General features: G+C 65.2%; 47 protein-coding genes and 1 riboswitch (2 of these 48 cut by a window edge). Of the genes, 23 read left to right on the top strand and 24 right to left on the bottom strand.

Annotated elements, in window-relative coordinates; translation table 11 throughout:
* The 4 genes in view from AOP73_RS01345 to nagA are tightly spaced (at most 9 nt apart) and all read left to right on the top strand, a layout consistent with a single transcriptional unit that may run on beyond the window.
* A protein-coding gene (locus AOP73_RS01345) for a glycoside hydrolase family 3 protein (RefSeq protein ID WP_061962857.1) crosses the window boundary here: on the top strand, positions 1-1313 show its 3' portion. It extends 130 nt beyond the left edge of the window; the window shows 1313 of its 1443 coding nt (coding positions 131-1443); the start codon falls outside the window, past its left edge; the stop codon is at positions 1311-1313.
* An 8-nt stretch (positions 1314-1321) separates the two neighbouring features.
* Positions 1322-2209, top strand: a complete 888-nt coding sequence (locus tag AOP73_RS01340) for an ROK family protein (protein WP_236683478.1) — start codon at positions 1322-1324, stop codon at positions 2207-2209.
* Positions 2202-2984 carry a glucosamine-6-phosphate deaminase gene (locus AOP73_RS01335; protein ID WP_061962855.1) on the top strand — a complete coding sequence of 261 codons (783 nt, stop codon included), beginning with the start codon at positions 2202-2204 and terminating at the stop codon, positions 2982-2984. The genes AOP73_RS01340 and AOP73_RS01335 overlap by 8 nt, the downstream gene beginning before the upstream one ends.
* Positions 2985-2993: 9 nt before the next feature.
* Positions 2994-3869, top strand: a complete 876-nt coding sequence (gene nagA, locus AOP73_RS01330) for an N-acetylglucosamine-6-phosphate deacetylase (protein WP_236683477.1) — start codon at positions 2994-2996, stop codon at positions 3867-3869.
* A 36-nt stretch (positions 3870-3905) separates the two neighbouring features.
* On the opposite strand, the gene purU is transcribed toward nagA, so the two are convergent.
* The 6 genes from purU to AOP73_RS01300 all read right to left on the bottom strand — a co-directional run bounded on the left by purU (position 3906) and on the right by AOP73_RS01300 (position 10352).
* Complete coding sequence (gene purU, locus AOP73_RS01325; RefSeq protein WP_061962853.1) at positions 3906-4757, bottom strand: formyltetrahydrofolate deformylase; 852 nt, start codon at positions 4755-4757, stop codon at positions 3906-3908.
* Between the two features lie 84 nt (positions 4758-4841).
* Positions 4842-6959 (bottom strand): acyltransferase family protein, encoded by a 2118-nt coding sequence (locus AOP73_RS11675; RefSeq protein WP_084626467.1) that lies wholly within the window; start codon positions 6957-6959, stop codon positions 4842-4844.
* A 61-nt stretch (positions 6960-7020) separates the two neighbouring features.
* The gene (locus AOP73_RS01315) at positions 7021-7425 is read right to left on the bottom strand and encodes an FAD synthase family protein (protein WP_061962851.1); all 405 of its coding nucleotides are present in this window, start codon (positions 7423-7425) and stop codon (positions 7021-7023) included.
* 53 nt (positions 7426-7478) lie between these two features.
* Positions 7479-8342 carry a glycosyltransferase family 2 protein gene (locus AOP73_RS01310; RefSeq protein ID WP_061962850.1) on the bottom strand — a complete coding sequence of 288 codons (864 nt, stop codon included), beginning with the start codon at positions 8340-8342 and terminating at the stop codon, positions 7479-7481.
* Positions 8339-9145, bottom strand: coding sequence for a CDP-alcohol phosphatidyltransferase family protein (locus AOP73_RS01305; RefSeq protein WP_061962849.1), 807 nt, complete (start codon positions 9143-9145; stop codon positions 8339-8341). The genes AOP73_RS01310 and AOP73_RS01305 overlap by 4 nt, the downstream gene beginning before the upstream one ends.
* Positions 9138-10352: a CDP-glycerol glycerophosphotransferase family protein gene (locus tag AOP73_RS01300; protein WP_061962848.1), complete on the bottom strand. Its 1215-nt coding sequence runs from the start codon at positions 10350-10352 to the stop codon at positions 9138-9140. Before AOP73_RS01300 ends, AOP73_RS01305 begins: the two co-directional genes overlap by 8 nt.
* Before the next feature lie 176 nt (positions 10353-10528).
* Between AOP73_RS01300 and AOP73_RS01295 the strand changes: the two genes are divergently transcribed.
* Positions 10529-11059, top strand: a complete 531-nt coding sequence (locus AOP73_RS01295) for a GNAT family N-acetyltransferase (RefSeq protein ID WP_061962847.1) — start codon at positions 10529-10531, stop codon at positions 11057-11059.
* 27 nt (positions 11060-11086) lie between these two features.
* Positions 11087-11935 (top strand): hypothetical protein, encoded by an 849-nt coding sequence (locus AOP73_RS01290; RefSeq protein WP_061962846.1) that lies wholly within the window; start codon positions 11087-11089, stop codon positions 11933-11935.
* 125 nt (positions 11936-12060) lie between these two features.
* Here AOP73_RS01290 and AOP73_RS12130 read toward each other — a convergent pair whose 3' ends face one another.
* Together AOP73_RS12130 and AOP73_RS01280 are read right to left on the bottom strand one after the other, a co-directional pair.
* On the bottom strand, positions 12061-12936 hold the full coding sequence (locus AOP73_RS12130; RefSeq protein WP_061962845.1) for an S-layer homology domain-containing protein: 876 nt from the start codon (positions 12934-12936) through the stop codon (positions 12061-12063).
* 133 nt (positions 12937-13069) lie between these two features.
* Entirely contained in the window at positions 13070-14110 is a 1041-nt protein-coding gene (locus AOP73_RS01280) for a CAP and S-layer homology domain-containing protein (protein ID WP_061962844.1), read from the bottom strand.
* Positions 14111-14367: 257 nt separating this feature from the next.
* Here AOP73_RS01280 and AOP73_RS01275 point away from each other — a divergent pair, with 257 nt between their 5' ends.
* Positions 14368-16287 (top strand): SpoIID/LytB domain-containing protein, encoded by a 1920-nt coding sequence (locus tag AOP73_RS01275; RefSeq protein ID WP_061962843.1) that lies wholly within the window; start codon positions 14368-14370, stop codon positions 16285-16287.
* On the opposite strand, the gene AOP73_RS01270 is transcribed toward AOP73_RS01275, so the two are convergent.
* Entirely contained in the window at positions 16284-17405 is a 1122-nt protein-coding gene (locus AOP73_RS01270; protein ID WP_061962842.1) for an acyltransferase family protein, read from the bottom strand. The two genes, AOP73_RS01275 and AOP73_RS01270, sit on opposite strands and share 4 nt — an antisense overlap.
* Positions 17406-17470: 65 nt before the next feature.
* A riboswitch (ZMP/ZTP riboswitch) is annotated at positions 17471-17554 on the top strand.
* A 53-nt stretch (positions 17555-17607) separates the two neighbouring features.
* On the opposite strand from AOP73_RS01270, the gene glyA reads away from it, so the two are divergent.
* The 5 genes from glyA (at position 17608) to AOP73_RS01245 (ending at position 22563) form a co-directional block, all read left to right on the top strand.
* Entirely contained in the window at positions 17608-18900 is a 1293-nt protein-coding gene (gene glyA, locus AOP73_RS01265) for a serine hydroxymethyltransferase (RefSeq protein ID WP_061962841.1), read from the top strand.
* 23 nt (positions 18901-18923) lie between these two features.
* Entirely contained in the window at positions 18924-19832 is a 909-nt protein-coding gene (locus AOP73_RS01260) for a bifunctional methylenetetrahydrofolate dehydrogenase/methenyltetrahydrofolate cyclohydrolase (protein ID WP_061962840.1), read from the top strand.
* Between the two features lie 129 nt (positions 19833-19961).
* Positions 19962-21086: an acyltransferase gene (locus AOP73_RS01255; RefSeq protein WP_061962839.1), complete on the top strand. Its 1125-nt coding sequence runs from the start codon at positions 19962-19964 to the stop codon at positions 21084-21086.
* A 9-nt stretch (positions 21087-21095) separates the two neighbouring features.
* The gene (locus tag AOP73_RS01250) at positions 21096-21899 is read left to right on the top strand and encodes an exodeoxyribonuclease III (RefSeq protein ID WP_061962838.1); all 804 of its coding nucleotides are present in this window, start codon (positions 21096-21098) and stop codon (positions 21897-21899) included.
* 103 nt (positions 21900-22002) lie between these two features.
* Complete coding sequence (locus tag AOP73_RS01245) at positions 22003-22563, top strand: hypothetical protein (RefSeq protein ID WP_061962837.1); 561 nt, start codon at positions 22003-22005, stop codon at positions 22561-22563.
* Positions 22564-22597: 34 nt separating this feature from the next.
* Here AOP73_RS01245 and AOP73_RS01240 read toward each other — a convergent pair whose 3' ends face one another.
* The 5 genes from AOP73_RS01240 to AOP73_RS01220 all read right to left on the bottom strand — a co-directional run bounded on the left by AOP73_RS01240 (position 22598) and on the right by AOP73_RS01220 (position 28079).
* Positions 22598-23719, bottom strand: a complete 1122-nt coding sequence (locus tag AOP73_RS01240) for an Mrp/NBP35 family ATP-binding protein (RefSeq protein WP_061962836.1) — start codon at positions 23717-23719, stop codon at positions 22598-22600.
* 39 nt (positions 23720-23758) lie between these two features.
* Positions 23759-24301, bottom strand: a complete 543-nt coding sequence (locus AOP73_RS01235; RefSeq protein WP_061962835.1) for a DUF1003 domain-containing protein — start codon at positions 24299-24301, stop codon at positions 23759-23761.
* Positions 24294-25592 carry a magnesium transporter MgtE N-terminal domain-containing protein gene (locus AOP73_RS01230; RefSeq protein WP_061962834.1) on the bottom strand — a complete coding sequence of 433 codons (1299 nt, stop codon included), beginning with the start codon at positions 25590-25592 and terminating at the stop codon, positions 24294-24296. Before AOP73_RS01230 ends, AOP73_RS01235 begins: the two co-directional genes overlap by 8 nt.
* A 62-nt stretch (positions 25593-25654) precedes the next feature.
* Positions 25655-26599 carry a phosphotransferase gene (locus tag AOP73_RS01225; RefSeq protein WP_061962833.1) on the bottom strand — a complete coding sequence of 315 codons (945 nt, stop codon included), beginning with the start codon at positions 26597-26599 and terminating at the stop codon, positions 25655-25657.
* Between the two features lie 4 nt (positions 26600-26603).
* Positions 26604-28079, bottom strand: coding sequence for a pyridoxal phosphate-dependent decarboxylase family protein (locus AOP73_RS01220; RefSeq protein ID WP_160295412.1), 1476 nt, complete (start codon positions 28077-28079; stop codon positions 26604-26606).
* 97 nt (positions 28080-28176) lie between these two features.
* Between AOP73_RS01220 and AOP73_RS01215 the strand changes: the two genes are divergently transcribed.
* Positions 28177-29577 (top strand): aminotransferase-like domain-containing protein, encoded by a 1401-nt coding sequence (locus tag AOP73_RS01215; RefSeq protein WP_061962832.1) that lies wholly within the window; start codon positions 28177-28179, stop codon positions 29575-29577.
* A gap of 121 nt (positions 29578-29698) precedes the next feature.
* On the opposite strand, the gene AOP73_RS01210 is transcribed toward AOP73_RS01215, so the two are convergent.
* Both AOP73_RS01210 and AOP73_RS01205 read right to left on the bottom strand, forming a co-directional pair.
* Positions 29699-30697 (bottom strand): LLM class flavin-dependent oxidoreductase, encoded by a 999-nt coding sequence (locus AOP73_RS01210; RefSeq protein ID WP_061964724.1) that lies wholly within the window; start codon positions 30695-30697, stop codon positions 29699-29701.
* 179 nt (positions 30698-30876) lie between these two features.
* Positions 30877-32262, bottom strand: a complete 1386-nt coding sequence (locus AOP73_RS01205; protein WP_061962831.1) for an aminopeptidase P family protein — start codon at positions 32260-32262, stop codon at positions 30877-30879.
* A 256-nt stretch (positions 32263-32518) separates the two neighbouring features.
* Here AOP73_RS01205 and AOP73_RS01200 point away from each other — a divergent pair, with 256 nt between their 5' ends.
* Together AOP73_RS01200 and AOP73_RS01195 are read left to right on the top strand one after the other, a co-directional pair.
* Entirely contained in the window at positions 32519-34516 is a 1998-nt protein-coding gene (locus AOP73_RS01200; RefSeq protein ID WP_061962830.1) for a hypothetical protein, read from the top strand.
* Between the two features lie 74 nt (positions 34517-34590).
* Positions 34591-35433 carry a PHP domain-containing protein gene (locus AOP73_RS01195; protein ID WP_061962829.1) on the top strand — a complete coding sequence of 281 codons (843 nt, stop codon included), beginning with the start codon at positions 34591-34593 and terminating at the stop codon, positions 35431-35433.
* A 361-nt stretch (positions 35434-35794) separates the two neighbouring features.
* On the opposite strand, the gene trhO is transcribed toward AOP73_RS01195, so the two are convergent.
* From trhO to AOP73_RS01180, 3 genes are all read right to left on the bottom strand, one after another.
* Entirely contained in the window at positions 35795-36676 is an 882-nt protein-coding gene (trhO, locus tag AOP73_RS01190; RefSeq protein ID WP_061962828.1) for an oxygen-dependent tRNA uridine(34) hydroxylase TrhO, read from the bottom strand.
* A 6-nt stretch (positions 36677-36682) separates the two neighbouring features.
* Complete coding sequence (locus AOP73_RS01185) at positions 36683-38305, bottom strand: DEAD/DEAH box helicase (RefSeq protein ID WP_061962827.1); 1623 nt, start codon at positions 38303-38305, stop codon at positions 36683-36685.
* A gap of 121 nt (positions 38306-38426) precedes the next feature.
* Positions 38427-39749 carry a hypothetical protein gene (locus tag AOP73_RS01180; protein ID WP_061962826.1) on the bottom strand — a complete coding sequence of 441 codons (1323 nt, stop codon included), beginning with the start codon at positions 39747-39749 and terminating at the stop codon, positions 38427-38429.
* Between the two features lie 73 nt (positions 39750-39822).
* Here AOP73_RS01180 and AOP73_RS01175 point away from each other — a divergent pair, with 73 nt between their 5' ends.
* Entirely contained in the window at positions 39823-40335 is a 513-nt protein-coding gene (locus AOP73_RS01175; RefSeq protein WP_061962825.1) for a gluconokinase, read from the top strand.
* A gap of 72 nt (positions 40336-40407) precedes the next feature.
* Here the strand turns inward: AOP73_RS01175 and AOP73_RS01170 are convergent, their stop codons facing one another.
* Positions 40408-40626, bottom strand: coding sequence for a DUF3107 domain-containing protein (locus AOP73_RS01170; protein WP_061962824.1), 219 nt, complete (start codon positions 40624-40626; stop codon positions 40408-40410).
* A 52-nt stretch (positions 40627-40678) separates the two neighbouring features.
* Here AOP73_RS01170 and AOP73_RS01165 point away from each other — a divergent pair, with 52 nt between their 5' ends.
* The 3 genes from AOP73_RS01165 to AOP73_RS01155 are packed head-to-tail and all read left to right on the top strand — an operon-like array spanning position 40679 to position 48144.
* Positions 40679-41593, top strand: a complete 915-nt coding sequence (locus tag AOP73_RS01165) for a DUF3152 domain-containing protein (RefSeq protein ID WP_061962823.1) — start codon at positions 40679-40681, stop codon at positions 41591-41593.
* 54 nt (positions 41594-41647) lie between these two features.
* Positions 41648-44887, top strand: coding sequence for a UrvD/REP family ATP-dependent DNA helicase (locus AOP73_RS01160; RefSeq protein ID WP_061962822.1), 3240 nt, complete (start codon positions 41648-41650; stop codon positions 44885-44887).
* Positions 44884-48144, top strand: coding sequence for an ATP-dependent helicase (locus AOP73_RS01155; RefSeq protein ID WP_061962821.1), 3261 nt, complete (start codon positions 44884-44886; stop codon positions 48142-48144). The genes AOP73_RS01160 and AOP73_RS01155 overlap by 4 nt, the downstream gene beginning before the upstream one ends.
* A 3-nt stretch (positions 48145-48147) precedes the next feature.
* On the opposite strand, the gene AOP73_RS01150 is transcribed toward AOP73_RS01155, so the two are convergent.
* Entirely contained in the window at positions 48148-49074 is a 927-nt protein-coding gene (locus tag AOP73_RS01150; RefSeq protein WP_061964722.1) for a phosphotransferase, read from the bottom strand.
* Between the two features lie 116 nt (positions 49075-49190).
* Here AOP73_RS01150 and nudC point away from each other — a divergent pair, with 116 nt between their 5' ends.
* Both nudC and AOP73_RS01140 read left to right on the top strand, forming a co-directional pair.
* Positions 49191-50147 carry an NAD(+) diphosphatase gene (nudC, locus tag AOP73_RS01145; protein ID WP_152650498.1) on the top strand — a complete coding sequence of 319 codons (957 nt, stop codon included), beginning with the start codon at positions 49191-49193 and terminating at the stop codon, positions 50145-50147.
* Positions 50148-50250: 103 nt separating this feature from the next.
* Positions 50251-52248, top strand: coding sequence for an ATP-dependent helicase (locus AOP73_RS01140; RefSeq protein WP_061962819.1), 1998 nt, complete (start codon positions 50251-50253; stop codon positions 52246-52248).
* On the opposite strand, the gene AOP73_RS01135 is transcribed toward AOP73_RS01140, so the two are convergent.
* From AOP73_RS01135 to AOP73_RS01130, 3 genes are all read right to left on the bottom strand, one after another.
* A complete protein-coding gene (locus AOP73_RS01135) occupies positions 52201-53232 on the bottom strand; it encodes a hypothetical protein (RefSeq protein WP_152650497.1) in 1032 nt (343 codons plus the stop codon). The two genes, AOP73_RS01140 and AOP73_RS01135, sit on opposite strands and share 48 nt — an antisense overlap.
* Before the next feature lie 154 nt (positions 53233-53386).
* Complete coding sequence (locus AOP73_RS12065; RefSeq protein WP_169746285.1) at positions 53387-53545, bottom strand: DUF5679 domain-containing protein; 159 nt, start codon at positions 53543-53545, stop codon at positions 53387-53389.
* Between the two features lie 134 nt (positions 53546-53679).
* Positions 53680-55146 (bottom strand): zinc-dependent metalloprotease, encoded by a 1467-nt coding sequence (locus tag AOP73_RS01130; protein WP_061962817.1) that lies wholly within the window; start codon positions 55144-55146, stop codon positions 53680-53682.
* 108 nt (positions 55147-55254) lie between these two features.
* Between AOP73_RS01130 and AOP73_RS01125 the strand changes: the two genes are divergently transcribed.
* Together AOP73_RS01125 and AOP73_RS01120 are read left to right on the top strand one after the other, a co-directional pair.
* Complete coding sequence (locus tag AOP73_RS01125; protein ID WP_061962816.1) at positions 55255-56391, top strand: YlbL family protein; 1137 nt, start codon at positions 55255-55257, stop codon at positions 56389-56391.
* Between the two features lie 67 nt (positions 56392-56458).
* Positions 56459-57671, top strand: the beginning of a protein-coding gene (locus AOP73_RS01120; RefSeq protein ID WP_369345508.1) for a UPF0182 family membrane protein. Its footprint extends 1832 nt past the window's final position; the window shows 1213 of its 3045 coding nt (coding positions 1-1213); the start codon lies at positions 56459-56461; its stop codon lies beyond the right edge, outside the window.

The following is a 57671-nucleotide window of genomic DNA, read 5'->3' as shown; positions in this document are numbered from 1 at the left end:
TCCGCGCCCTGACTGACGCGATCTACGAGGCCAATCCTCACGCTGTCGTGTCCATCGACGAGGAGGGGGGCGACGTCTCACGCCTGTATCAGCACTCCGGGTCGCCGTTCCCCGGCAACGCAGTGCTTGGCAGGCTCGACGATGCCGACACCTCCTTCCGTGTGGGCGAGCAGGTGGGGTGGGAGCTGCGTCGCGTAGGCGTATCACTCACCTTGGCGCCCGATGTGGACGTCAATTCGAACCCCAACAACCCCGTGATCGGCGTGCGCAGCTTCGGCACCGACCCCGAGCAGGTGGGCGTCCACGGCGCGGCCTGGACCCGCGGAGTGCAGTCCACGGGCGTCGCCGCCAACGCCAAGCACTTTCCCGGCCACGGCGATACTGCCCAGGACTCGCACGTCGACCTGCCGAGCATTGATGCCGACCCTGCCACGCTGCGGGCCCGTGAGTTGCCTCCGTTCGCGGCCGCCATCGCGGCTGGGATCGACACCATCATGTCCTCGCACATTATGGTTCCCTCGTTGGACCCTGCCGTGCCGGCCACCTTCTCGAAGCCCATCCTCCAGGATCTGCTTCGTGATGAGATGGGCTTTGATGGTGTCATCGTGTCCGACGCGCTCGACATGAAAGGCGCAAGCGGCGAGGTGGGCATCGCCCGCGCGGCCGTGCTCGCCATCGACGGCGGGTGCGACCTGCTGTGCATCGGCACCAAGAACACCGATGCGCAGATGGGCGAGATCGTCGCCGCGATTGACGCCGCGGTATCCTCCGGCGAACTTGCGAGCGACCGCCTCGCGGATGCCGCCCGTCGCGTGGAGTCGCTTGGTTCCACGCTCGCGAACCGGCGCTCCGCACTTCAGCCACCAGTAGACCTGGAACTTGGCAAAGTGCCTGGCCTGACGACCGAGGTCGTGGCGAGCGCCTTCGCTGTCACCGACGCTGCACGGGAACTCATCGAGGACCCCCGCCCCGTCGCGTGGCTCCAGCTGCAGCCCGCCTTCAACATTGCCGTGGGCCCCGCACCCTGGGGACCCTTCGCTACTGGCCGTGTTGAAGCATCGGCCGTTGGTAGTTCCATGAATGCAGCGACGTTGGTGGACCGCGTGCCCGAGGGCGCGTTACCCATCGTGGTGGGCAAGGACAACCACCGTCACGAGTGGATCCGCGACGCGATTGACGCGCTACGAGCGCGCGGAGACGTGATTGTGGTGGACATGGGCTGGCCGGATGAGTCGCTCGCCTACGCAGACATTGCAACCTTCGGAGCGTCACGCCTAGTCGGCGACGCGCTCCTTGACTTGATCGGACAATAGCCGTGCACGTGGGAGTAGATATAGGTGGCACCAAGACCGATGTGGTCGTGACCGATGCCTCCGGGACGGTGTCTCAGCGACACCGGGTGCCCTCGGGCCAGGGCAATGACGCGGTCGTCGCGGCGACCTTGGAGGCAGTGGCATACGTGTGTGCCGAAGCGGACATCGGCATTGCCGATGTCGAGTCCGTGGGCATCGGCGTTCCGGGAGCCGTCATCGACGGCGTCGTGACGCATGCCTACAACCTGGGCGTTGAGCGACTGGACGTGGCGACCACGCTGGGCGAGGCCTGGGGTATCACGCCCGTCGTCGACAACGACGTCAACGCCGCCGCCGTCGGCGCCTGGATCCTCACCGGCAACGGCAATCGCTCCATGGCGTTCCTGAATCTTGGCACCGGACTGGCCGCGGGCATCGTGCTCGACGGCAAGGTATGGCGCGGTCGCCGCGGCGCCGCAGGGGAGATCGGCCACATCGCGATCGATCCCTCCGGACCTTTGGACGCAGAAGGCACACCTGGCGCGATCGAAACCTACGCCTCGGGCAGCGGCATCGTCCGTCAGTGGGGCGGCAACACGACGGCCGAGGAGGTCCTGCGTGCAGCCACTCTTGGTGACCCGGCCGCTGAGATCATTCGTGATCGGCTCTTCTACGGCATCGCCTCTGCGGTGCGCGTACTGGTGCTGACGCTCGACGTCGACGAGGTCATTCTTGGCGGTGGTCTCACCAAGTGGGGCGAGCCGCTCATGACGGGCACACTCGCAGTGCTCAACGAATGGCAGGAGCGCAGCGCTTTCCTTAATTCACTGTGCCTCAGCGAGCGTGTACAGGCGCTCGACTCCACAGAGCCCGTCGCGGCCGTGGGCGCGGCGATGATGGGAGCCGGCCGTGGCTGAGGTTCGCATTGTCAGTTCGCCCGCCGAGGGTGGGGCGTTGATCGCCGACCACATCGCTGCGCGAGTCACCGCCAACCCGGACTTCACGCTAGGAGTGGCGACCGGTTCCACTCCGCTGCCCGTGTACGCTGCGCTGCGCGAGCGAGCCGCCGCCGGCACCGACTTCGCGCGCATGTCGGCGTTCGCACTAGACGAGTACGTGGGGATCCCGGTTGAGCACCCCGAGAGCTACCACTCGGTGATCGACCGCGAGGTGACCCGGCCATTGGGCCTGGTACCCGCGCGCGTGCACGTACCCGACGGCTCGCTCGACGGCATCCAGACGGCGGGGGAGCGCTATGAGCGTTCCCTGATCGACCACGGCGGCGTGGACCTGCAGTTGTTGGGGATTGGCACGACTGGCCACCTAGGGTTCAACGAGCCCGGCTCTAGTTTCGCCTCGCTCACTCGGGTCAAGACGCTCACCGAGCAGACGCGCACCGACAACACACGCTTCTTCGACAGTCTCGACGAGGTTCCCATCCACTGCGTCACCCAGGGCTTGGGCACCATCCTGCGCGCCCGTCACCTGGTGCTCCTCGCCTTTGGCGAGGGCAAGGCCGATGCTCTAGCCGCCGCAGTCGAAGGTCCGCTCACGGCCTCGATGCCCGGCTCCGCGATCCAGCTTCACGCGCACGTCACCGTAGTGGTGGACGAGGCGGCCGCGAGCAAGCTCCAGCACGACGACTACTACCGGTGGGCGCAGAGCAACTCGCCCGACTGGCAGCAGCTTTAGGCTATGGGCATGGGCAACTACGTCGACATTCACTGTCATGGCGGTGGCGGGCACTCGTTTGGAGCCGATGTCGATGGCACCCTTGCCGCATTGGCCGCTCACCGTGCCCACGGCACCGGCCGCCTAGTGGCGTCACTGGTGTCAGAGTCGCCCGAGCGCACCATCGCTGCGATGAACGTCGTCCGTGAGGCGATGGCCCGCGATGAGTCGATCCTTGGTGTGCATCTTGAGGGGCCCTTCATTGCTCCGGCACGCAAGGGGGCACACGATCCTGCTGCCCTGCGACTGCCAACAGTTGAGGCGATTGCCGAACTGCTGGAGGCCGGCAACGGAATCATTCGACAGATCACCATGGCGCCCGAGCTCGAGGGGGCCATGGACGCGATCTCGCAGTGCGTCGAGGCCGGTGTGGTGGTCGCCGTCGGTCACACAGAGGCCGATGCGGCGACGGCCCGTGAGGCCTTCGACCGGGGCGCGACCCTGGTCACCCACGGTTTCAACGCGATGCGCGGAATCGTGGGGCGCGAGGTGGGGCCCGTGGGTGCGGCTCTCGCCGATGAACGCATCGCGATCGAGTTCATTGCCGACGGTATCCACGTGGACCCGAGCCTGATCGCTTCGATCTTCCGAGCGGCCCCTGGCCGGGTGGTGCTGGTGACAGACGCGATGGCAGCAGCAGCATCGGCTCCCGGTCGCTACCCGTTAGGCACGTTGCACGTTGACGTGACCGAGGATGGGCGTGCGTTTGTCGCGGGCACGGAGACGCTCGCTGGGTCCACGCTCACCATGGACCGAGCAGTGGAGGTTTGTGTCGCGGCCGGGGTGTCGCGCGCCGATGCGGAGGCGGCGGCGACCACCACGCCGGCTCGCGTGCTAGGCATCTAGCGACCCCCTTGAGGGCGACGCTACCCAAAGCAACGTCTATTTGAAGACGATGGTCCGGTGGCCGTCGAGAAGTACCCGGTGTTCGGCGTGCCAGCGCACCGCTCGTGCCAGTGCGCGACGCTCGACGTCCGCGCCAATGGCGGTCAGAGTTTCGGGCGTGTAGCTGTGGTCCACTCGATCCACATCTTGCTCGATGATGGGGCCCTCGTCGAGGTCCGCCGTGACGTAGTGTGCGGTCGCGCCGATGAGCTTGACGCCTCGGTCGTGGGCTTGGAAGTAGGGCCGTGCGCCCTTGAAGGATGGCAGGAACGAGTGGTGAATGTTGATGGCCCGGCCTTTGAGGGCATCGGCCATCGGCTCGGAGAGAATTTGCATGTAGCGGGCAAGCACCACAAGTTCGGCGTCGAGCTCGTCGACGAGGGCGAGTACCTGCTGCTCGGCATCGGCCTTAGTGTCGGGCGTCACCGGAATGTGATGGAAGGGCTTGCCATAGAACTCGGCGAGTTCGCGCAGGTTGGGGTGATTGCCGACAATCGCAACGATCTCCACCGGGAGCGTCCCCGCGCGTTCGCGGAACAGCAGGTCGTTTGCGCAGTGCTCGGACTTGGAGACCATCACGACGGTGCGCATCTTGCGGCCGGCGATGTCGAGTCTCCATGTCATCTGAAACTCGCTAGCGATTTCTGCCACTGCTGCTTCGAGCTCGGATTCGCCCGCTGAGCACGCTACTTCGACACGCATGAAGAACAGGCCAGTGTCTGCGTCGCCGAACTGCTGGGACTCGGTGATGTTGCCGCCGTGACGCGCCAGCAGACCGGTGACGGCGTGGACGATGCCTGGCCGGTCGGGGCAGGACAGGCTCAATACAAAGGCGGTGGGTTGACTCATGGGCAAAGCCTATCGGGGCCAATGTGGAGCCTAATGCGCAGTCCAACGAATAGAGTCATGTTCAGATGCAATGGGGTAGCACTACTAAGGTCCGCTTGTGGTGGCAAACACGTCCCGTAGCGCAAAATCCAACTGCGGTGCGAGGAGCGGGATCAGGGAATCGACGTAGGTCACAGTGAGATGGCTACTGTCGCGATAGACCAGCTTGCTATTGATTACTGGCTGGCACATCTCCTCAGGACAAACCGCGAGCGTCATGTCGATACTCTCGATTCCAGTCGATATTTTGGCGGGTAGCTGGGCCGCGGCGCCCGACCGCTCTACCCCCTCCTGTCTATCGAATGCGCACGCTTCGAGGTCATCTGGATTGTCCTGGACGCACTCATAGACTGTGGTTCCAAGAGGCGGAGTGGGGTTGTCGTAGAACACAATCAGCTTGATACCAGCCGACTTGATCTTGTTCCATTGGCTGGTGAGGCCCCGCACCGCCGCATCCTGAGACAGCACGTCACTCGAGTCAGATTCGTAAGCGAGGTGTTGGTATCCAGATGTGATCACCGCGTCCGGAGGATCAGCAAGGAGTGCATCAACCACTTCGTTGTTCCAACTGTCGCATTCGGGGTAGTGCGTTGCTTCTGGGAGATATGTCGTGGCAGCATCCATGAATGGGCACCACGTCTTGGTCATAGTCTGAATGTGCCACCCGCGTTGCCTACCGATTTCGTCCATCGCCGTGTACCACTGGAGAATCTTCGAGTCGCCGACCATGACAATCCGATCACTACTACTGAGATCACCGATGTCGCAAATGCTGGGAACTACGTCGGACTTTTGAACTTGGCACCCCAGATCGTATGCCACGGGGCGATCGCCCTTCGCTTTGTCGGGCGTCGGAGTGAATGGCGCCCCAGGCGCGAGCGGCGTGGGATCAACCGATGGGAGCAGCGGCTCGACCTCAGTGGAGGTGGCTGCATCAATTGATTCCGTGCTCGCAGGTGACGCTGGAACGTCAGCGTTGGTCCAAGTTGGCTGTGTACTGACGACAATCAAGCCGACTGCGATTCCGCTGGTCACAAGAGCAGCTCCCCACCACAGGCCGCGGAGGGGAGGCTCAGTGAGAAAGCTGGAGCGTCGGACAGGATCCTCGATCCAGCGCTTGCTGAGATAAGCGGGAATGATCGAGCAGCCAACGACAACTAATTTCTGGAGTGTCGTGAGGTCTCCGAATGCCCACTCGGCACCAACGAGCAGTGGCCAGTGCCAAAGGTAAAGCGAATATGAGAGCCCGCCTATCCAAACGAGCGGACGTAGACCGAGAATCCTCGATGGCCACGGGGTCAAGGCTCGTCCTGAGCTAGAGCCGGCCACTATTACACCGGCAGCTCCGACTACCGGTAGGAGAGCAAGAAATCCTGGCCAAGCATGATTGTCGTTGAGTAAAATAGCACTTGCCGTGATGAGCGCCAGAGATATCATTCCAATAGGCAGCCGCAAGCCTTTAATTCTCACGCGCCAGAACGATGCGGTAATGGCAAGTAGCGCGCCCACGCCAATTTCCCAAATCCGAGCCGATGTTTCGAAGAATGCATACGCCGCATCAACTGAAGTGGAATGAACTGACCAGAGGAACGAAAGCGTGACGATAATAGTGACGGCTACTCCCGAAACTCGGGAAAATGACCAGCCGTAGCGACGAGCGATCAAAGCCGCAATAATCAACATTGCGGGCCATAGGACGTAGAACTGCTCCTCTACGGACAGAGACCAGAAGTGCAACACCGGAGACGGATCGATGTCCTCTGCGAGGTAGTCGACTGCACGATCGGCGAATCGCCAATTGACTAGGAATCCAGACGCTGCTGCGATATCGCCGCCAAATACACTTCGTTGCAAAGTCGGCCCTAGCCCGACAGTCACAACAGCTGAGAAGATCAGTACCGTCAGGGATGCAGGCAGTAGGCGCTTAATCCGGCGCGCATAAAACAATCTCCAGCGAATACGTCCGTTGGCGTTATGGTCACGGAGTAAAACCCCTGTAATAAGGAAGCCAGATATAACGAAGAATATATCTACACCTATGAACCCCCCGGGTACGCTGGCGCCAGCATGGTACAAGAGGACCAAGGTCACAGCGAGTGCGCGCAGTCCTTCTATATCAGGGCGGAAACTAGAATTCGGGGGCCGCGCGGTTGTTGAGGTCATGGATTGATAGAACTGGGTGGCAGTGACTGAGGCGAGGGCTCGACGCTAGCGATACTGATTGCTAGTCATCAATACGGCTGCGGATGTCCTGAATGATGTCGGTGGTCGAGATGTCGTCCGTGCGCGGAAGGTATTTGACCTCGCAGATGTCCTTGAACTCGTCGAAGCGTCCCTCCCAGTCGTTTCCCATCACCAGAATGTCGGCCTTGTGCTCAATGAGGTACTGACGCTTGAGGTCGAGCGACTCCTCGATGAAAACCTCGTCCACACAGGCCATGCTCGCGACGATCTCGAGCCGGTGTTCCTGACGGTAGACGGGGTATCGACCCTTCTTCGAGAAATTCATGGCATCGGTCGAGACGCCCACGGTGAGGTGATCACCAAGGTCGTGGGCGCGCGTGAGGATGTTCACGTGGCCTACGTGAAAGACGTCGAAAGTTCCGAACGTGATGACCTTGATGCTCATTGCTACTCCCTATTCGGCCTCAGCGGCGTGCTAGTGGACGTTCCCCAGCGGTTTCAGATGATTGGAGGGCGACCGCGCTTGGTCATTTGCCAGACGGTGTCCCAACCTATGGGGCGGCGCGCGCCACCATCTGTGCGCAAGCCAGCACAGGCGCCCTTGACCCAGGCTAGCGCTGACGACGGGTGGCGGGCGGTGCGGGCAAGCGAGACGGCCGACCAGTTGAAGATGTAGGCGACGGCCACGGGGCACGGCAGGTTGCGCTTGGCGAGCCACACCCGGTTGCGGGCATTGAGCCACAGTTGGTCATCGTGACGCGCCGGATCGATCAGCGGGTGATGCGCGATCAGGTCGGCCCGGTACTCGACCGTGTAGTTTGCGTCCCACACTCGCCATGCGAGCTCGATTCCTTCGTGGGCATAGAAGAATCGAGAAGCCCACCCGCGGGCAGACTCGAGTGCCTGTTCACGAACCGCAACGGACCCCTCCAGGACAGAGAACACCTCGGAGGAGCGCATCGGGTCCTTGTCGCGCATGCGCGGCACCCAGCGCTTGGCACTGACACCTTCCGGTGACGCGATGCGAGTCTGCACCACGCCCAGGGTCGAATCATCCTCAAACATGCGCTCGATGCGGGCCACGGTGTCGTCCTCCGGGAGCATGGCATCGTCGTCAAGAAAGTAGAAGTAGCTACCGCTAGCCACTTTGACGCCCTTGTTCCGCCCCTTGGGAATACCGACGTTTTTCGTCAAATAGACCGTGCGTACCGCATCGGGCAAACCGATGGGGTCCCAACCATTGCCCACCACGATGACCTCAAGCGAAACTCCTTGCTGGGCAAGGAGACTGTCCACGGCGGCGCCGAGTTCCTTGGGGCGGTCGCCCTGTGACAGCACCACCGCGGACCATGTCACGCTCACTGGTTGGGGTTCCTCAGCAGCGACGAGGTGAGAATCGCGACCATGTGGCCGGCGATAACGAACGGGGCGGCGACCGCCAAAACAATGAGCGCGACAGCCACGCCGTTAAATCCGGCGATCAGACCCACGATCGCGACGGCGAGAACCACGAGCGTCTGCTCCACCGAGTGGTAGGCGCGGTGAATCGGTACAAAGTTGGCGGCACGGCGCGCAGTCGCAACCCAGCCCACGCGGGGGGCCGATGTGCCATCGGTCTTCTTGGGCAGGTCTAGCCCAGACTCGACCCGGGACATGCGCGACGCCTCGTTGAGTGACTTATTGACCAGGACGAGAACTCCGAGAACGGCACCCACGAAGGCCCAAGCCCAGTTGCTGTCCGAGGACTCGATGGTCAGACGTAACCCAATCGCGATGGGGATGAGTGACTCAGTGGTCGTATGAGCGAATCGGTCCAAGAAGATTCCACGTGGTCCCATCTTGCGGGTCCAGCGGGCAACCTCGCCGTCCGAGGCATCGAGCAGCATCTGCAGCATCGCGAGCACGGCGGCGACAATTGGCCCGGCGATGCCGGGGATGAAAAACGCGGCGGCCGCGGCCCAGCCGCACAGAATCATGCCGACGGTGACACCGTTCGCGGAAATTCCCGCGTGCACGAAGGTGCGGGTGAGGTAGGGAGAGATGCTCCTGGTAAAAACGTCTCCCGTCCAGTGCTCCGCGTTCTTCCGTTTGCGGATCGAGTCGGGTTGGCAGACCTCACGGATCTGCTCGATGGTGGGTCGCTCGGGGCGGGGTGCGTCACTCATCGTCTGTTCCCTCGGTTCTGGTGGCCTGCTCGTCTCGAAGTCGGGCGATGTTCTTACACTCACGGACGAAAGCTTCCATAGCATCGGGACCTGTCTTGCCGTCAAGATAATACTGAGCCATCTGCTCAAGTACTGCCGGAATTGATTCGTCGGCAGTGGCCTGGCGGACCAAGGTCGCAGTCGTGGCGGCGCCTTCTACGGTGATCCGTGGGCAGACGCGCACCATGCGGGATGGTGAAGTGGGCACCGCCTCGGGTTCTGCAGGCACAGTAATGAGCAGTGGGCGCCGCTGCGAGAGCCAGTCCACGCACATTGCTGAGATGTCGGAGATCAGTACGTCGGCGGCCCCAAACGCTGCACCGGCGTCGCGGCTGGTGTCAATGCGTCCGCGTTCTCCCAACGTTTCGATGTACGCGCGGATGGCAATGTCGGCGTCGCGGAAGGACTTGTCCGAAGCGCCGGTACGCGGATGTGGGCGATAGACAATGGTGAGCCCAGGATCCGCAGCGAGTGACTGCACGATGGCCATCCCGTGGGACTTGACCGAGGAGTAAGCGTTTACGTCCTGCGAACCCTCCCAGGTGGGGGCATACAACACTGTGGTGGCGGCATCGTCCTCGCGTGTCGACAGTTCCGGCAACTGTGGCCTTCCGACGACGCGAAGGTGGGACTCCGCATCGAGGAACAGGACCGACGACGTGTAGCGGTCCACGGCCGCCTGGCCGGCCACAAAGGCGAAGTCGAAGCCCTTGACCTGGTTGGACACCGACACCGACTTATCGCTGTCGCCGTGAGCCAGAAAGATGTGCGCGACGTGAGTGGAGCGAAGTCCCACAGCGTTGTTGTTGGAGTGCCCAACGTAGATCGCGATGCGCGCGCGCGAGCGCCGAATGAGCGCGGAGTACGTGCGGTTGAGGGCCACGATGAGCACGGGCAGGTCGATCTCGCTGCGGATGGCGCGCGCCGTGCGACTGTCCTGAGTCACGATGGTCACGCCCATCTCGCCGTCGAGCTGTTCGAGCGCGCCGTACCACTGGCGGATTTGGTAGAGGTTTTCGACGGTGTCGGGAAAGAACACCACTGCACCGGACTCGATGACGTAGTCGCCAAGGATTTCATCCTCGCCGAGCCCGTCGGGGATGCCTCCGGGCAGGAGGCCTAGACGGCGAATGGTGCGGCCGGCTTGTCTACGGAGTGTTCTAAGCATCGTCGTTCTGGAATGTCCTTAACGGCTGAGTGGTTGCTGGCGGGGAAGTCCTGGCGCTAACCCTAACCTGTAGCGCCTGCGCGGCCCCGCTGGCGTGCCTGGCGTAGACGCTACGAATTGGCATCGAAACCCGTGTGGTGGGCGTCGTCCGACCCAACGCGTGCCACGATGGAGGCATGAGCGAGAAGAGCCAGCTGAGAATCGATGTTGTGGGTGCGTCCGATTCGGGAGAACTACTGACGTTGCGGCGTGCCGCGTTCGTTTCCGAGGCGCAGATTTTCAACGATCCGAACATTCCTGCGCTCACGCAGTCTCTCGAGGAACTCGAAGTGGACCTCGCCGAAGACGACGTCGTCACGTTGGGCGCTTGGGAGGGTCACCGCATGGTGGGCTCCATCCGTGTGGGCATCGAGGACCAGAAGGCGACCATCGGCCGCCTGGCCGTGGCACCCGACCAGCAGGGCAAGGGCATCGGCACGCAGCTTCTCTTCGCGGTCCTCGGTTACTTGCCGGAGAACACCGCCGAGGTGTGGGTCTTCACCGGCCAGAACTCCAAGCACAACATCGCGCTGTACAACAAGGCGGGCTACGAGCACCAGTTCGACCAGGTCGCGGGCGACCTTACCTACGCGTACCTGCGCAAGGTACTCGAATCAGGCATGGTCATCGATGAGTTTGATGACTCCGCGGTGCGTGGCGACAACTAGACCGGGCCGCGCGAGGCAGGCGGCGCCATGAACTGGTACACGGACAACATTCTCGATACAGGGCGAGCGCCTGCGCTGTGGTTGCTGATCGGATTTATTGTCACGTTCGCCATGACGCGCGCGATTACTCGCAAGATTCGTGGTGATCAGAGCCAACCAGCCGAAGAAAAGCCGGCCGATGAGAAGGGCGGACTGCTCTCCGATATCCACATTGGTGGCGTGCACATCCACCATCAGGTGTGGGGGATCCTGCTGGTCTTGGTGACGGGGACACTGCAGTTTCGGTACGCGCCGGAGCACCCCTGGGCTGAGGTGCTGGCCGTACTCTTTGGCGCTGGAGCTGCGCTTGCGCTCGATGAGTTCGCATTGTGGTTACACCTAGATGACGTCTATTGGAGCAACGAGGGGCGCAAGTCCATCGATGCGATCCTCGTGGCCGGTGTCCTCGCTGCAGCGTTGCTCATCCAGGTATCACCAGGGGATCTTGGCAAGGCCGCGGACGAGTCACGTTGGGTGTTCGTCACAGTTCTGTTTTTTCACGCCACGTACGTGATCATCACGCTACTTAAGGGCAAGCTTCTCTTTGGGCTCGTAGGCTTCGTGGTGCCCTTTGTCGGAGTGGTGGGCGCGATTCGACTTGCCAAGCCCACTTCCTTTTGGGCGCGTCGCTTTTATGGCGAACGCAAACTTGCGCGGGCAAACAGTCGGTTCTCGGAGCAGTACCAGCAACGATGGGATCGTTTCCGCGACGCCATTGGAGGCGACCGCGGCATCAGCATGCCGAATACCATCGACGATGCTGTGAACAAGAACTTGCGTCGTGCCACTCACGATGACGCACCGCCGCCTCAGAATTCACGCGGACCCGGGAAGTGACCTTCGGTGCTTAGGCCCCGCCCTATCGCGTTGACGGCATGCAAAAAGAGGGGCGTCCGCGCTTTCGCGCAGACACCCCTCCCTCGGATGGGATCGGCTAGCGGCCGACCCGTTTCAAGGTCAATTTAGGGCAACGTGTCGCAGGCGCTGCCATCCTTGTCGCGGTCTAGCCTCGCGAAGTCGCCGTATGCCGGGTAGTACTTGAGATACCAGGCTTGGGCTTGAGCATGCGTGGCGAAATCGGAACAGTCCTTGTCCGCTGGTCTTGATGGCGTAGGTGAAGCAGGCGGAGCCGGGGGAGGAGAGCAGTTGGTAGACGTCAACGGGGTACCGCGTCCGGTGTCGAAGCGGTAGAGAAACGCGGCCATTGCCTCGCGCGTGATGGCATTACCAGGACGGAACTCGCGGCACCCATATCCGGTGCTGTATCCGGTCGTGATTCCCTCGTTTGCCATCCAGTCAATCTCGTCATAGAACTTGTCGTAGAAGGCCACGTCCGTGAAAAGTTCGTCGTAGGACGACCAGTGGTTGTCGCCCGATGCACGGTAGAGGAACGCCGCCATCGCCTCACGGGTGATCTTGGCGGAGGGACGGAAGGTGCCGTCGGACCAGCCAGTGGTGATGCCGGTCTTAGAGAGCCAGACGATCTCCTTGTAGAACTGATCGCTCTTGCTGACATCCTTGAAAGGCGACTTGGAGGGGAGCTTTACCTTGGGAGATCCCTCGAGACGGTACAAGAAGGCGGCCAACGCCTCGCGGGTGACAGCTGACGTGGGGCGAAAGGTGCCGTCGGCATAGCCCGTCGTGATGCCCTGGGAAGCGAGCCAGGAAATTTCAGTTCGGAACTGGTGCGATGATGGCACGTCGCTGAACTTCTTACCGGCCGCAGTGGCGGGTGCCAGTGCGGACAGGCTCGCGATGATCGCGAAAACAAAAACGAAGAGAGCCAGTCGTGCCGCCACCTTGGGTGGGCGGGCAGGCGTCAATGCATGCGGAGTCATGAGATTCCCCTCAGAATCATGTGAGTGTGCCGCGGCGATGCGGCAGCAGCGGAAGTTTACCAGCGCGCATAGCCCTCATTGACCCACTGAACGCAACCGTTTGCGGTCGCTAGGGGTGGTGCCGTCTGGAGGTTCAGCCCAGGAGAGAGCGCCCGCGGTAAAGGAAGGCCGCCGTCGCCTCTCGAGAGACGTCGGCATAGGGCTTAAACGAGCCATCCGAGTAGCCAGTGGTGATGCCGCTCTTTGACAGCCACAAGATTTCGGTCGCGAATTGGTCGCCGCGGGCTACGTCGCCAAACGGTGCCGACTTTGGCGCAGAGGTGGCCGGAGAACCAGCAGCGCGGTACAGGAACGCCGCTATCGCCTCACGGGAGATGTCGTCCCCCGGCCGGAACGTACCATCGGAATAGCCGGTGGTGATTCCCTGGCTCGCCAGCCAGGTGATCTCGCGGTAGAACTTGTCGCCAGGGGAGACGTCGCTGAAGGGGCTTCTCGACGGGGGTGAGTAGTTTGGCGCGCCCTCAATTCGGTACAGGAACGCGGCAAAGGCTTCGCGAGTGACGGAACTCTGCGGCTGGAAGTGACCGTTCGCATATCCGGTGGTGATTTCCCGGTCCACCAACCATTCAATCTCGGACGAGAACTGGTGGCTCAGGGGCACATCTGTGAACGTGCTGCTGTACTTGCCAAAGTCCTGCACGGCAAATGCACAGTCCGAGCCGCCGTCATAAGCAAAGCCGATGCCGATGTGGGAGTACGAGCCGTTCAGCATGTTCTTTCGATGCCCGTCGGACTTCTTCCAGCCGTTCATGATGGTGGCCGCGTTGCCCTTTACGCCGCCATAACCGCAGGCGTAGGCGACGTTCTCGCCCCAGGCGCCCAGACCTTGCTGAGGCATCTGGCTTCCGAAACTTGGGTTGTGAGAGAGGCTATCGCTCGCCAGCATCTTCTGAGCCCAACGCTGCGCGACGCTGTCGATGCTGCTGTCGCGAGTCAGGTCGCTGCGGCCGTTGCTGTCTCGATAGCTATTGGTCGCGGAGAGGATGTAGTCAGAACCCACCTGTGTGGAGCTCGAGGCGGCGTGCACGGCGCTGGGTAGCGCCAGCGATCCGACGACAGCGGCCAACATCACCAGTCCCGTTGCGCGAAGATGCGAGCCTGACAGGTGTGCCACGTCTTCCTCCCTTGGGGCACCACTACGGCGGTGCCCGATGTGTCTCTCGTACGCTGTGCCCATTGTTCGAGGGGAACATGTCACGGAACAAGCGAATGTGACGTATTCCTCACCCGGTTCGGCCGGTGGCGCGGGGTTGCCGCCACGTAGAGTTCATGTCGGCAGATTGAACGCGACCCTTGACTCCACATTCACATGTGTCACACTGGTCACTCTGGTTGCGTTGATTGTTGGACTATCCGAAGGCGGATGAAACTATGGCTCCTCGTTCCTACCGACGGCGTTGGAGTGCGCTCGCAGCAGCGCTGATCGCGGTCCTCGTGAGCGTGCCGCTGACAACCACGGCCACGGCCGCGCCCAAGAGCTTTCCGGACGTTCCCGCGACCCACCAGTTCTTTACTCAGATCACGTGGCTAGCCGCCGAGGGGATCACCACCGGCTACGCCGACGGCACGTTCCGCCCCAAGGACTCGGTGAGTCGCGAGGCCTTCGTCGCATTTCTCTACCGGATGGACGGAAGCCCCAAGGTTTCTCTGCCCTCGTCATCACCGTTCAAGGACGTGAAGAAGACGGACCAGTTCTACAAGCAGATCGTGTGGGCAGACCAGGCGAATATCACGACGGGCTACGCCGACGGTACCTTCCGTTCCACCACCAAGATCTCGCGTGAGGCGATTGCGGCCTTCCTGTATCGGTTCGAGGGGCGCCCCTCAGTGAGCCTGCCCAAGAGCTCACCCTTCAAGGACGTAAGTAAGAGCGATCAGTTCTACAAGGAGATTGTCTGGCTCGACAAGGCGGGAATCACCACGGGCTACTCCGATGGCACCTTCCGCTCCAAGACAAACACGTCGCGTGAGGCGATTGCAGCATTCCTCTACCGACTGAGTGGCAGCCCAGCCGTCAGCCCCCCTCCCGCCTCAATTCCGTCGAGCTTCACCGTGTCGGGCTCCGGATGGGGACACGGCGTGGGAATGTCGGCGTGGGGTGCGCTCGGCATGGCGAAGGAGGGTTCGTCCGCTACCCAGATCCTCCAGCACTACTTCACTGGAACCAAGGTGCAGGAAGCCGCGGCAAACAACGACATCCGCGTCGAGGTCTTTGGCTCCGGATCCGACAACCGTAATAGCGTTAGCGTCGTAGTGCGCTCTCCTGGAAGTGACTCGACGGACGACGGTCAGTGGCGCATGCGCTTCTACAACTGGAAGGACGGCGCCGCTGAACTGAGCACCTCGTGGACCGGCAAGAACAACGAGGATTTGATGGTGACCCGCGACGGGACCAAGGTCATCGTTACTCGTGAGGACGGCACTAAGGCCACCGCGACCAAGGATGTCTCTCTGCAGTGGGAGGCCACCTCCTACTACCAGTCCACGTCGCCGGAGGACCCATACGTCGAACTCCTAGACAAGGAGGGTGGCACCAGGCAGACCAAGGGGCAGTACCGCCACGGCAAGCTGTTGATTTCCGTACCGGATGCCCGATCCGCCTACTCGCGCATCATCGTTTCCAACGAACTCAAGCTGAACACCGAATACCTCTACGGGTTGGGCGAGGTCCCTTCGTCATGGCCCGCGTCCACGCTGCAGGCCTTCGCCATCGCCGCCCGAGGATTCGCGCTCAACGCCGACAAGACTTACAGCGCGACCTGCAACTGCAACCTCTACGACGACGACCGAAGCCAGGTTTTTGTGGGCTGGTCCAAGGAGAACGAGGGCACCAACGCCTACTACGGCAAGAAATGGGTTGCCGCCGTGGACGGAACGAACAACTCGACCGGCTCTCGCGGAGACATCCTGACGTACAACGGCTCAATCGCGAAGGTGTACTACTTTGCGCACTCCGGAGGTCAGACCGAGAACAGCGAGGACATCTGGGGTGGCGTGTTGCCTTACATGAAATCCGTCGATGATCACTGGTCGAATGACCCCAGCATCGTCAACAACAAGTGGACCTACACGTTGACTCAGGCGAAGGCGAAGAGCGTCTTCGGCCTGTCCGATGTGGTCTCCATCAAGGTGACGTCACGCACCGCTGGTGGCTCAGACGCCGCGGCGAAGGCTGTCACCGCCACGTCCTCTACGGGCAAGACCTCGACGATTACCGGCCCCGAGAGCATCCGCAGCAAGTTGGCCGCCGGGAAGTCACCCTGGCTCTGGAGCTTTACCGCGAAGTACTAGAGCTTGACCAGGTCTTTCTCGAGTCGGCGCCGCATTCTGCTAACGGTGTTGCGTTCCACGAAGTAGTAGACCGCCCACGCCAGCGCGATACAGAATCCGGTCGCGAGGGCGAGCACGGCGAATGCGGGAAGCTTGTCCTCGAGGAGGCTGATGATCCACCAACCCCAGTACTCGTGCAGCAGGTAGAGCGGGTAGGTCAACGCACCAAGCACGAGGAACTTCTTGCCTCCCAGCTGCGACATCCGCGTCAAGGTGAGTAGGGCTACCAGGCCGATGGAGCCGACCACGATGACCCAACCGACGTAGGGAGGGAAGTCGCGGTTGGTGAGTCCATTGACGATGCGGTCCAACGTCACCTGACCCGAATAGCCTGCAGCAAGCAGGGTCGTGAAGGCAACCACGAGCCACGCCATTAAATTGCGAGGATCACGCTTGACGATAAAGAGCGCCATGCCCGCGCTAAACAGAGGTGCCCACTCGGCGACGAGCACTTCACTCAGCAGGGCCGAATCAGTGGTGAGTGCAATTCCACTCAGGATGGGCCAGATGAAGCAGAAGGCAAGCACCCTGCGAGTGGTGATCCCGATCGCGACGAAGATCCCGATCAGGATGTAAAAGCGAAGCTCGGCCCACAGCGTCCAATACACCCCATCGACGTCGCCGATGCCGAACGCACGCTGCACCATGGTGAAATTGGTCGCCGCGTCAGTGGCGCTTCGCTCCGAACCACCATCGACGATTGCTCCACCCGTGCGCCAGATGACAAGAAGCAAGAGTGAACTCAGCGCCACGCACGCCCAATACGCCGGAAAAAGCCGCGAGATGCGGCTGGCAGCAAACTTCGGGACACCGGCATTCCAGGCCGTCATCAGAATGACGAAGCCGCTGATCACAAAGAAGATGTCGACACCAAAGGCGCCGAGACCTGTAATGAAGGACAGTTGGGGGAATACCGTCTCGACGGGCTGACCCCAAGCGTTGTTGCTACGGGCAGTGAAATGGAACGCCAGTACCGCGAGTGCCGCCAAGAAGCGGAGCCCGTCGAGTGCGTACAGGCGCGAGACGGCGGGGCGCTTGTCGTCGGGCGTTGAGGGGACAGTCACGCTCGTTTCGGCCATAGTGCGCAGGTTAACAGCGGGCGGCGCCGGCACCGATCGCCCACGCCCTACGACCTTGCTAGACTGACCAACGTCGCGACTGGCGCAGTGGGTTACCACGAGGGAGCGGCACTGGAAAAGACTGATGGTCGTACGCCTGGGCCATGGTCACCGGAGAACTGACAAGCCGGCGGCCTGCCCGCCTTGACCTAAAGGAATGCCCATGAGCACCGATTCCAGCGCCACCGCAGCAGTCATGAACTCGACGCTGCAGGACTACGACCCCGACATCGCCGCCATCCTGGACAGCGAACTCGCCCGTCAGCAGGGCACGCTCGAAATGATCGCCTCCGAGAATTTTGTGCCGCGCGCGGTGCTGCAAGCTCAGGGCTCGGTCCTGACCAACAAGTACGCCGAGGGCTACCCCGGCCGCCGCTACTACGGTGGCTGCGAGGAGGTCGACAAGGCTGAGAATCTCGCCATCGAGCGCGCCAAGTCCCTCTTTGGTGCGGAGTACGCCAACGTGCAGCCCCACTCGGGTGCGACCGCCAACGCGGCCGTCCTGCACGCGCTGATCAAGCCCGGCGACAAGATCATGGGCCTCTCTCTTCCCCACGGTGGCCACCTCACGCACGGCATGAAGCTCAACTTCTCCGGCAAGCTCTATGAGGTTGCCGCGTATGGCGTCGAGGAGGACACCCACCTGGTGGACATGGACCGCGTCCGCGAGCAGGCGCTCGCCGAGCGTCCCGACGTCATCATCGCCGGCTGGTCCGCCTACCCCCGTCACATGGACTTTGCGGCCTTCCGCGCCATCGCCGATGAGGTGGGCGCCAAGCTGTGGACCGACATGGCCCACTTTGCCGGACTGGTTGCCGCTGGCCTGCACCCCAGCCCCGTACCCCACTCCGACGTGGTCTCCACCACCGTGCACAAGACCTTGGGTGGCCCTCGTTCCGGCCTGATCGTGTCGCGCGACATGGAACTCGCAAAGAAGCTCAACTCCGCGGTGTTCCCTGGCCAGCAGGGCGGCCCGCTCATGCACGTGATTGCCGCCAAGGCCGTCGCGCTCAAGGCAGCCGCCGGGGCAGAATTCAAGGAGCGCCAGGAGCGCGTCCTTGAAGGTGCGAACATCATCGCCGAACGCCTTGTCTCTCCCGATGCCATCGAAGCCGGCGTCAACGTCGTCTCCGGCGGCACCGACGTCCACCTGGTGCTCGCGGACCTGCGCAACTCACAGCTCGACGGCCAGCAGGCCGAGGACCTCCTTCACGAGTGTGGCATCACCGTCAACCGCAACGCAGTGCCGTTCGACCCCCGCCCGCCGATGGTCACGTCCGGCGTGCGCATCGGCACGGCGGCGCTGGCTTCGCGTGGCTTTGGCGCCGAGGAGTTCACCGAGGTCGCCGACGTCATCGCGACGGCGTTGAAGGGCGGCGCGGACACCGCTGCGCTGCGTGCACGTGTCCTCAAGCTCACCGATGGATTCCCCCTCTACGACGGGCTCCAGCAGTAGTAGCAGGGACACGGGAGTCTGACATGACCGCACAGAATTCAGCACCAGTAGTCAATTCAGCGCAGATCCTCGACGGCAAGGCCACTGCCGCCGCCATTAAGTCGGAACTCACCGAACGCGTCAGCGCTCTCAAGGCTCGGGGCATCAACCCGGGCCTTGGGACGCTGCTCGTGGGCGCGGACCCGGGTTCCACCTGGTACGTCAACGGTAAGCACAAGGACTGCGCCGAGGTGGGCATCACGTCCATCCGCGAAGACCTGCCGGAGACCGCTACGCAGGAGGACATCGAGGCGGCCGTTGCGCGCCTCAATGAGAACCCCGACTGCACGGGCTACATTGTCCAGCTCCCGCTTCCTGCGGGGATCGACACCAACCGCGTCCTCGAGTTGATCGACGCGGACAAGGACGCGGACGGCCTGCACCCCACCAACCTGGGGCGCCTGGTCCTGCGCACCGCGGAAGACGTCACGAGCTCGTTGCCGTGCACCCCCAAGGGCATCATCGAACTCATCGAGCGCCACGGCATCTCGCTGAACGGCAAGAACGTGACCGTGGTGGGCCGGGGTACCACGGTGGGCCGCAGCATCGGCTTGCTGCTGACCCGCAAGGCCGTGAACGCAACCGTCACGCTCTGCCACACCGGTACCGGAGACCTCGCGAGCCACACCCGTGACGCGGACGTGATCGTCGCCGCCGCAGGAGTCCACAACCTCATTGGCGCGGACATGGTCAAAGACGGCGTGGTGCTCATCGACGTGGGTGTCTCACGCGTCACCGACCCGGAGACCGGCAAGTCCAAGGTGGCCGGAGACATTGCGGCCGATGCCGTGGCAAAGTCCTCCTGGTACTCGCCCAATCCCGGGGGAGTGGGTCCGATGACCCGCGCGATGCTACTGAGCAACGTCGTCGAAAGTGCCGAACGCGCCAACTAAAAAACGCAGCCCGGGAGTAAGCCCAGGGCCTCGAGCGTTACCTCTTTGTGACATTTGAGAGGTTCAACCCATCACTGCGCAGTGCGGCGCCCAATCCTTGGCGCCCACAGCGTCGGAACGGGGACGCCCATGTCTAAGCAACGCAACTCGGTCATCGAGGTGTACCGCATCCTCGCAATGCTGGCGATCGTGTCGTACCACTACGGCGTGCACGGTGGCGTGCTGGGATCAGCGGAACCCGGCGACGCCGAGCGGTTCCTCACCGGCTACTCCACGATGGGTAAGTGGGGTGTGGACGCGTTTGTGCTGATCGGTGCGTACTTCATGGCCCAGTCCACGTTCCGATGGCGCGGGCTCAGGTCCATCCTGATTCAAGTGTGGAGCACTTCGTGGATGATCCTCGTCGTCGCGTTGATCTGGTTGCCGGATCGCGTCGACACGGAGACCACCTGGCGCGCTATCTTCCCAGTCGCGACCGAGTTCTACTGGTTCGTCACCATCTACGTGATGCTGATGATTCTGTCGCCGTTCATCAACCTGCTGGTCAAGGCCATGACGCAGCGCCAGCACCTGACGCTGATCGCCATCCTGCTGGTGGCATGGAGCCTGCTCTCGGTCATCCCGGACGTCAAACTGGGCGCCAACAGCATGACGTGGTTCGTCGCTCTCTACCTCGTCGCCGCGTATGTCGCCAAGTATCGGCTGCGTGGGCCCGCCAAGTGGTGGGCAGCATCGGCCGTCGGCTTTGCCGTGCTCGTGCCGGTGACGACACTTCTTGCGAGTGACGTGGCCGCTGCCAACCCCGGACTTGGCTTCGACCCGGAGCTGATGCGCTCGCAATACGCACCGTTCGTGGCGCTGTCCGCGATCAGTGGCTTGGTGGCCGTGACCAAGATGCGGCCGCGCGTGTCTCCCGCGGTCAACACCATTGCCGCCGCGACCTTTGGCGTCTACCTCATCCACGACAACGCCATCCTGCGCTCGCTGATCTGGGAAGACTGGGTGGGCACCGAGCGGGCCGCCGCTGACCCGTCAACGCTGTGGTGGCAAGCGATTGGGTTCACGTTGATTGTCTACGCGGCGGCGACCGCGATCGAACTGGTCCGAGACCGATTGGTCCAGCGGCCGCTCATGAGAATCGGCGACAGGATCTTTGCTCCTCGTGCGCGTTCGGGGAGTTCCACCGGCACCACGTCCGATGCTGGGCACGGCAATGACGCTTCCTCGTCGAGGGAATACGTCACGTCCCGTTAGGCTCGACTCATGCGAATTGTGTCCGTGAATGTCAATGGAGTCCGTGCCGCCCTCAAGAAGGGCATGACCGAGTGGATGGACGGCGTCGAGGCCGACGTCATCTGCCTGCAAGAGGTACGTGCGCCCGATGAGGTGGTCACCGCCGCCTTCCCGGACACGTGGCACGTGGAGCACCAGGCATCGGAGCAGAAGGGCCGCTCCGGCGTCGCGATCCTGTCGCGTACCGAGCTGACGGACGTGGTCTACGGATTGGGCGTCGCTGGCGCGATTCACTCCGAGGCAACTCACACCGGCCGCTGGGTCGAGGCCACGGTCCAGAGCGCCGCAGGTCCCGTGCGCGTGGTCTCCACGTACGTGCACTCCGGCACCGCGGGCACGCCCAAGATGGACGACAAGTACGAGTTCCTCGAGTCGATGACCGCGCGGCTGGCCGAGCTGGCCGACGAGTATGAGCGCGTGGTGGTGATGGGCGATATCAACATTGCGCACACCAACAACGACATCAAGAACTGGAAGGGCAACCTCAAGGCCGCGGGCTTCTTGCCAGAAGAACGTGCCTACCTCGACCGCTGGTTCGCCGCTGGCTGGGTCGACACGCACCGCCAGGTCGTGGGCGACGCCGAGGGCGAGTACACGTGGTGGTCCATGCGCGGTCAGGCGTTCGACAACAACGCCGGCTGGCGGATCGACTACCAGCTCGCCACCCCCACCTTGGCTGCGGCGGTGACGGCCGCCCGGGTGGATAGGCAGGCCTCCTGGGACTCGCGTTGGACCGACCACGCGCCGCTCGTCGTCGACTACGACCTGGGATAGCCGCCGCTGCGCCAAGACGGTCGACGCCGCAGGAGGTGAGCGCCCTCGCCCTCGTGCGATGATGGGCTGAAGCAGACCTCAGTGTTCGACAAAGGAGTAGCCCATGGCCACCACGCCCAGCCCCGAGTCTCAGCCCACCGCGCCCGCGACGCCGGGCGAAACCAGCGCATCGGCCGATGCTCCCAAGCAGTCCCGTACGGCCCGCGCCAGCGAGGTGGGCACGTCATTTCTGGAGTCGTTGCGCCGCAACCGCATGGGGGTACTGACCGCCGCATTGGTCGTAGCCTTCGTGCTGGGGTTGCTGCTTTCCGTGCTGGTGCCGAACAAGCCCGGCGCCTTCGCGATGATCATCCTCGGCGCGTTCATGGCCGCGGCGGTGGGCTTCACCGTCCGCTACCTGTCCGAGGCTAAAGGACTGCTCACCCAGATTGTGGCGTTCGTGGCCACCGGGCTGGGCGTACACATCATGGCGATCACCGGGGCGGCATCGGGCTCCGTTTCCGCGCTCGAGCAGTTCGGAGCCTCAGGTCCTGGCTTCAACGACGCACTGCTGATCGCACTCGCCACTCCGGCCATCTCCGCGGGTGGGGTGCTGGCCGGCCTGGTGGCCGCGATCATCGTCGGCTGGGGCGAGAAGCCCTCGGGTCGCATCGACCTCGACTAGACGGACGCGCCACCGGACCGGGGCGCGCGTATGACTACTTGGGTGTGACGCCCAGCGAACGACCCGCAAGGCCGCGCTGACGGCTGGCGAGCATGCGCGAGATCTTGCGCAATTCGACCGCGGCGGGGGATTCCGGGTGAGCGAGAACCACGGGAGTGCCGTCGTCGCCGGCTTCACGCGCCTGAATGTCGAGGGGAATCTGGCCCATGAGCGGCACCGAGGTGCCGAGCACCTTGGTGAGACGGTCGGACACGATCTGCCCTCCACCGGAGCCAAAGATTTCCAGGCGCGAGCCATCGGGCTGTTCAAGCCAGGCCATGTTCTCGATGACGCCCACGACGTTCTGTGAGGTCTGCGTGGCGATGGAGCCCGCACGCTCGGCTACGTCCGCTGCGGCCGACTGCGGGGTGGTGACGACCAGGAGTTCGGCGTGCGGAAGCAACTGTGCAACCGAGATGGCGATGTCACCCGTGCCCGGGGGCAAGTCCAGCAGCAGCACGTCCAGGTCGCCCCAGTACACATCCGCGAGGAACTGCTCGATTGCGCGGTGCAGCATGGGTCCGCGCCAGACCACCGGCTGGCCGGAGGGCACGAACATGCCGATGGACACGGCCTTGACCTCGTTCGCGATCGGCGGCAGCAGCATGTCGTCGATGCGCGTGGGCTGGCCTTCGACGCCCAGCATGCCGGGAATCGAGAATCCGAAGATGTCCGCGTCGAGCACGCCCACCTTGAGTCCATCGGCCGCCATGGCCGCCGCAAGGTTGGCGGTCACGGTGGACTTGCCCACCCCGCCCTTGCCCGAGGCGACCGCGTAGATGCGCGTCATGTTGCCGGGCTGCGTGAACTGGATGACCGGCTCAGGCTTGCCGCCGCGGAGCATGGAGCGCAGGCCGAGGCGCTGCTCCTCGCTCATCACACCGAGCTCGATTTTGACGTCGGTCACGCCTGCCACTGAGCTTGCGGCCTTGCTCACGTCGTCGGTAATGCGGGCCTTCATGGGGCAGCCCTCGGTGGTGAGATCAATGCCAACGGTGGCCACGCCATCGTCTGATAGGTCGACGGAGCGCACCATGCCGATTTCCGTAATGGGACGGCGGATTTCCGGGTCGATGACCTTGGACAGGGCAGTCTGAATGAGTTCAACCGTAGGCATGTGTCCATCGTAGGCGGTTGCCCTGGCCGAACGAAACGACTACTTCTTGGGACGCTCCGTCTTTGAGGACGAGCGTTCGCGAGGACGCTCATCATTGCCGGCCTCGTCATCCGAACGCAGCTCCTCGAGCAGGGCACGTAGCTCGGAGCGAACGAAGTCACGCGTGGCGGTGTCGGAAACCGCGTGGCGCAGCGCCGCGACCTCGCGCGCCAGGTACTCCGTGTCCGCGAGCGAGCGCTCGGCCCGTTGGCGGTCCTGCTCGGCCCCCACCTTGTCGCGGTCGTCCTGACGGTTCTGCGCGAGCAGGATCAGGGGCGCGGCATACGAGGCCTGGAGGGACAGCATGAGCGTCAGAGCGGTAAAGCCGCGAGCCGCCGAGTCAAAGCGCATCTCGGCTGGCGCCCAGATGTTCCATGCGATCCACGCGATGCAGAACACCGTGAGGTAGAGCAGGAAGCGGGGCGTGCCGAGGAATCGCGCAATGCCTTCGGAGAAGGCGCCAAAGCGGTCCGAGCCTTTGGGCCCGCGTCGCCAGGACAGGCGACGTTGGTCGGACTTGGGGCGGTCGAGGCGTTCAGCCATCGGAGCCTCCCTTGGTGGTGGGGATTTCTTCGCTCACGTCGAGTTCGGTCTGTTCGCGCCAGTCGGCCGGCAGCAGGTGGTCAAGCACGTCGTCAATCGAGATGGCTCCCAGAAGGCGATTGTCGTCGTCCACCACGGGCAGCGCGAGGATGTCGTAGGCCGCCATCAGGCGCGAGATCTCCGCGAGGGTGTCGGTAACAGCGAGTGCAGAGATAGCGGGGTCAACAAAGCCACCAATGGATTCATGCGGCGGCTCGCGCAGCAGACGCTGAATGTGCACCAGGCCGATGTACCGGCCAGTGGGGGTCTCCACGGGAGGGCGCACCACGAACACCATGGACGCGAGGGCCGGCGGCATTTCCTGGCGACGCACCATCGCGAGGGCGGTGGCCACCGTGGTCTCCGGGCCCACGATCACGGGCTCGGTGGTCATGAGACCACCGGCAGAGTCGTCGTCGTAGTCCAGCAGCTGGCGAACCGAGTTGGCGTCCTCGGGCTGCATCAGTTGCAGCAGCGCCTCGGCCTCGTTCGCGGGCAAGTCGCCCAACAGGTCGGCCGCGTCGTCGGGATCCATGGCCTCCAGCACGTCCGCCGCACGCTCGGAGCGCAGCGTGGACAGCAACTGGATCTGGTCTTCCTCGGGCAGCTCTTCGAGTACGTCGGCAAGCCGCTCGTTGTCCAGCGCGGCGGCAATTTCCGCGGAGCGCTGGGGAGACATCTCCATCAGCGCGGCGGCGAGGTCGGCCGGCTTGTGGTTGGCAAAGGTCTGAATGACCAGGGCCGCACCCTGCAACTTGTCGCGGATTGCCAGGCCAGTCACGGCATCGGCGTCGACCACAAACGTCTCGCCCTTACGTGAGAAACCCAGCACACCCTTGCGGCGTTCGGCGCTGCGCACATACAACTTGGTGACGCGCCACGTGCGCGTGTGGTCGCGCTCGATCGCGATGTCCTCGATGTGTGCGGTGGACTTGTCTTCCTTGAGCTTGACGCTGCGCTCAAAAAGTTCGGCGATGGCGAGCGTCTCGGAGCCGCGGGCCTGGAAACGGCGCAAGTTGATCACGCCCGTGCAAATGACCTGGCCGGCGGCAATTGAGGTGACCCGAGTCAATGGCATGAACACACGGCGACGGCCCGGCACCTCGACGACGAGGCCCACGGCGGTGGGAGCGCCACTGCGACGTACCAGCATCACGACGTCGCGTACCCGGCCCACGGAGTCGCCAATGGGGTCGAACACGGTAGTGCCCGCCAGGCGCGCGACGTAGACGCGGTCATTCGTGGTGCTCATGCGCATCATCTTAGTGCCGCAAGGTGACGTACCCAGGGAGCCGATGCCGTCCGTCGGGTGGTCTAGGAGGCATCGGGCGGCGTGGGGTCGCCTGAGGTCGAGAGGGCCGCGACCCCTAGGGATACCAGGGCGTCCCAGCCACATGCGGCATAGGGGCCGTCGGTCATGGTCGCAAGTGTGACGGCGTAGGCGACTGCCTCGGCCTTCGCGCGTTCGCGGGTGGCTCGGGTGACGCCGCCGTAGGCCTCCACCATGACGCGCCACAGTGATGGGCCCAGGAGGACGTAGGCCTGGCCCAGGTCCGTGGCGCGATCCCCGGCGCCCGCGTCTCCCCAGTCGATGATTCCGGACAGCCTGCCGTCGGCGGTGATGACGTTCTGGCCGTGGAGATCCAGGTGCGCACAGACTCGCTCAGGTCGTGGCCCGCGTGCGCCGCGACGGATGAGTGCCTCCGCGGCGTCGACGTCGAGCACGGCCCCGTTGGGAGCGGGATGAGTGCTCTGCTGGCTGGCGAGTGCATCGATGCGCGCGCGTGCCCGGTCGAGGCGCTCGGACAGCGGGCTGGAGCGGAAAGGGTTGATGGGGGCGTCGGCGGGCGCGGGCTGGTGGAGGGCGGCGAGGGCGAGCCCCAGGTCGCGAGCGCCCAGCGCACTGAGGGGTTCGTCGAAGGCGAGGTGACCCTCGATCCACGGCACCACCGACCAATGCCAGGGGTAGCTGGCTGATGGATCGCCGATGCGCACCGCGAGCGGGGCGCGAAACGGCCAGTCCCGGCCGACGCGCGGCAGCCACGCCAGTTCGGTGGCGACCAGCGTGGATGCGATGGCGCGACGGGGTAGACGGACGGCGAGGTCATCGCCCAGGCGCCACGTCACGTTGTCCCACCCCTCGTGGCGGTCACCCAGAGGCAGGTGCGCGAGGTCGGGGTGTTGCTCCTTGAGAAGGGTCGTCACGAGCGCGCCATCGATCCTGACCTCGGGGGGCGGCGTCGGGGCGAACTCGTTCACCCTCCTAACGTAGCGTCACTGCCCCCCAGGCCCGCAAGAGTGCGATGGCGCTGGCATCGACGTCGTCCGCGGTGGTCGCGGCATCGGACACCGACAGTCGCATCGCGCGCCGGCCTTGCCACTCGCTGGCCCCCGCCCACATGGTGCCGTCAGCCTGAATGGCGTCGATGACCTGGGTGGTGGTGGCGTCGTCCCCAAAGGCAACCAGGACCTGGTTGAGCACAGGGGTGCAGAGGATTTCCACTCCACCGTCCGCCAGCGTGTTGGCGAAGCGGGTGGCGAGGTCACAGGTGCGGTCGATGAGGTCGGCGAGGCCCTCCTTGCCGTGGCTCGCGAGCATCGCCCAGGTCTCGATGCCGCGGGCGCGTTGCGAGATTTGGATGCCACGGTTCATCGAGGGGGGAGAGCCCTCGGTCGCCAGGTAGGCGGCATCAATCGACATCGCGCGCACCAGGGCGTCCACATCGCGCACGATGACGATGCCCGAGTCGTAGCCGACATTGAGCCACTTGTGGGCGTCAGTCGTCCATGAGTCAGCCAACTCGCTACCCGCGACAAGGTGGCGACGCTTGGGCGAGGCCGCTGCCCACAAACCGAACGCGCCGTCGATGTGAACCCAGCCGCCGCGCTCGCGGACGCCGGGAATGATGTCGGCGAACGGGTCGGAAGCGCCAGTGTTGACGTTTCCAGCCTGCAAGATGACCAGGGTGTCCTCGCCAGTGTCGGCAGGGAAGGCATCGGCCCGGATTGCCCCGGTCTCGTCGGTAGGGACGTGCTCGATATGCGCGGTGCCGAAGCCGGCGAGGCGCAGCGACTTGTAGACGCTCGCGTGTGCCTCCGCTCCGAGGATGATGCGCAGGGCCGGGGCGCCGACAAGACCGTCTCGAGCGACGTCCCAGCCCTGCTTTGCGTAGAGCGCGTCGCGCGCGGCGATGATCGCCGTGAGGTTCGCAACAGTCGCTCCTCCGCAGAATGACGCCACGGCGCTGGAGGGCAGGCCGAGTGCGTCAACGACCCATGTGCCGGCCACATCGTCCAGAGTGGCGGCCACGGGAGATTGGACGGGCATGGCGGCGTTCTGGTCCCACGTGCCCGCGAGGATTGAGGCGGCCTGCGCCGCAGGGTCGATGCCGCCGTTAACAAAGCCAAAGTAGCGGCCGTGAGTGCTGACCACGGTCGCGGGGGAGCCGAACGTGTCCAGCTCGGCCAGCACCTCGCGCGGCTCGATAGGCGAGTCCTGCAGGGGGCGACGGAAGACGTCTAGGCCCGCCAAGGCATCGGCCGGGGCGACGGAACGGTAGGACGCGTTGGCGACGTAACTGCCAGAGCGGCGCGCAGCCTCCGTGATGACGGCCAGGCGCTGGCGGGTGCGGCCGCGCGAGACGGGGTTGGTGTGGACCCGGTCCATCGCGGCGGCCAGATCCGCGTGAGTGGGTTGAGTCGAAGGGCGGCTGGCCTGCTGTGTCGTGTCGATGCTCATATTCTGAGCGTACGCCCGACTGGACCCGATATGCAGGTGCCAGTATGGCACCATCTGGCACTTGTAATTCGGGGCCAGTTTTCGACACACTGGCTCCATGCGCACCACAGCCGACCAACTCGCGGACGTCCTTGACCACTGGCAATCCGGCACGGGGCCGCTCTACCAGCAACTAGCGGACGCGATAGTAGCGCTCGCCGAGTCCGGATCGCTCGAGCACGGGAGCAGGCTGCCGTCGGAGCGTGCCTTAGCTCAGCGCCTTCACCTATCGCGCAACACTGTCACCGCCGCGTATCAGCAGCTTCGCGACCAGGAGTGGCTTGAAGTGACGCCCGGTGCGGCGCCGCGACTAGGGTCCCTGTCGCGCGGCGTGATGGCACTGTCACCGCAGGATCGATTCGCGCAGATCCTTGTGGGCCAGCAGCCGCCGCTTGTAGCGTTCAACACCGCGTCGCCGCCGCCCGCGCCGATCGTCCACCAGGCACTCAACAATCCGTCCGAGTTTCTGGGTGGGCAGGCCGTGATCGGCAACGGGTATGCGGCGCTGGGCGACATCGACCTGACGCGCGCGATCGTTGATCACCTTCGCGCGAGTGGCATTCGGGCGCAGCCCGATGAGATCGTGATTACGGCCGGGGGGCAGCAGGCAGTGTGGCTCGCGGTGACGGGTGTCGCGAGCGACGGTGGCGCGGTGGCGCTGGAGTCTGTCACCTACCCCGGGGTGTTCGACGCGGTGGCGGCCGCCGGAGCGCGACCCATGGCCCTGCCGATGACTCGCGATGGCCTGGACGTGGCAGCCGCGGCGAAACTTTTCAAGGCGGCGCGTCCGGACGCGGCCTACGTCACGACGTTCCACAACCCGACCGGCACCGCAATGTCGGACGAGGATGCGGCGCGACTTGTGGCAGCGGCGGCGAGTACTGGGACCACCATCATCGACGACCGCATCATCGGGGATATCTCGCTTGACGGCGTGAAGCGCAGCCCCATGGCCACGTTCCCGGGAGGGCGCTCGGTGATCACGATCGGCGGGCTATCCAAGGTGTTCTGGGGTGGGTTGCGCATTGGCTGGCTGCACACCAACGCAACGTTGGCGGCACAACTGAGGCACCGCCGCGCCGCGATGGATCTGGGCGGGCCGGCCATGTTGCAGCGCATCGGCGCCAAGCTGCTCAGCGATCACTACGACCAGACGCTTGAGTGGCGGATGGGTGAGTTGCGGGATTCCCTGGCGGTGGCGATGGAGGTGATTGGGCAGGCGAGCGTCGACTGGGAGTACACGGCGCCGGTCGGAGGGCCGAGCCTATGGGTTCGTCTCCCCGATGGCGGCGCTGAGCGATTTGCACAGCGATCCGCGGCGGCGGGAGTTCCTGTTGCCCCCGGCTCGGCCTTCGAGGTCATCCCGGGCGCCGGTGCCGACCACTTTCGGTTGCCGTTCTACTTGCCGGCCGAAGACATGCGTCTGGGCATCAAGGTGCTGGCCGACAAGGTGGCCTAGGGGCCCTACCCGGCGCGGCCGTAGCGAACCCACCAACTCACCCACTCTCTCGTATTGGTCCGATTTGGCACGCCCTGAGCAGGAAATTCATCCTGTTGGTCTTTTCTGGCACGCAAACGAGCTAGCTGGCGGGTGCAGCGAGCTCAACCGAGCGCAGTCGGTCCGCCACATTGAGCGCGCCGTGAGCGACGATGAGCTCGTCCGCCTGCGCCTCCAGCGCGAAGTCTGCTAGAAACACGGCCACCTCTTCAGGGGTGCCGATCGCAGTGTGGCGCATCATGTTCGCGATGTTGGCGCCCGCCGGCGTGGTGAGGAAATCGTCGATCTGCGCATCGGTGTACTCGATGCCCGCCTGATTTCGCGCGATCATGCCCCTTACGCGACGGCGACGTGCCGCCTCGAACTGTGCCCCGGCATCGGCCGTCGTATCTGCGGCGAAGACGTTGGCGCCGGCGATGACATAGGGGTGATCGAGCTGCTTAGAGGGTGTGAAGTCGCGGCGGTACAACGCGACCGCCTCGTGAAGTGCGTCGGGCGCGAAGTGGGACGCGAACGCATACGGCAGGCCAAGCGCGGCGGCCAGCTGGGCGCCGAACAGCGACGATCCCAGGATGTACAGCGGCACGTTGGCGTCCTTGCCGGGGTACGCGTTGACCGATGCAACGCGCGACTCGGATCCGAGGTATGCCTGAAGCTCAAGCACGTCCTGCGGGAACTGCTCGGATGCGCCGGGGTCGCGTCGCAGGGCGTCGAAGATGGCGCGGTCGCCACCGGGAGCGCGGCCGAGGCCCAAGTCGATCCGTCCTGGGTGGAGCGACTCGAGCGTGCCGAACTGCTCCGCGATGGTCAGCGGCGAGTGGTTGGGCAGCATCACTCCACCGGCGCCCAGGCGGATGGTAGACGTGTGGGCGGCAATGTGCGCGATCAGCACGCTGGTTGCTGAGGAGGCAATGACCGGCATGTTGTGGTGCTCGGCATACCAGACGCGCTGGTAACCCGTGCGTTCCGCTGCCTGAGCCAGGGCCACGGAGTTGGTGAAACTCTGGCCGGGCGTCTCGTCGTGACCAATGGGTGCGAGGTCGAGGATGGACAGCGGGACGGAGGTGGAGTCGACTGACATGGTGCCGTTTCTCTGAAGTGCGTGCGGGGTCATTGGGTGCAACGCCCGCGACCGTCAACTCATGCCCGCTCACCACATCGGTCCGCCAGCCACACCCACAGCGGGCGCCGATGAACCGGCTCGGTGAGTTGCGCACCCAAGCCTCGTGCTTCGGGTGCCTCGGTCATCTCACGCGACCCTTACCGCCGGAGCCCGGCCATCCACTTGACCACGGCGTCAGGGTCGCGCGGGAGCGCCGCCGACAGGTTCTCAATACCGTCCTCGGTGACCAAGAGGTCATCCTCGATGCGAATGCCAATGCCCCGCAGTTCCTCGGGTACCGCCAGGTCGCCTGGCTGGAAGTACAGTCCGGGCTCGATAGTGAACACCATTCCGACCTCGAGCTCGCCGTCCATGTAGAGGTCCCGCTTGGCCTGAGCGCAGTCGTGCACGTCGAGTCCCAGGTGATGCGACGTCGAGTGCACCATCCAGCGTCGGTATAGCCGCGCGTCGGGGTCGGTGGACTCCGGCACGATGCCCCACTCGGTCAGCCGCTCTTCGATGACCTCCATGGCTGCGTTGTGGATCTGGCGGAACGTCGCTCCCGGACGTGAGACCGCAAAGGCCGCGTCGGCCGCCTCCAGGACCACGTCGTAGACGCGCCGTTGCACGTCGGTGAACTCGCCGGAAATTGGTAGTGAGCGCGTGATGTCCGCGGTGTAGAGACTCTCCACCTCGACCCCGGCGTCCAGGAGCAAGATGTCGCCCTCGTGTACTTGGCCGTCGTTGCGGATCCAGTGCAGGGTGGTCGCGTGCGGGCCCGAGGCGGCGATGGTCTCGTACCCTACCGCGTTGCCCTCCTCGCGGGCGTGCCCATCAAAGGTCGCCTCCACGACGCGCTCGCCACGCTTGTGGGCGACTGCGCGGGGGAGTTCACCCACCACGCGCTCGAAGCCGGCGATCGTTGCATCGACAGCGTCGCGCATCTGCTGAATCTCGTACTCGTCCTTGACCATGCGCAAGGTGGCCAACGCACGCTGAACGTTCTTGTGTGGTTGGCTCGCCAGGCGGATGTCGCTGGGCAGTTCCTTCAGCGGCTTGGTTTCGATGCCGGTCATGGCCTCAAAGTCGGCCAGGCTGGGCCGGCGGCCAATCCAGAACTCGCCAGAGCGAGCATCGGCGTAAAACCCCTCGTCCTCGGCGGTCGCAGGCGGGATCAGGTACAGCGTCGCGTCGTGCCCAGTCTTGGTGGGCTCAAGGACCAGGACGGCGCCAGGCTCGTGATCGATGCCCAAGCCAGTGAGATATGCGAAGTCACTCAGCGGGCGGAAGCGGTAATCAGTGTCGTTGGCCCGCGGTTTGAGATCTCCAGCAGGGGAGACGATGCGTTGGCCGGGGAAGAGGTCGCTGAGTCGCGCTCTGCGCGCGGCAGCGTAGGGTGCGGCGGCCATTCGGCTGCCGGCAGCGCCCTCGGGAGGAGCCCACTGGGAGCCCATAAAGTCGCTGAACTCCTCCGTCGAGGGCAGGTCGCGGCGTGCCTTGTTGGCGCTCGGACGCTTGGCGGGGGTCTTGGCGGATTCGCTCATGTGCCCAGTTTGTCATGCGCGGCGACGTGCAAACCTGTGGGAGGACACCAGAATGCCACGGGGACTAATCGCCCAACTCTGGACAAAATCAGACAATATGCCAGGTAGATGTGACATTCATCACTGTTTTGTCGTGACAATGTCGGATCCTCGTTGTAGCGTTTGTCTTGCTGAGGGTACGTAGGGCTTATGGCTGTGTGTATCCGCCCGTTTTAAACACCATCCATATTTGCTTCTACTGAGAGAAGAGCTTCGCATGCCAACATTTGGCCTGCGCGCGCCCATTGCGGCCGCGCTCACCCTGACCCTGGCGGGACTGGCAATTGCGCCAGCCGCCACCGCCTCCACTGGACCATCGGATCCGGCCACGATCGCCGCAGCCGCTCAGGCCTCTGCCGCCGCCGCCAACCAGGCGTTCATTGACGAAGACTGGGACGGCGTCATTGCCAACGCCGACACATTCGACGCCAACCACGGTGATCTGGTCGCGCAGTTCGACGCTGCCACGAAGGAGCTGAAGGCGCTGAACAAGGCATCGAAGGCGCAGGCAGGTCCGCTTGCTGATGCCCTCGCTGACGCCGAGGCAAAGAGGGTCGCTAAGAGTGCGCTGAAGAACGACTGGGCGGCCACGAAGGAACTGCTTGGACAGGCGGAGATCGACCTTGCAGCCGCGAAGTTGCGCAACCAGACGGCTGGCGATGAACTCGAACGCGTCACGCCCGCCTATGAGGCCGCCGATGCGGCGTACAGCGCGCGCGTCCACGACGTCATCGCTGGGAAGTGGACGCTGTGGGCCTTCGTTTTTGACGGTGACAACACGACCACCGTCAGGGAGCTCGCTGGAGCAAATGACGAGGCCAAGCAGAAGGCAGAGGATCTCCGCGCTGAGTCGGACCGGCTCCGCGAGATCTACGAAGGTAGCGATGGCAACGGGGGCAAGAAGGCCGAGTACAGCGACGCTCGAACTGCCTACTATGGCACCCCTGCAAACTGGAAGACGTCGGGCTATTGCATTTATTTCCAGGTCGATTCCTGCCGCACGGCTGCGGGTGTGGACGCAGCGAACGCCCTCGCTGCTCTCAAGCAAGAGCGCGACAGCGCATCAGCTGCCTACCGTGACGCAGACGACACCGCCGATGAAGCCGAGCGCTGGAGTTACTTTGTGGGCCTTGCGTATGGCAGCGACCTCATCGGAGTTGCAGGCAAGAAGGACGCCTTCGACACCGCGAAGGGAGCCTATGACGCGGCCTACGAGGAGGCTGCAGCGGGGGGCGAAGCACTTGATGCTCTCCAGGCCGAGTACGACGCCTTGGTGCTTGCGGTGCCCGCCAAGTGGCAACTCTTTGTGTCAGCCCGCGCGGTTTGGCAGGATGCCGTTGCAGAGGCCAATGCGCTTCAGGGCGCGAACGACCAGCTCCAGCTCGACATCGCCGCAAAGAAGGCCCAGAAGAAGGCCCTCAACAAGCTGATCAAGGGACTTAGCGACGCCAAGCAGGACGTGGTCGACCGTCGCGCCGACCTGGCCGACTTCCACACCGTCTTGGAGCAGACCAAGGTTCTGCTTCCAGGCTCGGAGAATGTCAGCCGCAACGCAGGCGTAGTCACGCTGCCGTTCTCGATCACTAATTCGCAGCTGTTCGACCTCAGTGACGCGACCGTTGAGATTACCGCGCCCCTGGGACTGGTGGCCGACTGCGACATCCCGGACAGTGGCATCGTCGCTGCAGGGGCGACGGTCGACTGCGTAGTGAACTACACCGTTCCCGCCGCTGATCTCTTTTCCGACAGCGAGCTGACCATCACCGTAGTGCTGAGCGGTTACATTCCCTTGGGCCCGGGTAACCCGCGCGCGACCGCTGTCAGCCGCACCTTGGTGTCGGTCACCTCGACCACCACGATTCAGATTGCTGCACAGACTCCCGTCGAGGTTCCTGGCGACGAAGAACCCGTGGTCGACGAGACCACCGATGCGGCGCCAGTAGTGACCGACGATGTCGACGCTCAGGCAGATGACGCCGCTGCTGAGACCGACGAGGCAACCGAGGAAAGCGAGCCCGCCCCCGCGGCGGTGACGACCGCGGCCGCCCCGGTTGCTGCATCGGACGACGACGCGACGGCTGTCACGACGTCAGCCGAACTGTCTGGAACGGGTCCGGCGGATGCGATCGGCTCCCTGTCCGACGCTGCGGTCTTGCTTCTGGTTGGGCTCGGCCTGGTGCTCGTCTCGCGCCGCCGGTTCGTGAGCGGAAAGTAGCAACAAGCACTATCTCGCTGTGGCCAGCCCTGGCCCGGTGTGTGCCAACGCACACCCGGGCCTAGGCTGGCCGCATGCGTATAGACCTCCACACCCACTCGGTAGTTTCCGATGGAACCGAGTCCCCGGCGCAAGTGATGACCGCGGCCGCGCGTGCGGAACTCGACGTCGTAGCGCTCACCGATCACGACACCGTGGACGGGTTGGCGGAGGCCGGCGCTGCAGCAAATGACCTTGGGCTTGAGTTCGTACCGGGCATCGAGGTCAGCTGCAGTCACCGCGGCATCAGCATCCACTTGCTGAGCTACTGGCACGACCCAGCCGACGCGGAGGTTGCGGCGATGCTGGCCAAGACCCGCGACGCGCGCGTCAACCGTGCGCAGCAAATCGTCGACAAGATCTCCGTCGACTACCCGGTGACGTGGGACCAGGTGGTCGCACGCGCGGGAGGCGCCACGACCATCGGCCGCCCTCACATCGCCGATGCGCTGGTTGACCACGGCGTGGTGCCCACCCGTGACGCTGCCTTTCAGCAAATCCTGGCCGGGCACTCGCGCTATTACGTGCCCCACTACGCGCCTGAGGTCACCGCGGCAGTACGGACGATGCGCCGGGCCGGTGGCGTACCCGTGTTCGCCCACCCTGGAGCCGATGCGCGGGGCAGGGTGGTTCCGACTAGCGTCATCGAGTCGATGGCCGAGGCCGGGCTGGTGGGCCTCGAGGTGGACCACCGCGACCACTCACCTGAGCAGCGCACGCGGCTCGCGAGGATAGGCGAGCGACTAGGGCTGGTACGCACGGGCGCGAGCGACTATCACGGCACCGGAAAGCTCAACCGGCTGGGCGAGAACCTGACCACGCCGGAGGCCTACGCGGCCTTGAAGTCCGCCCGAGCATCGGCCGCTCCAGGGTGCTAGCGCACACGCGTCCCTTCGTGAAGTCCGCCCAAGCATCGGCCGCCCCAGGGTGCTAGCGCACACGCGTCCCTTCCTGACGGCCGCCCGAGCATCGGTCGCCCCAGGGCGCTAGCGCACACGCGTCCCTTCCTGAAGGTCGAAACCCCAGGTCTCCTTCCTGACGGTACCTCCGTCCCCAAATGAAGGACGAGGTCAGCATCTACCTTCACGAAGGGACAGGAACGGGGGCTCAGGTACGCAAGTGGCAAGGCAAACAAGTAGCAGGCCACTGAGTGGCAGGGCGCTGAGAGCGGCCAGACTGGCGAGTCGGGCGCTGAGACTGACCTGGCTCGTGAGTCGAGTGCTGGCCGCGGTGCCGAGTTCAGGCGTTGCTGGCGACCGCGTGGTCGGCACAGAAGTGCTGGTCCGCGGCGCACGTGGTACAGATCACGAACTGCTCGCGGCACGCGGAGTCGCAGCAGTTCTGCAGTCGGGCGGAGGGCGCCCCGCACGACCGGCACGAGGAGATGACCGCCGCAGCATCGCTGAAGGTGACTGCCTCGCGGCCGTCAAACACGTACAGCGACCCCTCCCATAGGCCGGAGTCCTTGAACTCCTCGCCGTAGCGGGCGATGCCGCCATCCAGCTGATAGACCTCGGAGAATCCGCGATTGATCATGAGCGAACTGAGCACCTCGCAGCGGATCCCGCCCGTGCAGTAGGTGACGACGGGGGTGTCCTTGAGGTGGTCGTACTTGCCGGAGTCGAGCTCGGCCACAAAATCGCGCGTGGTCGCCACGTCGGGCACGACGGCATCGCGGAAGCGCCCAATCTCCGCCTCGACCGCATTGCGGCCGTCAAAGAACGAAACCTCACGTTCGGCAACCAACTCGTGCAGCGCTGCCGGCGACAGGTGCTTACCCCCGCCAATCACGCCATCGGCGTCAACCTTGAGCTCCCCGGGCGCCCCAAAGCTCACCAACTCGTCCCGTACACGCACGCTGAGCCGGGGGAAGTCGTCGCCGTTGCCGTCGGACCACTTGACGTCCATGTTCTTGAACGCCGGGTACTCGCGGGTCTTGCGCAGGTACTTCTTGACCGCATCGATGTCCCCGCCCACGGTGCCGTTCATCCCGTCCTTGGACAGGATGATGCGGCCACCGAGGCCGAGTGACTCGCACAAGTCGCGCTGCCACAGCCGCACGGCGTCCGGGTCACTCAGCGGAGTGAAGACGTAATACAACAGCACCTTGGGAACTGCCATCAGGAATTACTCCGATGCGGCGGGGGCGACGCTCTGGCCGCCCTGCTCGCCGGAGCCGCCACTGCGACGACGACGGCGGTTGCGGTTGCGCTTGGGCGCGCCCTCGCCGGCCGATGCCGTGGCCGAGGCTCCCGAGCCCTCGCCCGAGCGCTGCTGGCCACCGGAGCGGTTCTGACCGCCACCGTTTGAGTTGCCGCCACCCTTGCCGCCGGAACGGCTGCGACCACCACGGCCACCGTCACGCGAGCCACCATCGCGGCCTCCGCGACCACCGTCACGCCCACCACGGCCACCGTCGCGACCACCGCTGGACGGCTTCTTGCCGGTCTCACCCAGGTCCTCCACGCGCTCGGCGTCGAGTCCATCGAGGGTCTGCTGGCTCTTTGGCAGGCGGCCCTTGGTGCCCTCGGGGATATCGAGGTCGGTATACAGGTGAGGCGAGCTGGAGTAGGTCTCCTGCGGGTCCGGGTAACCGAGGTCGAGGGTGCGGTCGATCATGCCCCAGCGAGGCAGGTCGTCCCAGTCCACGAACGTGACGGCGGTGCCGGTCTTGCCTGCGCGGCCAGTACGACCGATGCGGTGCAGGTATGTCTTCTCATCCTCGGGGCACTGGTAGTTGACGACGTGGGTCACGTCGTCAACGTCAATACCGCGGGCGGCGACGTCGGTCGCTACCAGGATGTCGATCTTGCCGGAGCGGAATGCGCGCAGTGCCTGCTCGCGGGCGCCCTGGCCCAGGTCGCCGTGGAGTGCGCCGGCCGCGAAGCCGCGGTCGCGCAGTTCGTCGGACACCTTGGCGGCGGTACGCTTGGTGCGCGCGAACACGATGGAACGGCCGCGGCCCTCGGACTGCAGGATGCGAGCGAGGACCTCCACCTTGTCCATGGCGTGGGCGCGGTAGAGGAACTGCTTGGTGGCCTTGACCGTCGCGCCGCCGTCGTCCGGCTCGGAGGCGCGGATGTGGGTGGGCTGGGTCATGTAGCGGCGTGCGAGGGCGACAACCGCGCCAGGCATGGTGGCCGAGAACAGCATCGAGTGACGCGACTCGGGCGTCGCGGCGAGCAGACGCTCGACGTCGGGCAGGAAGCCCAGGTCAAGCATCTCGTCGGCCTCATCCAGCACCACGGTCTTGATGAATCGCAGATCGAGGTGGCCCTGGTTGAGCAGGTCGATCATGCGGCCGGGGGTGCCGACAACGACCTCGGCACCGCGGACGAGTGCCTCGATCTGGGGCTCGTACGCACGGCCACCGTAGATCTGCACGATGCGCGTGGAGCGCTTGGAGGATGCCTGCTCGAGGTCGTTGGCGACCTGCACGGCGAGCTCACGGGTGGGGGCGACGACGAGGGCCTGGGGCTTGCCCTGCGACTCGTACTCGTCCCAGCCTTCCTCGCCAGGGGAGATGGCGCGATGCAGCAACGGGACGCCAAAGCCCAGCGTCTTACCGGTTCCGGTCTTGGCCTGGCCGATGATGTCGTGGCCGGACAGCGCGACCGGAAGGGTCATCGCCTGGATGGGGAACGGGTTGATGATTCCCTTGTCGGCGAGGGCCTCGACGATGGCGGGGTTGACGTTGAAGTCGGCAAAGCTCTGGTCTGCCGTTTGCATACTCGCGTGAGTATCAGTCATGGGTATTCCTAGTGATTCGGCGCGCGTATTGTGGCGCGCATGGCGGGTAGCCGATCGCGAATCATCTTCTTAGCGGCTCATCGCTGATCTGTAGCGGTACCGCGCTTCACATGACGACCGGTCAACCTCGGGTCCCCGCCATTGTATATGAGTTGCGCGTGCTCGACCGGAATACCATCACGGATCCCGTGGCAATTGCGAGCCCTGCCACGGCACCCACTGCCCATAAGCCGCCACTGGAGACTCCCGTTTCTGCGAGCTCGGGCGCAGGGGACGAATCAACTGAGGTCGCAGCCGGCTCTGGCAAATCGGCTGTTGCGCTGGGTCGTGGAACAGCCGTGACGCTCGGAATGGGTGTCGGGCTCGGCGACGGCGATGCTCCATCGCTGTACTGCACGACGACGGCCGCGAGCGAAACAGTGGGCGCGTCGGGAACCACGGTGATGGGATCGATGGCAGTGAAGCCCGCGGGAGTTTCGAAGGTGATGAGTAGCGGCTCGTCGCTTACCGGTGTGCGGAAGCCGTAGCTTCCGTCCGACGCGACAACGGACTCAACGGGCTCTTCGGCAGCGTCGACCACAGGTTCGCCACTCGCGCGTCGCAGGACGGCACGCACGGAGCTGGTCGGGGCTGCGCTCCCTGGAGCCACCTCTACGTCAACGGTGCCACTTATCGCAGCGGAATCCGTGCTTCCCGCGACCCAGATTTGATAAGTGGGAATCCCGCAGAGGGAGCCGAACGTGAGTCGCACCTGGGCAACATTTGCCGTGGGCTTAAACCAGCCGTAGGCGCCCGACGTGTCGGGAACGTTGCCTCGCAAGGTGCCGCCGACGTAGTTCACCGTCGTGGGCACTCCGACGCAGGCCGACGTGATTGATTCGGGAGCCGTGATCCAACGCGGCTCATCAGAGGACACCCCTGATGCGCAAGAAGTGGGCTTGGGGGAGGTGGCGCAATAGTTGTCCACACCTTGAAATCCGAGCGCGGTGAGATCGGTGGGAGATGAGAGAGGGTTGCCGGAGGCGTCGAGCGCCTCGACGAACACCCATTCCGAGTCGACATCCGCGAGAGCGAGTCCCCATTCCCGGCTTGGCGGCGCCGTGAAGGTCACCGTTGTCGTCGAGTTGCCTGTTGCGGCGGAGCCGACAGTTAAGTAGGGCTGTTGTCGCGAGGAGCCAAACTCTGTACCAAAGGCGGTCCCAGGCCCAAGGAATGCCGATCGTCCCGTGGCCTGGCTGAACCGCGACGCGTCAGAGGTTGCCGAGAGTGGGGCAGGCGCGGTCGATGCAGAAAATGTTGCGTTAGCAGTGTTGCCGGAAATTTCCCACGTGGGGTAGATGCCGATTTGGTCGTCAGCAACCGCGCCCGCTGGTAGCGCCGACATCGCCAAAACGGACGCGAGGAACGTAGCGGAGACAACGCTGGTGCCGCGGTTCAGCTTCATGATGGTGAGTATAGTGCGCGCCGCTGCGCCTTCTCTGGGCATCTACTAAGGAAGTTCCCGTAGGCTGACCGGCATGAGAGTGGTGGTGATGGGTGTGACCGGCTGCGGCAAAACGTCCGTGGGGGTCGCCCTCGCCAACGCATGGGGGAGCCCCTTCGCGGACGCCGATGCCTTCCATCCGGAGGCGAATGTCGCCAAGATGACCGTGGGCACGCCGCTCAGCGACGACGACCGCTGGCCGTGGCTCGACGCGGTTGGCACATGGCTGGGGGGCAGGCCCGATGCCGTGGTGGCCTGTTCCGCGCTACGCCGCAGCTACCGTGAGGTGCTTCTCTCGCACGCGCCCGATGCCGTGTTTGTCCACCTCGCGGCGCCCCAGGCCGTCTTGGAGGAGCGGGTGCGGGCGCGGAGCGCGGCCACGGATCATTTTGCCGGCACGAGTCTGCTCGATTCGCAGTACGCGACGCTTGAACCCTTGGCGGGGGACGAGCCTGGGGTGACCGCCGATGTCAGCGGTTCCAGCATCGGCGCCACGGTTGAGGCCGTGCGAGAGAGACTCGCGGCTCTGGCTGCGGGAGCGCCGTGATAATTGAGGGGGCATAGCAAAGCCCCCACGACAGCCAAGTGGCGCCGAGGGGGCGTTGCGTGCGAGAACTACCTAGGAGCCAAAGCCCACGCGGTGCTTGGTCTCTTCGCCGATGTCTACGTAACCCACCGCGGCGGATGGCACCACGATGCGGCGGCCCTTGGCGTCGGTGAGGTCGAGCGTGCCGCCGGCGATAGCATCGGCTACTGCCTTGGCGACCGCGTCTGCGGTCATATCCGTGTCGAGCGAAATCTCTCGCGACACGTTCTGTACGCCGATTCTAACTTCCACGTTTTGGCCTCCACTGGTTCTTGCGACGGGTGTTACGAACTATCGTAGGGGCATGAGTCGGCGTTCCGAGGGCCTGTTCGCGGGCAGGGGAATCTCCTGGCGTACCGCCGCAATTACTGTGGTTGTGGTGATCGTGGCATTTGCGGCGGGCATTGGAGCCGGCTGGGGTACCAGCAAGATTCCGGGCATGTACCGAGCGGCCAACGAGACATCGCCGTCGCCCACTCCGACCCCGACTCCCACCCCATCCATCGTCGTCTCTGTCCCACCGCTCGAGCCCATCGACCGCGAGTTGACCGAAGACGACGGGGCCGCGGGGGTTGTCTCGCTGGACTACACCCTGCATGGCGAAGACACGTTCTCGGCCGTGCCCGGTGAGGACCCCATCCCCAGCGACGGCGCCCCGGTGCGGCTGGTGAGAGTCGACGTTGAGGACGGCATCGACATCAATGGCCCAGCGTTTGCGGACTACGTGATGGACATCCTCAACGACCCGCGTGGTTGGGGTAGCGAAAACCGCATGCATTTTGTCCGCACCGAGGGTGTACCTGACGTACGCATCGTAATTGCCAGCCCCTATACCGTTGCCGCGTTGTGCCCGAACCCCCACGCCACGGGTCAAGGCGCGTCGGCTACCCGTGAGCCCACGACGGACAACGGCGAGACCGCGACTCCGACGGCTGACGCCACGTGTGCGGATCGCGGTACGGCGGCGATCAGTCAATATGACTGGATCGCAGGACTGCCGGGCTACGGCGACGACATCGTGGGCGCTCGCCAGTACCTCATTACCCACGACACGGGGCACATCCTCGGTGAGGCCGAGGGCGAGTGTGTGCGCGGCACGGCACTCGTCATGGCTCACCAGCGTGAGCCCATGGAGGATTGCGAGACTAACCCGTGGGCGTTCCCGGACGCGCCGGTGCCCGCGGAGACTTCCTCGCCGGATCCCAGTCCCTCCTCGTAGCGGCTGGCCGGCCATGATCCTGGAAGCGTCAGTGGTCTCTGGTGGAATAGGCACATGCCTTCACTAGCGCTTGTCGCCCCGCTCGCCCTCGCGGTCGAGCCGCCGCTAGACGCGCCACAGGGGCGTGCGGCCGATGCCGTGGCGACGGGAGTGGGCAATGTCGCCATTGTCGGCGTTCCCGGTGCGGGCAAGACCGCAGTCGCGGTCGCGGGGGCGGCGCGCGCGGTTGCGGCCGGGCTGGCCCCCGAACGGGTGCTGGTGATCGCGCCCACGCGAGTGGCCGCTGCGCTGTTGCGCGACCGAGTATCGGCAGCCATGGGACGGCCCACGGGTTCGCCGGTGGTACGTACCGCGGCCTCGGCTGCATACGCGGTGCTCGCCGCGCGGGCCCGTATCGATGAGATGCCGCCGCCGGCGCTCGTGACGGGCGCCGAACAGGACGTCATCTTGCGTGAACTGCTCGCTGGACATGCCGCAGGCGAGGGCACCAGCGTGGATTGGGCGGGCGTGGTTCCGGAGGACGCCACCGCGCTGGCGGGATTCCGGGAAGAGCTGCGCAACTTGCTGATGCGTGCGGCCGAGTCGGGCCTCGGGCCGGAGGATGTGGCGGAGCTCGCCCGGCTCACCCAGCGCCCCGAGTGGCTCGCGGCGGCACAGGTGTACGAGGAGTACGACAGCGTCATGGCGCTGCGCGGCTCGCCTGGCGATCAGGGCGCACGGTACGACCCCGCTGCAGTTGTTTCATATGCGGCTGACGTTTTGGAGCAGTGGGATGAGATCCTTGACGGGCCGCGGCCAGGGTGGGACCTGGTGATCGTGGATGACTTCCACGACGCGACATCAGCCACCGGGCGGCTGTTGCAGGTGGCGGCGGCGAACGGAGCCCGCATCGCGGTGCTCGGCAACTCGGACGAGTCGGTGCAGGGCTATCGGGGCGCGATGCCCGGTGCTCTGGGCGCGGCGGCGCGTCCACTCGGCAAGGGCGGGTACGACGCCGAGCTGCTCACGCTGACCGAGCAGTATCGCCAGCACCCCGACCTCGCGGCACTCACCCAGCGTGTGGCCGACCGCATCGGCATGCCCGCGGGATCCGCGATCCGCATGATGCCCGAGCCCGAGGCCACCCCGGGCGACGGGACCAGGCACAGCGTCGAGGTTGAAGGCGACGGGGCGAATGCCGACGAGATTGGCTCCGCGGGATCCGGCACCGACGCCGAGTCGCGCGTCCGTGTGCTCGTGGCGCCACACCGGTACTCCCAGTCGCGAGCCATCGCCGCGCAGTTGAGGCGGGCTCGGCACGGTTTTGATGGGGAGCCTTCTCCCTGGGGTCGCATGGTCGTGATCGCCCCTTCGGGTGCACAACTGCGAGAGCTGCGCTCCGACCTGATCGCGGCGGATATTCCGTGCGAGACAATCGGCGACGCCTTGGCCCTGCACCGCGAGCCCGCGGTCGCGGCCCTTCTCAGCGTTGTTCGCCTGGCGCTGGGCGAGGAATGGACTGAGGACACCGCGCTCGACCTGCTGGGCTCACGACTGATCGGGCTCGACGCCATCGGCATCAGGCGCTTGCGGCGGGCTCTCGTCAGGGTCAACCGCGAGGAGGGTGGCATCGCTACCAGCGCGGACCTCGTGATTGCCGCGCTTGAGTCGCCGGAGTCGTTGGGCGCGCTCGGCGAGCCGGAGGCGCGCAGGGCCAAGGTCGCTGCTCTGGCAGTGCAGGCGGGTCGTGCGGCCGCCACGGCGCTACACGCCACCCCCGGCGGCGTGCTGTGGGCGGTGTGGGACGCACTGGACGTGTCCGACGCGTGGCGCGACGCGGCGCTGGCTGGATCCGCGCGGGACGACGCGGATCTGGACGCGGTGATTGCGCTGATGCGCGCCGCACAGACGTTCACCGAGCGCATGCCGGAGGCGCGCATCGGCCAGTTCCTTGAGTACTTGGAGGCGCAGGACTTTGCCGCGGACTCGCTTGGCGCGCGTGCCGTGGGAGTGGACGTGGTGTCTTTCGCCACCCCAGCATCGGCCGCCGGACGGGAATGGGACGTGGTGGTAGTCGCGGGCCTCGATGAGGGAGTGTGGCCCAACCTGAAGCTGCGCGACTCGGTCCTGGGCGCCGCGCACTTCGCGGACATTGTGGCGGGGCGAGCGGACGCGATACCGCTGACGGCGGAGAGCCGGGTCGTAGCAGCGCACACCGCGCGCAAGGCGGTGCTGGACGACGAGACGCGCGCGCTCCTGGTTGCCATCTCGCGCGCACGCCAGCGCCTGGTGATTGCGTGCCTCGATGGCGACGAGTCGCGACCCTCGAGGTACGTGTCGATGATCGAGGAGGCCGCGGGCGTCGAAAGGATTGATGCCACGGAGGGGGGTCGCGTTGCGGACCTGCGTGCCGCGGTCGCGACGCTGCGCACGGAGGCTCAGTCGGCATCGGCGGACGACCGAGTCTCCTACGCACGCATGCTTGCCAACCTGGCACTTCTCGACCTGCCGGGGGCGCACCCGGCGCGCTGGAACGGGGTCCCCGAACCGTCCACGGAGCTTCCCTTCTGGGACGACGACGCCGTGGTGCGAGTGTCGCCGTCGCGAGTGGACGCCGTCGAGCGGTGTGCGCTCAAGTGGGCGCTCGAGAGTGCGGGAGGGCGCAAGGAGAGCACGCAGGCGCAGGACCTCGGCACGCTCATTCACGAGATCGCTGCGGCCCTGCCATCGGGCACCGAGACGGAGTTGTTTGCTGAGTTCGAGCGTCGATGGCCAGACGTGGGCGGCATGGAGACATGGGCGCAGCGCGTCGATTACCAGAGGGCGCGCGCGATGATCAAGAAGCTCGCGGCGTACATCGTGGGCTCGCACCCGCACGAACTCTTTGTAGAAAGGGACTTCGCCGTAACGCTTGGCCGCGCACGCCTGGCGGGGCAAGCCGACCGAGTCGAGATCAGCGACGGCAAGGCTCGCATAGTGGACCTCAAGACCGGGGCCGCCATTTCAAAGAGCGAAGTCGTCGACCACGGACAACTGGCGATGTATCAACTCGCGGCCAATCACGGTGCCTTCGAGGGCGTCTCCGAGGCTCGCGACGCGTCGCTGGTCTTTGTCGGCGACGCGAGTCGCGTGTCTGTCAACGAGCTGATTCAGCCGGCGATCGACGACTCGGCGACAAGGACACGGCTCGACACCGTTGTGCATGTCATGACGGGTGCAACCTTCGATGCAACCACCAACTCGATGTGTGACCACTGCCCCGTGCGGCGATCGTGTCCCGCACGCCCTACCGGACGGCAGGTAAGCGAACTGTGAGCGACTCCATGGTGAGTGACACGGGCACCGTGGCGGGGCTGGGCCGCGGAGTTGGTGAGTTGGCCGACCTCATCAGCGTGGGCAAGCCGCCGACGCCAGAACAGCGGGCGATCATCGGTGCGGACCTCGCTCCGATGCTCGTGGTCGCTGGTGCTGGGTCGGGCAAGACCGAGACGCTGTCATTGCGCATTGCCTACCTTGTGGACCACGGCCGCGAACTCCTGGGTCGAGACATCGCCCCAGACGAGATCCTGTGCCTGACCTTCACCCGCAAGGCCGCTGCCGAGATCGCCGAGCGGTCCCAGACTCACCTCGACAAGATCTTTGGCGCGGATGCAGCACGCCCCGCGCCGTCGGTCGCGACGTACAACGGCTACGCGGCCCGGCTCGCGGCCGAGCACGGCCTGCGCATCGGCGTTGACCCCGAGTCGACCGTCCTGACGGATGCCGCGCTGTGGCAACTCGCCGTCTCGATCGTGGACGGTTGGACGGCCACCCTCGAGACCGACGCCGCGGTGAGTTCCGTCGTCTCAGCCATACCGCGGCTGAGTGGCCAAATGCGCGATCACCAGGTGACCCCGGCGCAACTTCGCCGGTGGGCACAGGGTGCGCTCGCGGACATGGAGATGCTTCCCAAGAAGATGGATGACGACGTCCCGGGAGTCTTTACCAAGGCACTCGGAGGGCAGGTGGGCAAGCTGCGCTCGCTCATCGCGCTCGCGGACCTGGTTGAGGAGTATCAGCACCGCAAGCGCGTGGGCGGCTACCTCGACTATTCGGATCAGGTCGCGACGGCGGTCCAGCTCGCGCAGCTCCCCGCCGTTCAGGCGATCGAGCGTAGCCGCTACCGGGTGGTGCTGCTCGACGAGTTTCAGGACACCTCGCCCGCCCAACTCGAACTCTTCGCGACCATGTTCGGAGCCAACCACCCCGTCATGGCCGTGGGGGACCCCAACCAGGCCATCTATGGCTTCCGTGGCGCATCGGCGGCCGCACTGAAGGACTTTGTGCGCAAGTTTGGCGGCGAGCACCGCGTGCGTCAGCAGGCGCTGTCCGTGTCGTGGCGCAACGAGGCCACCATTCTGGCGGCTGCGAACGCCGCGGCCGCGCCACTGCGCGAAGAATCCGCGGTGCACGTCGAGCCACTCGTCTCCGCATCCCAGTACCTGGGCGTGACGCCCGTGCCGCGCCCCGCGCCCGGTGTCGAGTCCGTGGTCTACGACGACGCGCTGTCGGAGGCCGCCGGAGTGGCTCGCTTCATGGTGGAGCGCCGGGCCCAGTGCGCCGAGGTGGCGGGTGTGGCGGCCGAGGACGTCACTGCGGCGGTGCTGTGCCGCCGCAAAGCGCAATTCGCATCCATCGTCGATGCGTTCGAGGCCGCCGGGATTGAGTACGAGGTTGTCGGCCTTGGCGGGCTGCTGGACACCCCGGAGGTGACGGATGTGGTGGCCCTGCTGGAGGTCGCCCACGACCCGTCTCGGGGGGACTCGCTCATGCGGCTGTTGACCTCCGAGCGGGTGAACTTGGGTCCGCGGGACGTGATGGCGCTGGGGGATTGGTCGCGTCACCTTGCCGGCGCGCGAGCGGTGCGCGAGGGTGAGCCGTCGATCGTCGACGCGCTCGCGGAGTTGCCTGACCCGGGGTGGGTGTCTTTTGAGGACCGTTCGCTCAGCGGCGAGGCTCGGGCACGTCTGGTGGCCCTGCAGCGAGTGGTTGACCTGGTGCGTACCCACACGTATCTGGGGCTCACCGAGCTAATTGTGTTCGCCGAGCGCGCCTGGGCGCTCGACATTGAGTCCGCGGTGGCGCGTCCGGACGGCCGTGCACAGCGCAACATGGATGCCTTCGTCGAGGCCGCGCGCTCCTTTTCGGTGGGGTCGGAACGGGCGACGCTCGGCGCCTTCCTGGCGTGGCTCGACGTGGCTCGCAGCGAGGAGGGCGGTCTTGCCGCGCCCGTGAAGAGCCCCGAGCCGGGAACCGTTCAGATCCTTACTGTCCACTCCTCCAAGGGCCTCGAGTGGGACGTTGTCGCCGTGCCGGGACTGAACGACGGCCAGTTCCCCTCGGTGGGGACGCCGTCAAAGTCCACCCCGTACTACAAGGATTCCGCGTGGCTGTCCGGAACGGGAGAGCTGCCCTGGGAGCTGCGCATGGACCGGGACAACCTGCCCGAATGGTTCTGGCGCGACGCTGTGGATCACAAGACCCTCACCGCCTCCATCGAGGAGTTCAAGCAAGACGCCGGCAAGCATCGGCTGGACGAGGAGCGGCGACTGTTCTACGTCGCCATCACTCGCGCTCGGGCACACGCCTACCTCACCGGGTCCTGGCGCACAGGCGGCACGACCGTGCGTGAGCCTGCCATCTTTGTCCAGGAACTGGTCTCCGCGGGGCTAGTGTCCGATGTGGACTGGGCCGAGGCGCCGGATCCAGATTCGCCTGCCGAGGAGGCAGTGGTGGTTCGCGCCCCATGGCCCACTTCCGCGACGACGGCGCAGCTACGCCGCCGTGAGCTCGCCGCCGACGTTGCCGTTCAGATGAGCGAGGAGGGCTCGGCATCCCGGCCGTGGGACGAGTCGTTGCCGCTGGCAACGGAGATAGCCGCGATGCTGGCCGAGCGCGACGCCCGGCGCAACCGCGTCGAGACCGTGCAGACGCCGGCCCACCTCTCCACGTCCGCGCTGGTGGCGATGCGCCGCGACAGAGAGGCCTTCGCGGTTCAGTTGCGGCGCCCCGTCCCCGCCCCACCCACTGATGCCGCGCAGCGCGGCAGCGCGATGCATGCGTGGATCGAGGCTCAGTACGGTCACGTGCCATTGTTCGAGGTCGACGAATGGGATGACACGCCTCCGGAGATGGACCTCGACCGGCTCAAGGCCACATTCCTCGCATCGCCGTGGGCAGGACGTTCGCCCTCGGACATCGAGGTGGATGTCGAAATCCCGTTGGGCGGCGTCACCGTACGCTCGCGCATCGATGCGGTGTTCCCGCCCGGAGGCGGGCTTGACAAGGTCACGGTGGTGGACTGGAAATCGGGGTCTCCCTCACGCGACGCCGCCGAGCAGGAGGCACGCGAGGTTCAACTCGCGGTGTACCGACTCGCGTGGTCGCGGTGGAAGCGCATCCCATTGGAAGACGTGGACGCCGCGTTCTACTACGTCGGGGCGGATCTGACGGTGACGCCCGAGCTACTCCTGAATGAAGAACAGATCACTGCGTTGCTCCGCGGAGACCGAGATGTCACGCCTCGGCGGTGAGTGCTAGTCCTCGTCGTCGTCGAAGAGCAGTGCTTCGAGGTCCAACAGCATGCCCACGCCGTCGCTCACCACATCGGAGTTCTCGGTGCGCACCCCGTACATGAGCCAGCGCAGCAGCGCCATCTCGGACGCCAGGCGGGCGCGATCGAGCAGGTGCGGGTCGCGCACCTCGCGGCGCGCGGCGGTGTATGCCTCAGTGATGGTGTCGAGCACGTCCGACGGGGCCGAGGCCACGAGCCACGCCAGGTCATCCGCCGGGTCTGCGACGCGCGCGTCCATCCAGTCGACGACGCCACTCACGTGGCCGTCGGAGACCATGAACTGGTGCTCACCCATGTCGCCGTGCACCACGGTGGTCTCGAACCGCCACCACGACACGTTCTCGAGCTGACGCTCCCAGCGGTCTGCCAGGCGCGGCGGTACCTTGCCGGTTTGGACTCCCGCATCGAGCTCCGCCAGGCGGCGCTCGCGGTAGCTCTCGGCGCTGTACGCAGCCAGTCCCTGGTCCTCGACCAGAGAAGTCGGCAACTCATGAATCTGGGCGATCGTCTTGCCCAGCGCTGCGGTCAGGCCGGGGCCCGGCTGGAGGCTAGCGAGGACCAAAGGTGCACCGGGAACCTCGGTGTAGACGACCGCGCGGCCACCCTCGGTGAGAGGCGCGGCGCCGGTGGGCTGGGGCACGTCAAAGTCGACGAGGCCGGCATCCTTGGCGCGGGCGAGCGCAATCAGCAGCCCCTTCTCCGCCTCGAGTGCGGCGCCGGCCGTCGCCCGCTTGGGGGCGCGCACCACCCAGCGTTTGCCGGTCGCGTCCTTCACGATGACGACGTCAAAATCGCTGTCGGAGTGCGGGCTGCGGAGGACGTCGTAGACATCGAGTCCGGGCACGGCAACAGAGGCCAAGGCGGCGAGCGCGAGCGGTGAACGTGGCACGTGCTCACGGTAAGGCCATTTGGCATCAAATGCCACAGTCCACGCCGCCCGCATACCGAGGTGCTCGAGCGGCTGCACGGTGGGGGCGCTCCCGTGCGGTGGCGTAGCGTGAGGGTGTGCCCCCACAACACCCGCTCATGGACCCGCTCCGCATCGATCGGTCGGCTCAGCGTCGCGACACAATCGACCCCGGCGCCTGCCACGCCATCGTGGTGCGCGACGGTGCCTTGCTCGTGCGCGACGGCCACCTCGTCGAGCGCGAGCCAGGCGACCATCCGGACGCCGCTCTCACGGTCTACCTGGGACGAGACGGCGAGCGGGACCTCGTCGCGCTGGTCCCTGCCGACGCATCGGAGGCCAATCCCGCCATGAGCGCCAGCCGGGAACATGCCGACGCGATCGCGCCAAAGCCGGCCGATGCATCGGCCGCCTGGGTAGCCGACGGCGAGGCGATGGTGGGGTTGCGTGACGCGATCCACCTGTTCGCCGGTGCGGGCGAGGCCGGAGAACGAGAGCACGAGCTCGCCGCCACGGCCGTGGCCATCACGACATGGCACGCGAATCACCCGCGCTGTGCCAAGTGTGGCGAGCCCACGCGACCCACCGCAGGCGGCTGGGTGCGTCGCTGCGACAACGACGAACGCGACCACTACCCGCGTACCGATGCCGCCGTCATCGTCGCGATCACCGATGCCGAGGACAGACTGTTGATGGCGCACGCGTCGTACTGGTCACCTGGGCGGTTCTCGCACCTCGCGGGCTACGTCGAGCCAGGGGAGTCCTTCGAGCAGGCCGTCCACCGCGAGGTGTTCGAGGAGGCGTCGCTGACGGTGCGCGACCTCGTCTACGTCGGCTCGCAGCCATGGCCGTTCCCCGCATCGATCATGGTGGGCTTCACCGCACGCGTCGATGATCCGAATTTCTCGCTTGACGAAGACGAAATCACTGAGGCGCACTTTGTGACGCGTGCTCAACTCGCCGCCCATGTGGCTGATGGATCGATGATCGTGGCACCCCAGGGGTCGATCGCGCGCCGCATGATGGATGACTGGTACGGCGGCCCGGTCTCTTAGCAAGGCACGCTCGTGGTGAGGCGTCGGCTGTGCAGAACCGTTGCCGCCTGCGCAGGCTGTGGATGCGGTGTCACTTGTCACTCGCGCCTGACACAATGCGTGGGTGTCCTCAGCCGACGAGATCCTTGAAGCCCTAGACCCCGAGCAGCGCGAGGTCGCGACCGCGCTGCACGGTCCCGTGCGCGTACTCGCGGGAGCCGGCACTGGCAAGACCCGCGCCATCACGCATCGCATCGCCTATGGCGTGCGCGTGAACGCGTACAACCCGCAGACCGTGCTGGCGGTGACGTTCACCGCCCGGGCGGCGGGGGAGATGCGTCAGCGTCTGCGTGTACTTGGCGCCACCGGCGTCCAGGCGCGCACGTTTCACGCGGCGGCGCTGCGGCAGCTGAGTTACTTCTGGCCGCAGGTCGTGGGGGGCCAGATCCCACAGATCGTCGCGCAGAAGGCTCAGTTGGTGGGCCGCGCCGCACGCCAGGCGCGTCTCAGCGTTGACCGCCTCGCCGTGCGCGACCTCGCCAGCGAGATCGAGTGGGCCAAGGTATCGCTGGTCGACCCCTCGGACTATCCGCAGGTCATCGCAGACCTTGGCAGGCCCACACCGGCCGGAGTCACCCCGGCTCAGGTGACGGACGTAATGCGCGCCTACGAGGACGTCAAGACCGAGGCCGTGGTGCTCGACTTTGAGGACATCTTGCTACTGCTGTCCGACATGATTGGCCGCCATCCGGAGGTGGGTGACCAGATTCGTCGCCAGTACCGCCACTTTGTGGTCGATGAGTATCAGGACGTCTCGGCGCTGCAGCAGTTCCTGCTGGACCAGTGGTTGGGTGGACGCGAGGAGCTGTGTGTGGTGGGCGACCCGGCCCAGACCATCTATTCGTTTGCGGGTGCCTCCCCCCAGCACCTGCTGGAGTTTCCGCAACGATTCCCCGACGCGACGCTAGTGCGTTTGGTTCGCGACTACCGGTCCACGCCGCAGGTCGTCAACCTCGCCAACGGTCTGATGAAGCAGCGTGGCACGGTGCAGACCGGCGTCGAGTTGGTGGCCCAGCGTCCCTCTGGCCCCGAGGTCGCGTACATCACCCACGCGGACGACGCGGAGGAGGCGACACGCACCGCGAGCGCCATCGGCGCACTGATCGAGGCGGGCGTGCCGACGCGCGAGATCGCGGTGCTGTACCGCATCAACAGCCAGTCGGAGGAGCTCGAGGACGCGCTCAGCAAACGCGGCATCGGCTATCTGGTGCGCGGCGGGCAACGCTTCTTCGACCGCGAGGAGGTGCGCAAGGCGATGGTGCTGCTACGTGGCGCGGCCGTCGCCGCCTCGGATGCGCCGCTGGGCGAGCGCGTGCGCGAGGCGATCATGGACGCCGGCTGGAGCGAGGAACCGCCCGCAGACCGAGGTGCGGTCCGCGAGCGCTGGGACTCCCTGCAGGCTCTCGCGCAGCTTGCTGACGACTTTGCGGCCGATGCGACGGTGGAGGGCGAAAACACCGTGACCTTGCGAGAGTTCGTGGAACACCTGGTAGACCGGGCGTCCGCGCAACACGCCCCGTCCGTCGAAGGGGTCACGCTGACCACGATGCACGCGGCCAAGGGGCTCGAGTGGGACGCCGTCTTTGTGATGGGGCTCTCCGAGGGCCTCGTGCCCATCAAGATGGCGGAGACGGACGAGGCGGTGAGCGAGGAACGTCGGCTTCTGTACGTTGCGATCACCCGCGCTCGCGAGCACCTCACGATGAGCTACGCGATGTCCCGCAAGGAAGGTGGGCGCAGTCATCGAAAGCGCACGCGCTTCCTGGACAAGTGGTGGCCCGATGTGCGCCAGGCAACGACGAGGCGCCCGTCGACGTCGTCCAAGCTCGCGGAACTCGACGTGGAGCAACTCCGGCTATTCGAGTCGCTGAAGGCCTGGCGGCTGGAGATTGCCAAGGCGGACAGCAAGCCTGCTTTCACGGTTCTTGTCGATTCGAGTCTGGTGCAGATCGCGACCACACGGCCAGGCACACTGAGCGAACTGGCTCAGGTCAACGGCATTGGCGCCTCCAAACTAGAAAAGTATGGACTCCTGATCCTCGAAGTCGTCGCTCAGCACTGACGACTGGTGGCATCTGCAGGAGGGGTGTGAGGCGACGACTGTCTCGCTCACGTGGGGTCCGCCCCGGAGCGACGTCGCGACGCCGCCCGAGATCAGGCGACCGCCGCGTTCCACGCATTCGATGCGCCACTGGCGCGGATCCGCGCTCCCGTTCTGCAGGAACCGCATCACAGCGTCGCAGGCCACGCCGGCGGCAATCGCACGCCCTGCCGCGGAAGCATGCGCACGACGCGCGCCGTTGCACTGCAGGGCCACCATCGGCCAATCGGGGTCCTGCTCGGCTCGAGCAATCCCTAAGCACGTGACGCAGGGTCCCTCGCCGGGTACCACCAGTGGTCCCACTGTCACGCCGTACTCGTCGGTCACGACGGGAAGGTGCGGCTGGTCAGCGGCCATCATGTCGTGGATGAGCGGAACCGGGGCGGCGCCAAAGGCAACGACCACCACGACGTCACTCGCCGCGTACGTGTGGTGGTGTGGCGCGAGCCGGGCTGCCCGGGGGACCCAAGCGTTGACCGCGCGCACGGCAGCGTCACCGCGACCGCGGCTGAGCGTCCGTGACTGCAGGTCATCGGCGGGCACCGGAGTGTCGTCGCTGAAGACGATTCGGGTGACTCCGGCCTGCGCCAGGCACAGTCCGATGTGGGTGCCGAGCTCGCCTGCGCTCATGATGCAGACGCTCGAGGGGGTGTGCCCTCCCGATGAGACAGCGACTCGTGGATCCGCCTCCGTCAGCCCCAGGCGTGTGAGCCTGTCGATCACGTGAGCGTAGCCGGCTACGTTCGGCGACTCACTGGAGGCCGACGCCTCGAGCCGAGCTACCAAGGCCGCCTCGTGGGAGGTGAGGCCCTCGAGCACCACCGGCTCCGCCAGTCCCACGCGCACGCGGTTGCCGTCGAGTGCGAACACGGCGAGGCCGTCGCGCAGTCGCGGCCCAGTGGGAGGCGGGGTGGGCATGCTTGGGGCGGGGCGAGAGTTGTCCATGGACCGAGCGTCGCACCGCGTTGACCGCCGTAGTCGTTATCCACAGGTCATTGGTAGCCCGGCGACCCGCGCCAGGATCGTCCACGACAACACAAAACGGGCCGACCCCTGTGGGTCAGCCCGCCTCGTGATGCGTTAGTAAAGACGCGAAGTGTTACGCCTTGCCGAGGATGCGGTTCAGCTTGGTGCCGCACTCGGGGCACACGCCCTTCGCCATACGGCGACCGTTCTCGGAGATGACGACGTCACCCTCGGTGGTGCGCTTTTCCTTGCACTTCACGCAGTAGAACTCACCTGAATACTTTTCGCCCATGAGGGTCTCCTTTGCTATTGGCGCAGCCGGTAGGGCCGCACATCCGTGGCCCCGGGGGCCCGTTCCCGATAAGCGTAGACGGATTTACGCACAAAAACGTTCAATTCGTGCCCGTCGTGTCGGAAGTGTCGTGATCAGGACGGGTCAGAGTCCCCGCGTGGGCCACTTTCAGAGTCTCCGTTTGCGTCGTCCTCACTGGGGTTCGACTCATCTGTGTCGGCGTCACCTGATGCTGCGTAGCCACCGCTGAGAAGCTTCTCGAGGTCGCGGTCCATGTCGTCGGCAGCGTCGTCGCCGCTGACGTACTTCTCGACCCACCCCTCCCAATTGCCCAAAGCATCGGCATCGGGCAGCAAGTCGGGGTGCGACCAGAGTTCGTCGCGAGCGTCGGGGCCCAGGCGTACCGACAGGGCAGCCCAAAGCGACGATGCGTCGCGTAGGCGGCGCGGGCGCAACTCCAGGCCAAGCAAGGATGCGAAGACGTCCTCGGCGGGTCCGCCCGAGGCGCGACGACGACGCATCATCTCGCGCAGCTGTCCGATGTGCGGCAGGTGAGGGGCAGCGGCGCGCGTGGTGACGTCGTCGACCCAACCCTCGATGAGTGCGAGCATGGTCTCGATTGATTCGAGAGTGGCGGCCTGCGCCTCCGTGTGCTCGGGTGCGAAGATCCCGCGGCTGAGTGCCTTCTGGAGTTTGGCGGGGTCGCCCGCCCCAGCGTCCCTTACAGCGGAGTCAAGCGCCTCCGGATCGATGGTGATCGCACCCGCATAGCGCTCAATGGCGCTGTGAAGCTGGCCGGGAAGCCAGGGAGCCGCCGCGAACAGGCGCACGTGTGCCGCCTCACGTAGTGCCACGAAGGTACGCACCTCGTCGTCGTCAATCTCGAGGCCCTCAGCAAAGTCGGCGATCGCGTGCGGAACCAGCGCGACGCGTGACTCCGTGAGCAAGGGGATTCCAAGGTCGGTGCCACCGAAGGCTTCGCGGGCCATCTCGCCGGCCGCCTGCCCCATGTGCATCCCACACACGGTCGGACTCACGGAGTTCATGATTCCCGATGCCTGGCCTGGGCCAATCCCAAAGGCCGCCAGTTCGTCGTCGCGTTCCGAGTGCTCACCGTCGCCCTCGCCACGCAGCACCCCGCCGAGGGCGTGCGAGACGCTTACGGCCACCGGGCCGGCTAGCACGCGCCATGTCGGCATCGTCGCCTCGACCCACTCGGCACGGCTCCAGACTCGTGGCTGTAGCGACGAGGGATCAAAATCGGTGACGGCGTCGAGCCACAACTCCGCACGCGAGACGGCCGCCCGGTGGGTGTCGGCGACCGCAGCGGTCACCGTAGGGTCGCCGCCCTGCGCAGCCACACCACGGGCGACGTCGTGTGCGAGGGTCCAGTTGACGTCCTCCCCCTCGCTCTGCGCCATCAGGGCACGAATCTGAGACAGGACGTGGTCCATCATTCCTGGAGACGCGGCCATTCCGGAGGCGTTCGCGAGCGCGGCAGGGTCCATGCCCATACGCTCGAGTTCCGCGAGGGCGTCGTCCGCGTCGTCGCCGAACAACTCACGGAGCAGCTTCATCCAAGGGGTGGTGTCGTCGTTCACGGAGCCTCCAGTACGCAAGGGCTGTCGAGGTCGACGCCCGCTTCTTCCACGGTAACGTTCGACGACCGCGATTCGGCGCATCGTTCGCTATAAGCAATGATGGAGGGCGTGACCACACCCTCGACACCGCCGCTCGACCCCTCGCTGGCGTATGCCGACGCGGCCGAGCAGGCGACGCCTGAGAAGCCGATGCCAGGTCAGCCCTCGCGTCGCAGTGCCGTCATGTCCGCGGCCGGCTTGGCGACGTCGATTCTCATCGCGGTCCTCACGGTACTGCCGTCGCCCTTCGCCATCGGCGGACCCGGGCCCACGTTCGACACGCTCGGGGTCGACGCGGACGGTGCGCCGTTAGTCGAGATTCAGGGGGCACCCACGTACGACGCCTCGGGAGAGCTGCGGTTGACCACGGTCTCCGTGAGTCGCGGCGGATCGAACATGTTCACGATGGGCAGCGTGCTCGCGGGATACTTCTCGCCGCACCGCTACGTGGTGCCCGAGGAGTACGTCTTCGGGGATCCCGACCAGGAGGAGCTGGTCGACGAACAGGCGCAGCAGGATTGGATCACGTCCCAGGAAAGCGCGACGGTGTCCGCGCTCGAGGAGCTCGGCGTGCCCGTGCCGGCGAGTATTCGTGTGGTGGGAGCTCAGGACGATTCGAATGCCAACGGCAAGCTCGAGGCGGACGATGTCCTCGTCGCCATCGACGGAACCGAGATTGAAACCTACAAGCAGATGTCCGATGCGGTGCACGCGCACCAGCCGGGCGACATGATTGACGTCACCGTCATGCGGGGCACCGAGGAGCTGACTGAGTCTTTCGCGATGCTCGATGCCGGTGACGGGACGGCTGTCATGGGCATCTGGATTGACCCCACGTTCGACATCCCGATCGACGTCACCGTGCAGATCGACAAGGTCGGCGGCCCCAGTGCCGGCATGATGTTCTCCCTCGGAATCATGGACAAACTCACCGAGAAGGACGAGCTCTCCGGCGAGCACGTCGCGGGCACCGGCACTATTGCCGCCGACGGCGACGTTGGCCCCATCGGTGGCATCCAGTTCAAGATGGAGGGCGCCGTCGATGCGGGCGCCCAATACTTCCTGGCTCCCATAGAAAACTGCGACGACGTCCGCGGGCACGTTCCGCAAGGCTTGAGCGTTTTCAGTGTGGACAACCTGGACGATGCCTACGCCGCTGTAGAAAGCATCGGCGCGGGCACCACCTCCGAACTTCCCACCTGCTAGACCCTGTGGCACGCTTGACCACAAGCGCGAGTCGCCAGCAATCAGTTCATAAGCAAAGGAAATCTCAGTGACCTCCGAGCACGACCGCCCCTCCCGGCCGCAGCCCATGGCGACACCGCCCAAGCGCCGTTCCCCATTACTTATTGCACTGCTGGCTGTTGCCGTGCTCGTCATTGCCGTAGTCATCACTGCAAATATCTGGACCGAAGTGGTCTGGTACCAGCAGCTTGGCTTCACGGACGTGTGGCGTACCCAGTGGCTGACCCGCGCCACGTTGTTCGTCGTCTTCGGCGTCATCGCCGCGGTCGCCGTGTGGCTATCGCTGTGGATTGCACGCCGCGTGCGACCCGCGCAGACGGGGCAGCGGTCCACGCTTGACCAGTATCGCGAGCAGATCCAGCCGCTCGAGAAGATCGTCATGGTCGCGCTTCCCATCTTTGTGGGCCTCATCGCTGGTGCGGCAATGTCCGCGAACTGGAAGGCTGTGCTGGCGTTCTTCAACCAGGAGTCCTTCGGTGTGGCGGATCCGGAGTTCGGCCTTGACGCGTCGTTTTACGTCTTCACCCTTCCGGTACTGCGCTCCTTTGTGGGCTTCTACCTTGCGATCACGATCGTCTGCATGGTGCTCGCGGCCTTCGTCCACCTGCTGTATGGCGGGATCGGTGGCGGCGGACGCAAGTTCGTGGCATCGGGTGGCGCTCGTATCCAGCTGGCCGTCATGGGGCTGCTGGTCATGCTCGGCATCGCCGCGAACTACTGGCTCGACCGCTACGCCCTGCTGAACAAGCAAGGTGAGCGCTTCTACGGGGCGTCGTACACCGACGTCAACGCGATCCTGCCCGCCCGCGGAATCCTGGTGGGCATCGCGATCCTGGTGGGTATCTCCTTCCTCGTCGTGATTTGGCGCGGCGACTGGCGCATCCCGGCCATGGGAGTGGCGCTCATGGTGCTCAGCGCGATCGTCGTCGGGTGGGCCTACCCGGCCATCGTGCAGCGCTTCCAGGTGGAGCCGAACGCGCAGGAGCTGGAGAAGGAGTACATCCAGCGCAACATTGATGCGACGAGGTACGCGTATGGACTCGACGACATCGAGGTCACCCAGTACGACGCGAAGACCGAGGCGCAGACGGATGCGCTGCGTGACGACGCCGAGACCACCACGCAGATTCGTCTGCTGGACCCGAACGTGGTGTCGCCGGCTTTCCAGCAGCTTGAGCAGAACAAGCAGTACTACAACTTTGCTGCGAACCTCAACGTTGACCGCTACGACATCAATGGTG

It is taken from the genome of Demequina aurantiaca (assembly GCF_000975135.1).
In the GTDB taxonomy this organism is placed as follows: Bacteria; Actinomycetota; Actinomycetes; order Actinomycetales; family Demequinaceae; genus Demequina; species Demequina aurantiaca.
This window is presented reverse-complemented; position numbering and strand designations above follow the sequence as displayed.

Bases quoted from the DNA above. Each gene is read 5' to 3' on its own strand.
- AOP73_RS12065 (WP_169746285.1), bottom strand. From the start codon at position 53,545: ATGGGCGAAAAGTATTCAGGTGAGTTCTACTGCGTGAAGTGCAAGGAA.
- AOP73_RS01135 (WP_152650497.1), bottom strand. From the start codon at position 53,232: ATGGACAACTCTCGCCCCGCCCCAAGCATGCCCACCCCGCCTCCCACT.
- AOP73_RS01160 (WP_061962822.1), top strand. From the start codon at position 41,648: ATGCCTTCACTAGCGCTTGTCGCCCCGCTCGCCCTCGCGGTCGAGCCG.
- AOP73_RS01220 (WP_160295412.1), bottom strand. From the start codon at position 28,079: ATGAGCATCGACACGACACAGCAGGCCAGCCGCCCTTCGACTCAACCC.
- AOP73_RS01275 (WP_061962843.1), top strand. From the start codon at position 14,368: ATGGCTCCTCGTTCCTACCGACGGCGTTGGAGTGCGCTCGCAGCAGCG.
- AOP73_RS01185 (WP_061962827.1), bottom strand. From the start codon at position 38,305: ATGACTGATACTCACGCGAGTATGCAAACGGCAGACCAGAGCTTTGCC.
- nagA (WP_236683477.1), top strand. From the start codon at position 2,994: ATGGGCAACTACGTCGACATTCACTGTCATGGCGGTGGCGGGCACTCG.
- AOP73_RS11675 (WP_084626467.1), bottom strand. From the start codon at position 6,959: ATGACCTCAACAACCGCGCGGCCCCCGAATTCTAGTTTCCGCCCTGAT.
- AOP73_RS01315 (WP_061962851.1), bottom strand. From the start codon at position 7,425: ATGAGCATCAAGGTCATCACGTTCGGAACTTTCGACGTCTTTCACGTA.
- AOP73_RS01230 (WP_061962834.1), bottom strand. From the start codon at position 25,592: ATGAGCACCACGAATGACCGCGTCTACGTCGCGCGCCTGGCGGGCACT.
- AOP73_RS01245 (WP_061962837.1), top strand. From the start codon at position 22,003: ATGGCCACCACGCCCAGCCCCGAGTCTCAGCCCACCGCGCCCGCGACG.
- AOP73_RS01200 (WP_061962830.1), top strand. From the start codon at position 32,519: ATGCCAACATTTGGCCTGCGCGCGCCCATTGCGGCCGCGCTCACCCTG.
- trhO (WP_061962828.1), bottom strand. From the start codon at position 36,676: ATGGCAGTTCCCAAGGTGCTGTTGTATTACGTCTTCACTCCGCTGAGT.
- AOP73_RS01205 (WP_061962831.1), bottom strand. From the start codon at position 32,262: ATGAGCGAATCCGCCAAGACCCCCGCCAAGCGTCCGAGCGCCAACAAG.
- AOP73_RS01240 (WP_061962836.1), bottom strand. From the start codon at position 23,719: ATGCCTACGGTTGAACTCATTCAGACTGCCCTGTCCAAGGTCATCGAC.
- glyA (WP_061962841.1), top strand. From the start codon at position 17,608: ATGAGCACCGATTCCAGCGCCACCGCAGCAGTCATGAACTCGACGCTG.
- AOP73_RS01215 (WP_061962832.1), top strand. From the start codon at position 28,177: ATGCGCACCACAGCCGACCAACTCGCGGACGTCCTTGACCACTGGCAA.
- AOP73_RS01300 (WP_061962848.1), bottom strand. From the start codon at position 10,352: ATGCTTAGAACACTCCGTAGACAAGCCGGCCGCACCATTCGCCGTCTA.
- AOP73_RS01210 (WP_061964724.1), bottom strand. From the start codon at position 30,697: ATGTCAGTCGACTCCACCTCCGTCCCGCTGTCCATCCTCGACCTCGCA.
- AOP73_RS01195 (WP_061962829.1), top strand. From the start codon at position 34,591: ATGCGTATAGACCTCCACACCCACTCGGTAGTTTCCGATGGAACCGAG.
- AOP73_RS01305 (WP_061962849.1), bottom strand. From the start codon at position 9,145: ATGAGTGACGCACCCCGCCCCGAGCGACCCACCATCGAGCAGATCCGT.
- AOP73_RS12130 (WP_061962845.1), bottom strand. From the start codon at position 12,936: ATGACTCCGCATGCATTGACGCCTGCCCGCCCACCCAAGGTGGCGGCA.
- AOP73_RS01235 (WP_061962835.1), bottom strand. From the start codon at position 24,301: ATGGCTGAACGCCTCGACCGCCCCAAGTCCGACCAACGTCGCCTGTCC.
- purU (WP_061962853.1), bottom strand. From the start codon at position 4,757: ATGAGTCAACCCACCGCCTTTGTATTGAGCCTGTCCTGCCCCGACCGG.
- AOP73_RS01180 (WP_061962826.1), bottom strand. From the start codon at position 39,749: ATGAAGCTGAACCGCGGCACCAGCGTTGTCTCCGCTACGTTCCTCGCG.
- AOP73_RS01255 (WP_061962839.1), top strand. From the start codon at position 19,962: ATGTCTAAGCAACGCAACTCGGTCATCGAGGTGTACCGCATCCTCGCA.
- AOP73_RS01295 (WP_061962847.1), top strand. From the start codon at position 10,529: ATGAGCGAGAAGAGCCAGCTGAGAATCGATGTTGTGGGTGCGTCCGAT.
- AOP73_RS01260 (WP_061962840.1), top strand. From the start codon at position 18,924: ATGACCGCACAGAATTCAGCACCAGTAGTCAATTCAGCGCAGATCCTC.
- AOP73_RS01270 (WP_061962842.1), bottom strand. From the start codon at position 17,405: ATGGCCGAAACGAGCGTGACTGTCCCCTCAACGCCCGACGACAAGCGC.
- AOP73_RS01290 (WP_061962846.1), top strand. From the start codon at position 11,087: ATGAACTGGTACACGGACAACATTCTCGATACAGGGCGAGCGCCTGCG.
- AOP73_RS01165 (WP_061962823.1), top strand. From the start codon at position 40,679: ATGAGTCGGCGTTCCGAGGGCCTGTTCGCGGGCAGGGGAATCTCCTGG.
- AOP73_RS01250 (WP_061962838.1), top strand. From the start codon at position 21,096: ATGCGAATTGTGTCCGTGAATGTCAATGGAGTCCGTGCCGCCCTCAAG.
- AOP73_RS01175 (WP_061962825.1), top strand. From the start codon at position 39,823: ATGAGAGTGGTGGTGATGGGTGTGACCGGCTGCGGCAAAACGTCCGTG.